This is a genomic window from Paraburkholderia haematera, assembly GCF_905220975.1.
In the GTDB taxonomy this organism is placed as follows: domain Bacteria; phylum Pseudomonadota; class Gammaproteobacteria; order Burkholderiales; family Burkholderiaceae; genus Paraburkholderia; species Paraburkholderia haematera.
Genome location: NZ_CAJNBK010000005.1, coordinates 114,834 through 171,412, shown reverse-complemented (window position 1 = coordinate 171,412; position 56,579 = coordinate 114,834). Strand labels below are relative to the sequence as shown.

At 61.5% G+C, this 56,579-nt stretch carries 55 protein-coding genes (2 of these 55 cut by a window edge); 33 read left to right on the top strand and 22 right to left on the bottom strand.

Annotation, left to right across the window (positions count from 1 at the left end):
* The 3 genes from KHO23_RS12290 to KHO23_RS35405 all read right to left on the bottom strand — a co-directional run.
* Positions 1–2,032, bottom strand: partial view of a hypothetical protein gene (locus KHO23_RS12290; RefSeq protein ID WP_211611497.1) — the 5' portion only. 647 nt of this gene lie to the left of the window's left edge; only the first 2,032 of its 2,679 coding nucleotides appear in the window; the start codon lies at positions 2,030–2,032; its stop codon lies beyond the left edge, outside the window.
* Positions 2,019–3,284 carry a DUF3142 domain-containing protein gene (locus KHO23_RS12285; protein WP_211611495.1) on the bottom strand — a complete coding sequence of 422 codons (1,266 nt, stop codon included), beginning with the start codon at positions 3,282–3,284 and terminating at the stop codon, positions 2,019–2,021. The genes KHO23_RS12290 and KHO23_RS12285 overlap by 14 nt, the downstream gene beginning before the upstream one ends.
* 174 nt (positions 3,285–3,458) lie before the next feature.
* A complete protein-coding gene (locus KHO23_RS35405) occupies positions 3,459–3,587 on the bottom strand; it encodes a hypothetical protein (RefSeq protein WP_268963889.1) in 129 nt (42 codons plus the stop codon).
* Here KHO23_RS35405 and KHO23_RS12280 point away from each other — a divergent pair.
* On the top strand, positions 3,586–4,623 hold the full coding sequence (locus KHO23_RS12280) for a MerR family transcriptional regulator (RefSeq protein WP_211611494.1): 1,038 nt from the start codon (positions 3,586–3,588) through the stop codon (positions 4,621–4,623). The genes KHO23_RS35405 and KHO23_RS12280 overlap by 2 nt on opposite strands.
* Positions 4,624–4,679: 56 nt before the next feature.
* Here KHO23_RS12280 and KHO23_RS12275 read toward each other — a convergent pair whose 3' ends face one another.
* The 3 genes from KHO23_RS12275 to KHO23_RS12265 form a co-directional block, all read right to left on the bottom strand.
* Positions 4,680–5,543, bottom strand: coding sequence for a MurR/RpiR family transcriptional regulator (locus KHO23_RS12275; protein WP_211611492.1), 864 nt, complete (start codon positions 5,541–5,543; stop codon positions 4,680–4,682).
* Between the two features lie 84 nt (positions 5,544–5,627).
* On the bottom strand, positions 5,628–6,710 hold the full coding sequence (locus KHO23_RS12270; protein ID WP_211611485.1) for an ABC transporter ATP-binding protein: 1,083 nt from the start codon (positions 6,708–6,710) through the stop codon (positions 5,628–5,630).
* Between the two features lie 101 nt (positions 6,711–6,811).
* The gene (locus tag KHO23_RS12265; protein ID WP_211611483.1) at positions 6,812–7,585 is read right to left on the bottom strand and encodes an SDR family oxidoreductase; all 774 of its coding nucleotides are present in this window, start codon (positions 7,583–7,585) and stop codon (positions 6,812–6,814) included.
* Positions 7,586–7,918: 333 nt separating this feature from the next.
* On the opposite strand from KHO23_RS12265, the gene KHO23_RS12260 reads away from it, so the two are divergent.
* The 7 genes from KHO23_RS12260 (at position 7,919) to KHO23_RS12230 (ending at position 15,314) form a co-directional block, all read left to right on the top strand.
* Positions 7,919–9,151, top strand: coding sequence for an ABC transporter substrate-binding protein (locus KHO23_RS12260; RefSeq protein ID WP_211611481.1), 1,233 nt, complete (start codon positions 7,919–7,921; stop codon positions 9,149–9,151).
* Between the two features lie 163 nt (positions 9,152–9,314).
* Positions 9,315–10,205 carry a carbohydrate ABC transporter permease gene (locus KHO23_RS12255; RefSeq protein ID WP_211611480.1) on the top strand — a complete coding sequence of 297 codons (891 nt, stop codon included), beginning with the start codon at positions 9,315–9,317 and terminating at the stop codon, positions 10,203–10,205.
* The gene (locus tag KHO23_RS12250; RefSeq protein ID WP_211611479.1) at positions 10,202–11,053 is read left to right on the top strand and encodes a carbohydrate ABC transporter permease; all 852 of its coding nucleotides are present in this window, start codon (positions 10,202–10,204) and stop codon (positions 11,051–11,053) included. Before KHO23_RS12255 ends, KHO23_RS12250 begins: the two co-directional genes overlap by 4 nt.
* A 138-nt stretch (positions 11,054–11,191) precedes the next feature.
* Positions 11,192–11,887, top strand: a complete 696-nt coding sequence (locus KHO23_RS12245; RefSeq protein ID WP_211611478.1) for a response regulator transcription factor — start codon at positions 11,192–11,194, stop codon at positions 11,885–11,887.
* The gene (locus KHO23_RS12240) at positions 11,797–13,719 is read left to right on the top strand and encodes a sensor histidine kinase (protein ID WP_211611477.1); all 1,923 of its coding nucleotides are present in this window, start codon (positions 11,797–11,799) and stop codon (positions 13,717–13,719) included. Before KHO23_RS12245 ends, KHO23_RS12240 begins: the two co-directional genes overlap by 91 nt.
* 148 nt (positions 13,720–13,867) lie before the next feature.
* A complete protein-coding gene (locus KHO23_RS12235; protein WP_211611476.1) occupies positions 13,868–14,977 on the top strand; it encodes a hypothetical protein in 1,110 nt (369 codons plus the stop codon).
* A 202-nt stretch (positions 14,978–15,179) separates the two neighbouring features.
* Positions 15,180–15,314, top strand: coding sequence for an entericidin A/B family lipoprotein (locus KHO23_RS12230; protein ID WP_211611475.1), 135 nt, complete (start codon positions 15,180–15,182; stop codon positions 15,312–15,314).
* A gap of 62 nt (positions 15,315–15,376) precedes the next feature.
* Here KHO23_RS12230 and KHO23_RS12225 read toward each other — a convergent pair whose 3' ends face one another.
* Entirely contained in the window at positions 15,377–16,306 is a 930-nt protein-coding gene (locus tag KHO23_RS12225; protein ID WP_211611674.1) for a LysR family transcriptional regulator, read from the bottom strand.
* Positions 16,307–16,480: 174 nt separating this feature from the next.
* On the opposite strand from KHO23_RS12225, the gene KHO23_RS12220 reads away from it, so the two are divergent.
* Positions 16,481–17,185, top strand: a complete 705-nt coding sequence (locus tag KHO23_RS12220; RefSeq protein ID WP_211611473.1) for an SDR family NAD(P)-dependent oxidoreductase — start codon at positions 16,481–16,483, stop codon at positions 17,183–17,185.
* A 72-nt stretch (positions 17,186–17,257) separates the two neighbouring features.
* Here the strand turns inward: KHO23_RS12220 and KHO23_RS12215 are convergent, their stop codons facing one another.
* The gene (locus tag KHO23_RS12215; protein ID WP_211611470.1) at positions 17,258–19,627 is read right to left on the bottom strand and encodes a DNA-binding protein; all 2,370 of its coding nucleotides are present in this window, start codon (positions 19,625–19,627) and stop codon (positions 17,258–17,260) included.
* A 157-nt stretch (positions 19,628–19,784) separates the two neighbouring features.
* Complete coding sequence (locus KHO23_RS12210) at positions 19,785–20,588, bottom strand: helix-turn-helix transcriptional regulator (protein ID WP_211611465.1); 804 nt, start codon at positions 20,586–20,588, stop codon at positions 19,785–19,787.
* Between the two features lie 156 nt (positions 20,589–20,744).
* Between KHO23_RS12210 and KHO23_RS12205 the strand changes: the two genes are divergently transcribed.
* From KHO23_RS12205 to KHO23_RS12195, 3 genes are all read left to right on the top strand, one after another.
* Complete coding sequence (locus tag KHO23_RS12205) at positions 20,745–21,875, top strand: DmpA family aminopeptidase (RefSeq protein WP_211611464.1); 1,131 nt, start codon at positions 20,745–20,747, stop codon at positions 21,873–21,875.
* 48 nt (positions 21,876–21,923) lie between these two features.
* The gene (locus KHO23_RS12200) at positions 21,924–23,033 is read left to right on the top strand and encodes a polyamine ABC transporter substrate-binding protein (RefSeq protein ID WP_211611463.1); all 1,110 of its coding nucleotides are present in this window, start codon (positions 21,924–21,926) and stop codon (positions 23,031–23,033) included.
* Between the two features lie 542 nt (positions 23,034–23,575).
* Positions 23,576–24,745, top strand: a complete 1,170-nt coding sequence (locus KHO23_RS12195) for a hypothetical protein (RefSeq protein WP_211611462.1) — start codon at positions 23,576–23,578, stop codon at positions 24,743–24,745.
* Between the two features lie 338 nt (positions 24,746–25,083).
* Here KHO23_RS12195 and KHO23_RS12190 read toward each other — a convergent pair whose 3' ends face one another.
* The 5 genes from KHO23_RS12190 to KHO23_RS12175 all read right to left on the bottom strand — a co-directional run bounded on the left by KHO23_RS12190 (position 25,084) and on the right by KHO23_RS12175 (position 28,910).
* Complete coding sequence (locus tag KHO23_RS12190) at positions 25,084–26,127, bottom strand: alpha/beta fold hydrolase (protein WP_211611461.1); 1,044 nt, start codon at positions 26,125–26,127, stop codon at positions 25,084–25,086.
* Positions 26,128–26,337: 210 nt separating this feature from the next.
* Positions 26,338–27,675: an ATP-binding protein gene (locus KHO23_RS12185; RefSeq protein WP_211611460.1), complete on the bottom strand. Its 1,338-nt coding sequence runs from the start codon at positions 27,673–27,675 to the stop codon at positions 26,338–26,340.
* Entirely contained in the window at positions 27,672–28,412 is a 741-nt protein-coding gene (locus KHO23_RS12180) for a response regulator (RefSeq protein ID WP_211611459.1), read from the bottom strand. Before KHO23_RS12180 ends, KHO23_RS12185 begins: the two co-directional genes overlap by 4 nt.
* Positions 28,413–28,419: 7 nt before the next feature.
* On the bottom strand, positions 28,420–28,542 hold the full coding sequence (locus tag KHO23_RS35400; protein ID WP_268963888.1) for a hypothetical protein: 123 nt from the start codon (positions 28,540–28,542) through the stop codon (positions 28,420–28,422).
* On the bottom strand, positions 28,539–28,910 hold the full coding sequence (locus tag KHO23_RS12175) for a GFA family protein (RefSeq protein WP_211611454.1): 372 nt from the start codon (positions 28,908–28,910) through the stop codon (positions 28,539–28,541). The genes KHO23_RS35400 and KHO23_RS12175 overlap by 4 nt, the downstream gene beginning before the upstream one ends.
* 227 nt (positions 28,911–29,137) lie before the next feature.
* Between KHO23_RS12175 and KHO23_RS12170 the strand changes: the two genes are divergently transcribed.
* The 5 genes from KHO23_RS12170 to KHO23_RS12150 all read left to right on the top strand — a co-directional run bounded on the left by KHO23_RS12170 (position 29,138) and on the right by KHO23_RS12150 (position 33,484).
* Positions 29,138–29,719 (top strand): thioredoxin family protein, encoded by a 582-nt coding sequence (locus tag KHO23_RS12170; RefSeq protein WP_211611451.1) that lies wholly within the window; start codon positions 29,138–29,140, stop codon positions 29,717–29,719.
* A 212-nt stretch (positions 29,720–29,931) separates the two neighbouring features.
* On the top strand, positions 29,932–30,171 hold the full coding sequence (locus KHO23_RS12165; protein ID WP_211611445.1) for a DUF4148 domain-containing protein: 240 nt from the start codon (positions 29,932–29,934) through the stop codon (positions 30,169–30,171).
* A 185-nt stretch (positions 30,172–30,356) separates the two neighbouring features.
* A complete protein-coding gene (locus tag KHO23_RS12160) occupies positions 30,357–31,724 on the top strand; it encodes an epoxide hydrolase family protein (RefSeq protein WP_211611443.1) in 1,368 nt (455 codons plus the stop codon).
* Between the two features lie 234 nt (positions 31,725–31,958).
* Positions 31,959–32,258: a helix-turn-helix domain-containing protein gene (locus tag KHO23_RS12155; protein WP_211611440.1), complete on the top strand. Its 300-nt coding sequence runs from the start codon at positions 31,959–31,961 to the stop codon at positions 32,256–32,258.
* Between the two features lie 2 nt (positions 32,259–32,260).
* Entirely contained in the window at positions 32,261–33,484 is a 1,224-nt protein-coding gene (locus KHO23_RS12150; protein ID WP_211611439.1) for a type II toxin-antitoxin system HipA family toxin, read from the top strand.
* 39 nt (positions 33,485–33,523) lie between these two features.
* On the opposite strand, the gene KHO23_RS12145 is transcribed toward KHO23_RS12150, so the two are convergent.
* The gene (locus KHO23_RS12145) at positions 33,524–33,913 is read right to left on the bottom strand and encodes a hypothetical protein (protein WP_211611438.1); all 390 of its coding nucleotides are present in this window, start codon (positions 33,911–33,913) and stop codon (positions 33,524–33,526) included.
* A gap of 463 nt (positions 33,914–34,376) precedes the next feature.
* Here KHO23_RS12145 and oxlT point away from each other — a divergent pair, with 463 nt between their 5' ends.
* From oxlT to KHO23_RS12125, 4 genes are all read left to right on the top strand, one after another.
* Positions 34,377–35,708, top strand: a complete 1,332-nt coding sequence (oxlT, locus tag KHO23_RS12140; RefSeq protein ID WP_211611437.1) for an oxalate/formate MFS antiporter — start codon at positions 34,377–34,379, stop codon at positions 35,706–35,708.
* Between the two features lie 63 nt (positions 35,709–35,771).
* Positions 35,772–37,514, top strand: a complete 1,743-nt coding sequence (gene oxc / locus KHO23_RS12135; RefSeq protein ID WP_211611431.1) for an oxalyl-CoA decarboxylase — start codon at positions 35,772–35,774, stop codon at positions 37,512–37,514.
* Positions 37,515–37,539: 25 nt separating this feature from the next.
* Positions 37,540–38,790, top strand: a complete 1,251-nt coding sequence (gene frc / locus KHO23_RS12130) for a formyl-CoA transferase (protein WP_211611429.1) — start codon at positions 37,540–37,542, stop codon at positions 38,788–38,790.
* A 118-nt stretch (positions 38,791–38,908) separates the two neighbouring features.
* Entirely contained in the window at positions 38,909–39,340 is a 432-nt protein-coding gene (locus KHO23_RS12125; protein ID WP_211611425.1) for a PAS domain-containing protein, read from the top strand.
* A 47-nt stretch (positions 39,341–39,387) separates the two neighbouring features.
* Here the strand turns inward: KHO23_RS12125 and KHO23_RS12120 are convergent, their stop codons facing one another.
* Positions 39,388–39,705: a DUF1840 domain-containing protein gene (locus KHO23_RS12120; protein ID WP_211611423.1), complete on the bottom strand. Its 318-nt coding sequence runs from the start codon at positions 39,703–39,705 to the stop codon at positions 39,388–39,390.
* Between the two features lie 525 nt (positions 39,706–40,230).
* Between KHO23_RS12120 and KHO23_RS12115 the strand changes: the two genes are divergently transcribed.
* From KHO23_RS12115 to KHO23_RS12100, 4 genes are all read left to right on the top strand, one after another.
* Entirely contained in the window at positions 40,231–41,394 is a 1,164-nt protein-coding gene (locus tag KHO23_RS12115; RefSeq protein WP_211611421.1) for an HPP family protein, read from the top strand.
* 88 nt (positions 41,395–41,482) lie between these two features.
* Entirely contained in the window at positions 41,483–41,896 is a 414-nt protein-coding gene (locus KHO23_RS12110) for a MarR family winged helix-turn-helix transcriptional regulator (protein ID WP_211611419.1), read from the top strand.
* Positions 41,897–41,902: 6 nt separating this feature from the next.
* Entirely contained in the window at positions 41,903–43,693 is a 1,791-nt protein-coding gene (locus KHO23_RS12105; RefSeq protein WP_211611417.1) for a chloride channel protein, read from the top strand.
* Positions 43,694–43,916: 223 nt separating this feature from the next.
* A complete protein-coding gene (locus KHO23_RS12100; RefSeq protein WP_211611673.1) occupies positions 43,917–44,399 on the top strand; it encodes a universal stress protein in 483 nt (160 codons plus the stop codon).
* Positions 44,400–44,600: 201 nt separating this feature from the next.
* Here the strand turns inward: KHO23_RS12100 and KHO23_RS12095 are convergent, their stop codons facing one another.
* Positions 44,601–45,017, bottom strand: coding sequence for a RidA family protein (locus KHO23_RS12095; RefSeq protein ID WP_211611413.1), 417 nt, complete (start codon positions 45,015–45,017; stop codon positions 44,601–44,603).
* Positions 45,018–45,249: 232 nt separating this feature from the next.
* Between KHO23_RS12095 and KHO23_RS12090 the strand changes: the two genes are divergently transcribed.
* Positions 45,250–46,944, top strand: coding sequence for a hypothetical protein (locus KHO23_RS12090; RefSeq protein ID WP_211611411.1), 1,695 nt, complete (start codon positions 45,250–45,252; stop codon positions 46,942–46,944).
* A 100-nt stretch (positions 46,945–47,044) separates the two neighbouring features.
* Here the strand turns inward: KHO23_RS12090 and KHO23_RS12085 are convergent, their stop codons facing one another.
* Positions 47,045–48,067, bottom strand: coding sequence for an aldo/keto reductase (locus KHO23_RS12085; protein ID WP_211611409.1), 1,023 nt, complete (start codon positions 48,065–48,067; stop codon positions 47,045–47,047).
* Between the two features lie 112 nt (positions 48,068–48,179).
* Between KHO23_RS12085 and KHO23_RS12080 the strand changes: the two genes are divergently transcribed.
* Positions 48,180–49,091: a LysR family transcriptional regulator gene (locus tag KHO23_RS12080; RefSeq protein ID WP_211611402.1), complete on the top strand. Its 912-nt coding sequence runs from the start codon at positions 48,180–48,182 to the stop codon at positions 49,089–49,091.
* 78 nt (positions 49,092–49,169) lie between these two features.
* Here KHO23_RS12080 and KHO23_RS12075 read toward each other — a convergent pair whose 3' ends face one another.
* Complete coding sequence (locus KHO23_RS12075) at positions 49,170–49,502, bottom strand: DUF2322 family protein (protein ID WP_211611398.1); 333 nt, start codon at positions 49,500–49,502, stop codon at positions 49,170–49,172.
* 219 nt (positions 49,503–49,721) lie between these two features.
* On the opposite strand from KHO23_RS12075, the gene KHO23_RS12070 reads away from it, so the two are divergent.
* Positions 49,722–50,201 (top strand): TerB family tellurite resistance protein, encoded by a 480-nt coding sequence (locus KHO23_RS12070; protein ID WP_211611395.1) that lies wholly within the window; start codon positions 49,722–49,724, stop codon positions 50,199–50,201.
* On the opposite strand, the gene KHO23_RS12065 is transcribed toward KHO23_RS12070, so the two are convergent.
* Entirely contained in the window at positions 50,174–51,055 is an 882-nt protein-coding gene (locus tag KHO23_RS12065) for a LysR family transcriptional regulator (protein ID WP_211611388.1), read from the bottom strand. The two genes, KHO23_RS12070 and KHO23_RS12065, sit on opposite strands and share 28 nt — an antisense overlap.
* Before the next feature lie 121 nt (positions 51,056–51,176).
* Between KHO23_RS12065 and KHO23_RS12060 the strand changes: the two genes are divergently transcribed.
* The 4 genes from KHO23_RS12060 to KHO23_RS12045 all read left to right on the top strand — a co-directional run bounded on the left by KHO23_RS12060 (position 51,177) and on the right by KHO23_RS12045 (position 54,732).
* On the top strand, positions 51,177–51,929 hold the full coding sequence (locus tag KHO23_RS12060) for a TerC family protein (RefSeq protein ID WP_211611382.1): 753 nt from the start codon (positions 51,177–51,179) through the stop codon (positions 51,927–51,929).
* Between the two features lie 138 nt (positions 51,930–52,067).
* On the top strand, positions 52,068–52,400 hold the full coding sequence (locus KHO23_RS12055) for a TFIIB-type zinc ribbon-containing protein (protein ID WP_211611375.1): 333 nt from the start codon (positions 52,068–52,070) through the stop codon (positions 52,398–52,400).
* A 289-nt stretch (positions 52,401–52,689) separates the two neighbouring features.
* Complete coding sequence (locus KHO23_RS12050; RefSeq protein WP_328821964.1) at positions 52,690–53,679, top strand: YVTN family beta-propeller repeat protein; 990 nt, start codon at positions 52,690–52,692, stop codon at positions 53,677–53,679.
* Between the two features lie 48 nt (positions 53,680–53,727).
* Complete coding sequence (locus tag KHO23_RS12045) at positions 53,728–54,732, top strand: sterol desaturase family protein (RefSeq protein ID WP_211611372.1); 1,005 nt, start codon at positions 53,728–53,730, stop codon at positions 54,730–54,732.
* Positions 54,733–54,755: 23 nt separating this feature from the next.
* Here the strand turns inward: KHO23_RS12045 and KHO23_RS12040 are convergent, their stop codons facing one another.
* Both KHO23_RS12040 and KHO23_RS12035 read right to left on the bottom strand, forming a co-directional pair.
* The gene (locus KHO23_RS12040) at positions 54,756–55,610 is read right to left on the bottom strand and encodes a DUF2182 domain-containing protein (protein ID WP_211611371.1); all 855 of its coding nucleotides are present in this window, start codon (positions 55,608–55,610) and stop codon (positions 54,756–54,758) included.
* Positions 55,611–55,618: 8 nt separating this feature from the next.
* Positions 55,619–56,389, bottom strand: coding sequence for a DUF899 domain-containing protein (locus KHO23_RS12035; protein WP_211611370.1), 771 nt, complete (start codon positions 56,387–56,389; stop codon positions 55,619–55,621).
* A 130-nt stretch (positions 56,390–56,519) separates the two neighbouring features.
* Here KHO23_RS12035 and KHO23_RS12030 point away from each other — a divergent pair, with 130 nt between their 5' ends.
* Positions 56,520–56,579, top strand: the 5' portion of a protein-coding gene (locus KHO23_RS12030) for a helix-turn-helix domain-containing protein (RefSeq protein ID WP_211611369.1). It continues 1,161 nt past the right edge of the window; 60 of the gene's 1,221 nt are visible here — the first part of the coding sequence; it begins with the start codon at positions 56,520–56,522; its stop codon lies off the right edge, out of view.

Genomic DNA, 56,579 nt, shown 5'->3' with positions numbered 1-56,579 from the left:
TCGCAGCGTCGAACCAGCCACGCGCGCGGTTCGTGCGCGTCCACGCATGCTGCGCCTCGTCCAGCGCGGCCGCATAGTCACGCGCGAGCTTGCGAAGCTGCAATTGCTTGCGGGTTGTCTGGCCACCCTCCCAACTGAAGGAGACGTAGCGCGGATCGTTGTCGGCGGGGAAATACGGCAGCGCTTCGTCGATCCGGCCATCGCGCACGAGGCGGCGCGCGAGCAGATAACGCAACGTATCGGCGGTGGTCGGGCGCAAGGCGTAGTAAGCGTTGGCACTCGCATCGGACGATGGCACCGGCGGCACCGCCGATGCGAGCGCGCGCGTGTCGACGAAGCGCTTCAGTTCGTCCGTGGTAAGCACGCGTTCCGCGATGTAGGCCATGTCGCTGCCGTAAGCGACTTCGGAGACAGAGTCGTCGTACGCACCGTTCTTGTCCTGTCGCGACGCCGCGTCAAACAGGTAGCCGAGCGCCTCGACATACTGGCCGCGCGACAGCGTCAACACCGCCTGCTCGCCCTCGATCAACTGCGCGCCGGCCGGCTCGACGCTCGAATCGGCGGATGGGAACGCTTTGGCGGCCTGCGCATAGGCCTTAACCGCAGCCGCCGTATCGCCCCGGCGCAAGGCGAGCTTTGCGCTCACCCAGCTTGCGAGCGCGCTGTGTTCACGCGCCACCAGCGTACTGGCGAAATCGTAGCGGCCGACTCGATAGGCGAGCGCGGCGAGGCGATCGGCACCCGCCACATGGTCGATGCCGCGTTGCTGGATCGCCTCGACCAGCGACACCAACGCCGGGTTGGATTTGATGCCCTTGTCGCCGCGGGAGGCATCGGCATAACCGGTCGGGCCGTAACTGTTGTCGTAGCCACCGTAGTATTCGAATTCACTCGCCGGTTGGTCCTTGACGATGTCGCCTTCGCGCGCGAGCGCATACGCGACCAGCAAACGTTGCGCGACCGGGTCGTCGATCAGTGACGCGACGCGCGCCTTGTCGGCCAGCGTCCACGCAGCGATGAAGCGCATGGATTGCAAGCCGCTGCCGCCACCGCGTGCCGCCTCCTGCGCATAGAGGTCGATGGCCTGTTTGAGATTCGCCGGCGCGATCGCCGCCGCGCACGGCGTGTTATTCAGGAAGCTGCGGTAATCGCATTGTTTGCCGGTCTTCTTGTCGTGCAGATAGGTGAGCGCCTCGTCGCCGAAGCTGGCCACCGCCAGGCCTTCGGGATCGGGGGCGCCATTCGCCGCGAGCGCGCGCGGTTTTGCGTAGGCCGCCGGCAATGCGGCCGTGAGCACGGCACAGGCGTTGCCCCTCTTGCAGTCGTCTGCTCGGGCCTGGGCAATCGCCGCGAGTTCGATTGCCGCGGCCACCACGCGTGGAGCGCTGGCTGAGGCGGGCAATGCGAGGATCGCGTCGAGTCGCGTGGCCGCACGGCCGAGTAGCGGTTCGCGTGCAGCGCAGGGGGATCGGGCGGCTGTTGTGTTTGCTGCGTCAGTATCGGGCGAGGCGCTCGACGCAGCGGCGTCTGCGTCTGCGGCGGCTGCATTGGCGGCGTCTGCATTTTCGGCAGCTGCATTTGCGCGGGATGCAGGCGCATCCGCCGCTGCACTTGCCGTGCTTGTGCAGGCCGCCAGCGCGTGCTCGAAATCGACGTCCGCGGCTGCAAAGAGCCGCTGCGCCTCCGGCACGCCCGTTCCCATTGCAAAAGCGGCGTCACCGTCAGCGGCCTTGGCCATCTCGGCCAGCGTTGCGATCTGTTCTGGCGAGAGGCCCGCCAACACCGCCCTGGCAGGATCGACAGGCTGCTGTCCCGCCGGAACGCGCACGGCTTCAGGCGCCAATAGACGATCGCCCGGCTTCACAAGACGCGCGGCTTCATACGCAAACGAATTGTTCGGCGTACCGGATAGCGTGCCCGCGCGATTGTCGAGCAATTGCAGCGGAAAAAATGGTCCGCACGCGTGGACGATGACCGCGCCAGCCAACAACGCGAACCCGCCGCCGAGCGCGAGATATTTACGGTTCAACATGAACAGAGACCTTTTTGTTATCGGCTTCGCCGCAGCGAAGCCAACCGATGTCGCGGCGCATTTCCGCGCGCAGCAAGCCGGGTTGGACACGCCGCAGCAGCATGCCGTGCGCGTCATAGTCGAGTGCGTAGCCGTTGATGCCGTCGGCGGCTTCACATGAGGAACCGGTGCGCACGACAGCAGGGAGTGGCGCGTCGGTATTGCCGCCGCTGACGAGCGAGACGTCGAAGAGGCCCGGCTGCTGCGCGCTTTGGCGCACGTCGGCGGCAATGGCGGCCGTCAGCGGCGCGCGCGTGAGCACGGCGCGCCAGGTGGCGAGACTCCAGGCTCGCTCGTCGGCATCGGTAGGGAGACGGAACCAGACGATGCCCTTGAGTCCCGGCAACGCGTCGCGTTCGATCCGCGCGACGAAAGCGCTGATCTGCTCCGGTTGCGCGACGAGTTCATGCGATACCCCTTGCGTGAAGCCGTTGGCGAGCAACATCGGGCGCTCGCTTTCGATGCCGGCCACGCGGCCGTCATCGCCCCATGTGACGCGCGTGCCGTATGTCGGCAACGCAACGCGCCACGGATGCGTGGTGCGTTGCGCGAATTCGCGCAACCTTGCGCGCGCTTGCGTCGGGTCGAACAGGCCTCGCGCCGGGTTCATGACCGCGTGCACCTGCAGGATGGATTCATCGGCTTGAGCCAGCAGCGCGTCGAGCGCGGGGCTGTCGAGCCAGGTGGGCAGCGCGGTAATCGTCAGTTTGACGGTGGGATCGAGTTGCGCACGTAACGCGGAGAGGAAGCGCGTGTATACGGCGAGTCGGGATGTCGCGCAGTCGTGATCGATTTCGATAGCCGCGAGTGTCACGCCGTGTTGCTTCCAGTCCGCGGCGAGCTTGACGATGTGCGCGACCGGCAACGTATTCAGATCGTCGAGTTGGCCGTCGATCCGGATGACGGCTGTGACGGGCGCGTGTGCTGCGGCGAGCGTCGCCCAACCGGGCGAGACGAGGGTCCAGTCGTCTTGGGTGTCTTTTTCTGCGGCGAGCACATGCCACGTTTGAACGAAGCCGCTGCTGTATTCAATCGCGGAGGTGACGGAAGGTGTCCATTTGCGTTGCCAGATATAGGCATCGTTCGACAACGGTGCCGGCGGCTTGCCGCAAGCGCCGACGAGCGTCAGCAACAACACGAGCAGCGGCACGATGCAAGCAGCGAGCCCGCCGCGCACTCGCCACCGCGCCGGTGCTGTCCCGCCGTTATTCATGGTGCAAAGCTTTGGGCACGCGGTAAGCGGTGTCGCCAGTGCCGGCGTGCGCGAGCAGGGGCAGGCACAGCAGGGCTGAAGCGATAAGCTTTTTCATGTTCCCTTCGGGATATCCTGGACAATGCGCTTTGACAATGCGCGATGCATGTACGGATTCAGTTAGTCCGGCGGATTTTATGGTGCGCGCAGTTCGTTGTAAAACGATGCCGTGAAAACGATACCGCGCTGCCAATATCCTGTTGACTCGGCCCCAAGGGCCAACTTCATGATGTGCATCGTCAGCAAAACGAAGAGGTGACTCATGCGCTGTTCCACCCAATTTTTGAGTGCTTCCGAAGCGGCGCAACGACTCGGCGTCTCAACCAAAGCGCTGCGGCTTTACGAGCAGCGAGGCTTGGTGACGCCGGAGCGCACTGTCGCCGGGTATCGTACCTATGGTCCCGACGAGATGATTCGTGCAGCGGAAATTGTGGCCCTGCGTGCGCTTGGCCTCAGCCTCGCCCAGGTGGCACACGTGCTGAAAGGCGACGCTCAAAGTCTCGAACCCGCTCTGGCTGCGCATGAAGCGACGCTTGAAGCTGGAATTCGCCAGCTCGTGGAGACGATAGCCAAGGTCAGGGGGCTGCGGGCGGATCTCGCCCGAGGCCAGGCGCCCGCCGACGGAGAACTGGCGCGCCTGCTCAACCCTTCCGCGGAATTCGGCACGGCCTTTGACCTCCCCTGGCCGTGGGGTGGCGAACGGTTCGAACTTCGCGAAATCCGGCCGTTGAACTACATCATCGGTCCTTTGGGAAGCGGTAAGACACGGCTGGCGATATGTCTGGCCGAGAACCTGCCGAATGCCGCTTTCCTCGGCCTCGAGCGGATAAACGATGGCAATGCCGTTACCGTAGCCCGCCTGGAAGCGGATTCGGCTCTCAGATCGCGAGTGGATCAGACGCTGGCGTGGCTCACCGACGAAGGCGCGACAGAATCGGAAGCGCTCACCGCTCTGCTCGTCGGCCTGGAATCCGAAGGGCACGTTGTTCTTGTCGTCGACATGGTAGAGCAAGGGCTGGATCAGGCCACGCAGGAAGCATTGATCGTCCATCTCCGCCAACGCGCCAAAACAGGCGCGCGCGCTCTGTTTCTGATGACACGCTCTTCAGCGATCCTGGATCTCGCTGCAATCGGCCCTGACGAATCCATTATCCTGTGCCCCGCCAATCACAGCCCGCCCACGCTTGTCGCCCCCTATCCAGGCACGCCAGGATACGAGGCCGTTGCAACCTGTTTAGCCTCGCCGGAGGTTCGAGCGCGCACGGCGGGCATGATCGCCTGGCGAACTCAAGCAGCGTGACGCTTCACGCATGCTTCACGTATTCGTCGTGGAGCGCCAGAAGCGGACTGTCCTGGTCAATCCCCCGCCGCCTCCGGCTCATGCGACGACAACCGCGCTTTCGCGTGCCGCATCTTCTCAAGCGTCTTGGGCCCCGCCTTCAACGCGACGCCGATTGCCAGCGCGTCCATGATGCACAGATGCACGAGCCGCGACACACCTGGCGTATTCGGATCGACCGGACTCGGCACGCGCAGCAGCAGCGGAATATCGACCAGCCACGCGAGCCGTGAACCCACATTCGTCAGCGCAATCGTCGTCGCGCCACGCTCCTTGGCGATCTGAATGCTTTCATTCACTTCGACGCTGCGTCCGGAATGTGAAATCGCAAAGGCCACATCACCCGGCTCCATCAGGCCCGCGTAAAGCCGTTGCAAATGACCATCGGTAAACGCAGTAGCAGCAATATCCAGCCGCAAAAACCTCAAAGCCGCGTCTTGCGCAACGAGCCCCGACCCCGAGCCCACGCCAAAGAAGAAAACCCGCCCCGCGCTCGACAACGCCGCAACCGCACTCTCGAACACCGCCGGATCCAACGCACCACACGCATGCGTAATCCCATCGACGGCAGCCTCCCCCACCTTCTCCATCAAGGTCTGCGCATCGTCATCACGCGCAACCGCCGTCGACGCATACGGCACCCCGCCCGCCACACTCTGCGCCAATTGCATCTTGAAGTCGCGCAGACCATGCGCGCCGATCGCGCGGCAAAAGCGCGTGACGGAAGGCTCGGACACCTCCGCGCGCTGCGCAAGTTCGGTAATGCTCGCGCGCATCGCAAAGTCGACGTCGCTCAGCACCATGTCGGCAACTTTGCGCTCGGCGGGCCGCAAATTGGCCAGCGCGCCGCGGATGTGGGGAATCAAGTTCGGTGCGGACACCCGGTGTTCCTTAAGGGTTAGATGAATCCGCGTCGCGTCGCAGCTTCAAACTGCTTGAATCAGCCTCAAGCGGCAACACGCGGTTCAGACCAGCCTGCGTCCACTCTCCGTATCGAACAGATGAATATGCTCGGCCGGCAGGCGCAGCGTCACGCGCTGACCGGGCTCGATTTTCGAGCGCTGGCGAGTCGTCACGCACCACGTGCTGCCGCCTATTTTCCCGTACAAATGGGTCTCGGCGCCAGTCGGCTCGACCACTTCGACCTCCATCATGGCGTCCGGCTTGTCAGCCATTGTTTCAATGTGTTCGGGACGTACGCCGAGTGTGACCTTCGCGCCGGCCACCGCTGAGGCCGGGGTACCTTCCAGCACGATCTCGCCACCGTCCGTGAGTTTTAGCGCAAAGCCCTGTCCTTGCGTCCGATTGATCAACACGCCCTCCGCGAAATTCATCGACGGCGAGCCGAGGAAGCTCGCGACAAACAGATTCGCCGGACGGTCGTACAGTTCCAGCGGACGCCCGATCTGTTCGATCCGCCCCGCGTTCATCACGACGATGCGGTCGGCCATCGTCATTGCTTCGATCTGATCGTGCGTGACGTAGATCACCGTGTTCTTCAGACGCTGATGCAGCGCCTTGATTTCCGTGCGCATCTGCACGCGTAGCTTGGCGTCGAGATTGGAGAGCGGTTCGTCGAACAGGAATAACGACGGCTCGCGCACCACCGCGCGGCCCATCGCCACCCGCTGACGTTGGCCACCCGACAGCGCGCGCGGCAAGCGATCCAGATAGCCGCTGAGGTTCAGCATCTTCGCGGCGGCTTCGATCCGCGGCTTGAAACTTGCCGACAATTCCTTGCGAATCCGCGGCCCGAACGCAATGTTTTCGTAGACCGACAGATGCGGATAGAGCGCGTAACTCTGAAACACCATCGAGATATTGCGTTGCTGCGGCGGGAGCATATTCGCGCGCGTGCCGCCTATCATCAGATCGCCGCCGCTGATTTCTTCGAGCCCCGCCACCATACGCATCAGCGTGCTCTTGCCGCAACCCGACGGACCGACCAGCACGACAAACTCGCCGTCGTCGATGTGGAGATCGATGCCGTGCACCACTTGCGTGTCGCCATAGCGTTTGAAGATGCCGCTCAGTTGCACTGCTGCCATGCTGTCCTCATCGTCGTGCTGCATCGTCGTGCGGGCGTGCTGCCCGGTTTCATCGAGCAAGGAACACGCCGCGCTATCTCGTCAAAACCGTTCCACGCTGTTCAAAACGATTCCAGCGTCAGTTCTTCCGCCATCAACCGGTTGCCGGCCATCAGCCCACCGTCGACCGGCAACGCGACGCCGGTAATCACGCGCGCCATGGGCGACGCGAGGAACATCACTGCATCCGCAATGTCGTCAGGCGTCGCAAAGTCGCGCAACGGGTACCACTTCTTCAGATCCTCGAATACTTGCGGATTCTTGTCGACGCGCGCGTGCCACGCCTGCGTCTTCACCGTGCCCGGACACACAATGTTCGCGCGAATGCCGTAGCGGCCCAGTTCGATCGCCAGCGCTTTCGTATAGCTGATGAGCCCCGCCTTCGCCGCGCTATACGCCGGATGCCCGAGTGCGGCCATGCCGTTCACCGAGCCGATCAGCACCAGCACGCCCTTCTGCCGTTCGATCATCGACGCGCGCACCGCTTCGACCGTGTGATACGTGCCGTTCAGATTGAGATGAATGTCGCGCTGCCAACTGGCGGCGTCGGTCGTGGCAAGCGTCAGACCTTTGGCGGCCCCTGCGTTGGCAACCAGCACGTCCACCGGACCGCGCGTCTTCACCGCCTCCGCAACCGCCTGCTGCACTGCGGCAGCGTCACCGAGGTCGACCGCGATAGGCGTGATATGCGCCTCGCCGAGTTGCGCCACCAATCCGTGAAGCGCGACCGCGTCGATATCGAGCGCCAGCACGGTATCGCCCTGCTCCACGAAGCGCTTGCACAAGACGCTGCCGATACCGCCGCAAGCGCCCGTCACTAACACCACACGATTCATGTCTGCCCTCGTTCCTCAATCCCGCTGCAGCACCGGTCTAGCATGTAAATTTCCTACAAAACCGGCATCGAACAGTTGTCTAGTCATCCCGAATATTGGGTATCCATGACTTCTCACTATGCAGAATACCCCTGCTTTACAGCATCTTATGCACAAAACCCGCTGATAAAAAATATGGCAGACCCTACGTGACAAGCTATTTTGCGTCATGTAGGATTTTTTCAAACAATTTAACCCAAAGCGGCCGGCGACGGCAGCAGACCACCCCACCATCGTTGGATGGGACCGGAGTCAGTGCTAAAGCGCTAACTCCGTTCGACACAGGAGAGAGAAATGTCGTTGCATGCCCGTGCTTCCCTCGCGCTCGGCAAAGTTGCCGTGGCGCTCGCGTTTGCAGGTATCGCCGTCGCGGCTCACGCCGACACGGTCCGCGTGACGGTCGCGCATTACAGCGACGCGACCGCGCCGTACTTCGAAAAAATGGCCCGTAACTTCGAGAAGGCCAATCCCGGCACGACGATCAAGATCGAAGACGTGAACTGGGACACGCTGCAACAGAAGCTGCAAACGGACATCTCCGGCGGCGCCAACGCCGACCTGGCGATCGTCGGTACGCGCTGGCTGCTCGACTTCGTGAAGGACGACGTTGCCGAACCGCTCGACAGCTACATGGACGCCAGCTTCAAGGGCCGCTTCATCGGCCCGTTCCTCGCACCGGGTGAGATCAACGGCAAGGTGTACGGCCTGCCGATCGCCGCCTCCGCACGCGCGCTCTACTACAACAAAGATCTGCTCGCGAAGGTCGGCTATCCCGACGGCCCGAAAACGTGGAATGACGTGATCGATGCGTCGAAGAAGCTGAAGGCGCAGGGCGTTGCCGGCTTCGGTCTGCAAGGCAAGGAAATCGAAACCGACGTCTACTATTACTACGCCCTGTGGACCAACGGCGGCGACGTCGTCGGCAAGGACGGCAAGGCGGCGTTCAGTTCGCCGGCCGGCATCAAGGCCGCCACGCTGTACAAGACCATGATCGACGACGGCCTGACGCAGCCCGGCGTGACCGGCTACAGCCGCGAAGACGTGCAGAACCTGTTCAAGCAGGGCCGCGTCGCGATGATGATCTCCGCACCGTTCCTCGCGAAGCAGATCAAGAAGGAAGCGCCGAACCTGAAGTACGGCATCGATCCGATCCCGATGGGCACCACGCACGCCACCTACGCGGTGACGGACTCGATCGTGATGTTCAAGAACTCGAAGGTGAAGAAGTCAGCCTGGAAGTTCCTCGACTATCTGTTCACGAAGGAACCGCGTGTCGAGTTCACGACGACCGAAGGCTTCCTGCCGACCACCAAGGCTGAGGCGACCGATCCGGCGTTCAACGATCCGGACACCAAAGCGTTCGTCGCGCTGCTGCCGACTGCCCACTTCGCGCCGACCGTGACCGGTTGGGAAGACACCGCGAAGGCTGTGACCGATTCAATGCAATCGATCTACCTGGGCAAGGCGAAGCCCGCCGACGCATTGACCGCCGCGGCGGCGCAAGCGAACAAGTCGCTCGGTAAGTGACACGCGTAGTCACGTAGTGATTTGCTGAACACGGAACGCGCGCCGCCGTTGCGAAGGCGGCGCGCGTTTCGGTCGTAATGCACGTTTTGCACGATTTGCACTATCCGGCCCATCCCGTCGCGCCTGCGGTTTTAATGTGGACGCGTCATACGATCGAGCACGCATGAGTCGTTCCGCTTCTTCGCGCCTTCAGGCGCCCTGGTTGCTGATTGCGCCGAGCCTGGTGTTGGCGCTTTTTATCATCAGCTATCCGATTTTCAACATCGTGTGGCAATCGCTGCACGAGGTGTCGCGCTTTGGCGCAATTCGAGATTTCACCGGCCTGCAGAACTTCTATACGATTTTCACCGACCCTGCGTTTCTCGCCGCCGCCAAACGGACGATCGTCTGGACCGTGTGCGTGGTAGGCGGCACGGTGCTGATTTCGGTGCCGGTTGCGCTGGTGCTGAATCAGGATTTTTATGGACGCGGCGTAGCGCGCACGATTGTGATGCTGCCGTGGTCCGTCTCGCTGACCATGACCGCCGTGGTGTGGCGCTGGGCCTTCAACGACGACTACGGCATGGTCAACGTCACGTTGCAGCGGCTTGGATTCATCAGCGGTCCGATTCATTGGCTCGCGACGCCGGAACTCGCATTCCCCGTGGAGATCGCCGTCGGCATTCTGGTGTCGATTCCATTTACGGTGACGATTCTGCTGGGTGGGTTGTCGTCGGTGCCGGGCGACATTTATGAAGCGGCGCGGATGGATGGCGCCAGTGCGTGGCAGCAGTTTCGTAAGCTGACAATGCCGCTCTTGCGGCCGTTCATCAACATGACGATTCTGTTGAATGTGATCTACGTGTTCAATTCTTTCCCGATCATCTGGGTGATGACGCAAGGCGGGCCGGACAACGGCACGCATATTCTCGTCACGTATCTTTATGAGCTTGGTTTCAGGCTGGGTCGTCCCGGCGAAGCCGCGGCGGTGTCGCTGATCATGCTCGTCATGCTGTTCGTTTTCTCGATCGCCTATCTGCGCCTGCAGCCCGCCAAAGAAGGGGAGCCGTCATGAGTCTGAGCGTCAAGATGAAGCGCTCGCTGTGGTGCTGGCTGGCGTTGTCGCCGCTGATCGTGGCCGTGCTGTTTCCGTTTGCCGTGATGTTGTTTACAGCGTTGAAGCCTGCGACTGAGATCTTTGTTTATCCGGCGAGATGGTTGCCGGTGCATTGGCAGTGGAGCAATTTTTCGGACATGTGGGTTGCGGCTAACTTTGGTGTGGCGCTGAGGAATAGCTGCGTGATTAGCTTCTTGTCGACCGCATTGGCGCTGGCGGTGAGCTTGCCGGCGGCTTATGCGCTGGCGAGGTTTCCGTTTCGCGGGAAGGGACTGTATTCGCAGTTTCTGCTGGTGACGCAGATGTTGTCGCCGATCTTGCTGGTTGTCGGCTTGTTCCGGCTGGCAGCGATGATTCCTTACGGGGATGGGAATCTGGTTGACTCCAGGATCGGGGTCATCGTTTCTTATGCGGCTTTTAATATCGCGTTTGCGGTCTGGATGTTGTCTTCGTACTTTCAGACGGTGCCACGGGATCTTGAAGAAGCGGCGTGGTTGGAGGGGTGTGGAAGAACGCGCGCTGTTTTTAAGGTGTTCTTGCCGCTGGCCGTGCCTGCGATTGTCGTGACGGCGATCTTTACTTTTATCAATGCGTGGAATGAATTTGCGGTTGTTTATACGTTGATCCGGTCGCCGGAGAATAAGACGCTCACCGTGCAGGTTACCGATATGGTCGCCGGGAAGTACGTTGTCGAGTGGCATCTGGTGATGGCCGCCACCCTCTGCGCAACGTTACCCGTTTCGATTGTGTTTGCGTGGTTGCAGCGGTTCCTGGTGAAAGGGCTGGCGCTGGGGGCGGTGAAGTAGATGTTGTGTGTTCGGCTATACCTGTTTCCAGGTATAGTCAGCACCGAGCGACTGGAATACCGTCGAGAAGCATTCAATCTGGCGTTGCCGGCCATTCCGGCAATCCCCTCACCGGTTCACTCCCCCTACGCTGCCCTCATGGCGCAACCTTCGTCCGACGCCTTCGAATCCGTGCTGCCCGGTCCGCTCCTGATCGTCGAGGACGAACCGCCGATGCAGGTCCGGCTACGCGCGATTCTCGCCACCCTGGGTTACGCGGACGACATCCTGTCCTTCGCGGGCAGCATTGCCGAAGCCGATGCGCGGCTAGCCGACCATCCGTTCGCGATGGTACTGGTCGACGTCGGCCTGCCGGACGGCAACGGCATCGACCTGATACGCGCCTTGCATGGGCGGGATGAGGCATTGCCGATTCTGGTAATCTCCGCGTGGAGCACCGAGCAGGTCATCGTGACCGCCCTCCAGGCCGGCGCGACGGGCTACCTGCTCAAGGAACGCGACGACGTTGAAATCGCGATGTCGATTCGCAGCGCGCTGCGGGGCGGCGCCCCGATCGACCCGTTCGTTGCGAGGCGCATCCTCGATCTGAGCGGCCTGGTCAGGCGGGCCAGCGTAACCCATGCCAAGCCACCGACACTCTCGCCGCTCAGTCCGAGGGAAGTCGAAATCCTGGTGCTGGTCAGCAAAGGGCTCACCAATCGCGAGATTTCCGAAGTGCTTTCCCTGTCCAGGCTAACGGTCGAATGTCACGTCAAGAACATCTACAAGAAACTGGCGGTCAACTCGCGTACTCAGGCCGTATTCGAAGCACGTACGCATGGCTTGTTGCCCTGATCTGGACCCTCGCGCTCCACACCGGCATCGCGGCCGCCGTGCCGGCGCACGCCGACACCCTCACGCATCTACGCATCGAAGCGGCTCGCTCGGACTGGCAGGCCGATAGTCCGCCATCGGCAGGCTGGATCCCGGTATCGCTGCCCGACGACTGGTCTTCACGCTGGCCCGAGTTCGATGGCGTCGTCTGGTACCGGCTCTCGTGGCAGCAGGCCGACGTGACTCATCCTGTCGCGCTGATGCTCGACTATCTGAACATGGCCGGCGCGATCTATCTCAACGGCAGCTTGCTGGTGCGCGACCGGCAACTGGTTGAACCGTTGACGCGGGCCTGGAACGAACCGCGCTACCGGGTCTTGAGCCCACCGTTGCTGCGGGAGGGCGCCAATACGCTGCTCGTACGCGTGTCGGGGCTCTCGCAGTATCAGCCCGGACTCGGCAACGTTTCGATAGGCGATCCCGACACGCTTGAGCGTCTTTACGAAACCGACTACTGGCTGCGCCACGATCTGCAACTGTCCAGCCTTGCCGTGACGGCCACGCTCGGGTGCTTCTTTTTCGCGTTATGGCTGATGCGGCAACAGGAAGTCGTTTACGGCTGGTTCAGTTTGATGTCGCTGACGTGGTGGTGGGTGGCGCTCAACCAGTTGGTGACGAGCCCGTGGCCGTTTGCAAGCACCGACGCCTGGGAAAGTGCGAACTCGATCGCGCTGATTACGTACAGCGCCGCCTTCACGATGTTCTGCGTACGCTTTTGCGAGCGACGTTTGCCACGCCTCGAGACCGTACTCTGGGTGCTCGTGGCCGTCGGCACCGCCGCCATGCTCGCGACGCCGCATAGCCATATGAGCGCGACGCGCGCCGTCCTGGCGATCGCGCAGGCCTGCAGCTTTTTCACGACGTGCCTCGTCTTTCTCTACTTTGCGTGGCGTCACGGTCGCACCGATCACCGCATCCTGTCGATTTGCATCGCCATTTTCCTGGCGGCCGGCGTGCATGACCTGCTGACGTTCCTCGGCATCCTCGATGACAATCGCTACTACACCGCCCTCACCTCGCAGTTGCAGATGATCGGCATGGCGCTGGTGCTGGCGTGGAATTTCGTCGCCAATCTGCGCCGTATCGAGCGGTTCAACGAGGAGTTGAATACGACGGTCGACGCAGCCAGGGCCGAACTCGCGAACACGCTGCATCGCGAGCACGAACTCGAAGTCGCCAATGTCCGGCTCAACGAACGGCTCAATCTCGCCCACGATCTCCATGACGGGCTGGGCGGCACGCTTGTGAGCAGCATTGCCACCCTCGAGCACGCGCCCCATGGCATCCCGTCCGGACGCTTCCTGTCGATTCTGAAAGAGCTGCGCGACGATCTGCGCATCATTATCGATACGGCCTCGAACCAGGCGCTCGGCGAATCGTCTCTCGCCGATCAGATCGGTCCGCTGCGACACCGTCTCACAAGCCTGCTGGAAAGCCACGGTATCGAGTGCCGCTGGTTGATCGCCGGTCTTGACCAGTGCTATCTGCCAGCCTCGAAGAGCATCGATGTCATGCGGATTCTTCAGGAAGCCCTGACCAACGTCTTCAGACACAGCCGGGCAAGCCAGGTCGAGATCGACCTGCGCAGCGACGAGCGCGAACTTGCACTGGCCGTTCGCGACAACGGAATCGGCTTCGATCCCGCCGCTATCCAGCAGCATCCCGGGACCGGTATGCGCAGCATGCAGGCGCGTGCCAGGCGGCTTGGCGGGACGCTTCGCATTCGATCCGCCGACGGCGTCACCGTGCTGGATATGGAGGTGGCGCGAACGGAAACTGAGGGCCACCGTTAGGGGATTAGCGGATGCGTACCCATGCTTTGGTGAAACATTGCCGGTACGGGTTGTCCGGCTGACAACAGACTGGCAGTCCGGCGGAAACGTTTGGGAAACGCCACCCGCCTACGCTCACGGGAACTTTCGGTTTCTGGGGGATTGTCGAATGTCGGACCTACTTTTTAGCTACGCTCAGCAGTTCTACAACTGGCTGACAACCGGGAACGCGTCGACGGCGCCGGACAATGACAATGGAGCGCCACAACCTCCGCTTCCGCCCGGGCCTCCGCCTCAAAACCTGGGGCGCCAACGAGGAGGCGGCGGCAATCTCACCGATCAGATCGTCAACGATCCGGGCGCCCTGGCCATTCGCCAGAGCGTTGCCGCACGGCACCAGAACCCGCCGCCCAACGGCGCACCGTTTCCCCCTCCGCCGCCGATGAACGGGCTCAATGTCATGAACATGAACATGACCCCTGCGACCATGAGTCTGGAGGACGAACTGCGCAGCCCGAGGGTCAGGGCGCTCCGCGTGCGCGCACATGTGAGGGCCCGCCAGGGCGAGCACGGCCATGTTCTGGCACGGCATCACCCGTCCCTTACCGATCAGCAGCTCAAAGACCGGCTCCTCACCGGGCTCGATCCTGAGGGCGAGCCGGCACCCACCAGCGGCGTGAGTTCGCGCTTCGCCTCAGAAGAGGTGTTCTACGCTTCGCTGGAAGCGGTTCACAATGCGATGGCGACCGCGCTCGCCAATACGCGCAAGCTGCTCGGCCCGAACCTCACAGCCTGTGCAGACGCGGAGGCCGCGTTCAACGCGACGGTGGGCGGTCCGCCGAGGCAGCAAGCACAACAAAAGAGAACCGAAGCCTATAGCGATCTGCGCCTCGCGCTCCAATCGCTGCAGAGCTTGCCCGATCACCTGCCGGTGCAATGGGATACCACCCGGCGCTGCGTCATTCTCTATCCGAAATACGTGGTCAATCTGTACCAACGCAAGCAGGTCGGCGTTGGTTTTTACGGCACGGGCCCGAAGCCCAACACCTCCGTTCAGGGGAAGCCGCCGAAAGGGGCGGGCAAGCAGCGCTCCATGGAAATCTACGAGCGCGTACATCCGTTCAACGGCCCTGCAGAAAACACGCTGACCGTCTTCGTCACGCCCGACTCACCGATGAATGCCTACGGGCGCAAGCACGCCATCAACAACTGGGGGCTGATTACTCATTATCCTCAATACCACACTGAGGATAATGTGCACATAAAGGGCGACAGCTGAGGGACGCGAGGGAATGGCGGCATCGGTGCGGTTCGAACCGCAAGCCCTATGTAAGCCCGATGCCATCGCTGGCCCGCTTCTCGCTTACAATGCTAGTCATGCAAGCATGGTTTATGCGGCGGTCTCCGATGAATCCGCGGCACTCATGCTCATCTGGTATCGGCACCGCTGCCGGCGCCAGCAACTCCTCAGGGGAGCCAACATGACTCGACTCATTGCTTTGATTCTAATCGCCGGTACCGCTCTCCTTGCGGGCTGCAACACGATAGCTGGAGCCGGCGAGGACATATCGAAGGGTGGCCAGGCCATCCATAACTCGGCAGAAGAAGCTAAATAGACGGCACCGGTGTGCGGTACCCCGCCGAAGCAAATTTTACAAGGTCCCCTGAACCCCGCTGTTCAGAGCGGCACCTGTCGGCGACAGACCGATAGCACGAGTTGCCGGAGCCAGCGATGAACCGGGTCAACCTCCAGACGAGGATGCCACATCTGTGACACCGTAATCCTCTCGGTCGCCACGGGCAGTTCAAAGGTATACGTTGTGACGCCCGCAACGTTTGCCTGAGGTTCTGTTTGATTACCCAGAAGCGATGCGGGCACGAGTGCTATCAGGTCCGAAGTTCGCGCCACGGCCAGCGCCGCGGGAAAGCTCGGCACCACGGCCACGATGGTTCGTTCAAGACCTGAAACCGCCAACGCTTCATCGACAGGTCCGCTTATGCGTCCTTGTCGTGAAGCGACGACGTGACCGAAAGCGACGTACCGTTCGGCGCTGACCTGGCCGTCAAGTTCCAGCGGATGCCCCTTTCTGACCACACCCACAAAACGATCCCGGAATAGCGCCTGTAGGCGCACCTCTGGACCCATCTCACCTAACACACCAATCTCAAGGTCAGCCGAACCGTCTCGCAGATGCTTCGCGGTTTTATCGGGTTTCGGTGCAAAGCGCAAACATACGTGTGGCGCAACCGCCGTTGCCGCAGCAATCAGCGGCGAGCCGAAGGCTTCGACAAAACCGTCGTTGGCTCGAATGGTGAAGGTTCGCCGCAACATCGAGAAATCGGGTTCCGCCCTGGTCGGACGAAGGACGGCACGCGCCTCATGAACCGCATTTTGCGTGCGTTCACGGATTCCTTCAGCGTATGGCGTCAACACCATATCGCGCCCTGCCCGGACCAGCAACGGGTCGCCGGTTGCAGCGCGAAGTCGGGCAAGCGTGCGGCTCATTGCAGAAGCACTTAATTGCAATGCCCGGGCGGCACGTGTCACGTTTTTTTCGGTAAGCAACGCGTCGAGTGCGAAAAGGAGATTGAGGTCCGGTTCAGGCATGTCTTCGTCGTAGTAAGTGGCAGCGAGATCTGGCGTCTGATGCATATATTAGTTGCATTCGTTGCACCTTCCGCCACTCCTTCTGCACCACTATATTGGCTGGCATGACTCACTAAAGAGGATCGCTCTCGTTACTTTCAGGCTCGAGACCGTCTTCGTCTATAAGGAATGCTCATGCAAAATGCGTCTTCGCAGAAAACCGTTCTCCTCATCGGCGCATCTCGCGGCCTGGGGTTTGCGATGGTAGAGGAGTATCTGAAGCGCGGCTACCGAGTCATTGCCACCGGGCGAGCCGGCTCTACAGAAAAGCTTCGTCATGTCGCGGAAGCCTCCGCCGGTGCGCTCGAAGTTGAAACGGTCGACATCACGATTCCAGAGCAGATCGCCGCCCTGCGCGACCGCCTTGCAGGCCGACGTATCGACGTGCTTTTTGTCAATGCAGGTGTCAAAAACGACGATCGTGAAACGATAGCGGACGTTTCGACCGAAGAATTTGTACGCGTGATGGTAACGAACTCACTGAGTCCGATGAGAGTCATTGAGGCGTTTCAAAGCCTTGTTCCACCAACCGGGACTATCGGTGTCATGTCTTCAGGGCAAGGCAGTATCACCAATGCCACTAACGCGAATTATGAGGTCTACCGGGGGAGCAAGGCCGCACTCAATATGTTCATGCGCACCTTCGCCGCGCGTAGCGCCGAGTATCCCCGGAGCCTCCTGATCATGGCACCGGGATGGGTCCAGACAGACATGGGCGGTCCTACGGCCCGCTTGACCATCGAAGAAAGCATTCCGAACCTGGTCGACACGATCGAGGCCTATGAAGGGCGCTCTGGATTGCATTACCTCGACTATCTAGGACGAGTCGTTCCCTGGTGAGGGGATCGGCCGCCGCCCCATCGCCCCATCACCCCGCGGCGAAACCGCGGCTCGAACCGAGTCACACGTACATCACCGCTCCACTTTCGACATAACCGCCGTCGTCGGGTCATACCGATAACCCTTCTGCGAAAGTCGCTCGGCCATCGTCGCCCCAATAAGCTTTTGCTGTATGTCCCGGGATATCAACTCACTATCCGGCTTAAGGCGCTCAAGTTCAGACGAGAGCTTACGGATAAGCGCCACCTCTCCGGTGCTGCGTGAGTCGATAAACAATAACTTTTCGTTTGCCGAACCGAGTCGTTCTTTAAGGTCTTTCGCGTGCGCCACCCACTGTTCAGCAATCGTGCGAAGCTCGTTAAAGGCCTTCTCATGCGTTTTGGCCTGAGCCGATATCTGGCGTTGTAACTCGGCAACCTCTTCCGCCGTTGCAGATTCGGCCGCTTGATTGACAAGTTGATGGCCACGTCGCGCGTCCTCCGCGCGAGCCTTCTCGACTTCTGCGAGGCGCTGCGCCAAAGCCGCCGCGTGCTGTTCGGCAGCGTCTGCCCGCTCCTTCGCGGCAGACGCATCCTGCGACGCCTGGGCCAGTTCGGCAATTGCGGCCGTTCTCGCCGCGGTCATGGCGCTGATCTGATCCCTCGCCTCTGCAAGCTCACGCGCAACGCCTTGCAGTTCGTTGCGCTGAGTCGACGCTTCCTCACTCCGCGCGGTGCTTGTCTGGCGCTCGGCTTCGAGCGCGGCGCGTGCCTCATGCAGTTCGGCCTCAATCGAGGCGACTCGCGCGAGGCTCTCGTTCGCCTGCGCCGTGGCAGCTTGTGCGCGCGATGATGCCGCGCTGGATTCCTGCGACCATCGTTCCGCTTCGGCCGACTTCGCCTGTTCGACTTCTGCGAGGCGTTGCCCCAACGTCGCCGCATGATGCTCGGCGGCCTCTGCCCGCTCCCGCGCGGCAGACACGTCTTGCGAGACCAGAGCCAGTTCAGCGCTCACAGCAGAAGCGTTCTGCGAAACCCGCGCCAACTCAGCGCTCACAGCCGCTTTCGCCTCAGTCATGGCGCCGACCTGCTCCCGCGCCGCCTCCAGTTCACGGCCGACGCGCTGCAGTTCGTCGAACTGAATCGACGCTTCTTCGATCCGCGCTGTACTTGCCTGACGTTCCGCTGCGAGTGCAGCGCGCGCCTCATCCCGTTCAGCCTCAATCGCGGCGACCCGCGCAAGGTTCTCGTTCGCCTGCGCCGTGGCGATGTCAGCACGGGATGAAGCCGCATTCAACTCCTGCGACCATCGCTCCGCTTCGGCCGACTTTGCCTGTTCGACTTCTGCAAGGCGCTGCCCCGACGCCTCCGCACGATGTTCGGCGGCCTCTGCCCGCTCCCGCGCGGCTGACAAGTCCTGCGAGACACGCGCCAGCTCCGCGTTCGCGACAGACACGTCCTGTGAAACCTGAGCCAGTTCAGCGCGCACCGCTGTGCTCGCTTGCGTCGCAGCACCGATCTGCTCCCGCGCCGCCTCCAGTTCACGGCTGACGCGCTGCAACTCATCAAACTGAATCGCTGCCTCTTCACGACGTGCTGCGCTCGTCTGGCGCTCTGCTTCGAGTGCAGTACGCGCCTCATCGCGCTCGGCTTCCAGCGCGGCGACCCGCGCGAGGCTCTCGCTCGCCTGCGCCGTAGCGGCATCCGCGCGCGATGACGCCGCGCTGGCGTCCTGCAATGCCCGATCCGCTTCGGCCGACTTCGCCTGACAGTCGTAGCCCAACGAGGTGATCTCCTGCCGCGCCTCGTCGAGCTCAAGCTTCATTTGCGCGATCTGGTCGTTCTGGCCGGAGACTGCGGCGGCCAACTCGCCGCGCGCGTGACGTTCCTCGTCGAGTTCCGCCTTCGTGTGTTCCAGCGCGGCCTCTTCCACCGAGACACGTTGCGCCAGCTCCTCCACGCGAGCCTCGGCAACTTCGGCACGGCCAGCCGCTGTCGCGAGTTCCGCTGCGAGGCGCGTGGACGCCTCCTCCGAAGCATTCAACGCATTCGTGAGCGCAATGTGCCGCTCGCGCCCGGTTGCAACTTCTTCGGTCGTCTTTTGATACTCGACAAAAGCCTCGTCCCGCTCCGCGCGAACAGCGTCGAGATGCTGGTTCAAGGCACTCAGGTGCTGACTGACTGCCCGGTCAGCCTCACCTTGGGCTGCCATCCAGAGCCGGTCCGCGGCACTCATCATGGTTTCGGCAATGTGCTCCGGCAACCCGGCCTGGACCTGCACGTGGGGCGCGAGCGGCTGCCGGCTTTCGCGCCAGCGTTGCACGGCCGCCGCAATGGCAACGATCGAACCGCCCGGAATCTCCGGCCAAATGGTCACTGGGGAAACTTTCCGGCCTTCCTCGACCATGCGATCCGCGATTCCCGCGACAAGTTCGTCCGTGATTGTGTCTGCGTCCGTGGACATAAGCGCCTCAAAGCTCATTTTGACCTGGCGAAAAATTGAGTCCCCAATACGTTACTCCATCCTGCGGCATTCCCAATGAAAGAATCGCAAGGTTACGCTGTGCGAAAAGGCATCGTGGCGCATTCGAGGTCGCCGCGGGCGTCAGAACCGGTTCGCCTCAGCTCGCCTCCGGCTCTTCATCCATGATGAGCAGGAACAGCGTCGCCTGGGATGAGATATCCAGCTTCCTGTAAAGATTGCGCCGGTGGACCTTTGCGGTGGCAGGTGACACGCCAAGTAGCCTTGCCATATTTTTGGTTGAATGACCGGCAAGAATCATCAGCGCGATTTCGATTTCCCGATGGGTCAACGACGCATTGGACCGCTTGCGCAACGCCTGTTCGAAGTGCAGGCGCCGGTCACTTCCCGCCGATGAACTCGCCGGCGGGGGGAGCACCGCGGTCTGTGCCGACAGGGCATGGGACATCAACGGCAACAACCACGCACCGTAAAGACAAAGGGTTCCGATTTCCGTCGAACTAAAGCGCCGTTCGCTGCCCATCGACACCGACAGCGTTCCGCCCGCGGGCAGGGGGGCCAGGAACTGCACCTCATCCTCCAGCACGTTCACTGAAAAATAGCGGCGAAAGTATTCAGTTTCCCGGAAATGATCGGGCGCCACTTCGTCGAGGCAATACACGCCCGGGCTGATCGCGCCGAGACTGAATTGATAGAAAGGGTCCAGTAGATAAACGCCATTCAAATACCCTTTGAACAGTTCGTCGTGGGGCGTGCGCGCCTGGATCTCCGCAATCAACTGGGGTTTCCCGTTAGGCCAGAAGATCATCACCACCCAGTTGTCAAAGTGGACCACTTTGCGCAACAGGTCGATCAGCGCATGCCAGAACAGTTTGTCGTCGAGTTTTTCGACCAGACGTCCAAGCCGCTGATGAAATGCAACGTCCGCTACTTCAAGCTGCATGCCAGTTTCCCCAACTACCCCTAAGAGGGTAGGTCGCCCCTTCGTTCTAGCCCTTCGGCCTGATTTTCACCCGTCGCCGCCCACCCTACCATCTCTGTACCCCGGCGCATGCGCGCCGACAGGCTTGCTTGCGGCGAGCAATACAGGAGAAAAAGGATGGGTATCAGAGACATCGGCGTTCGAGTTGGCCACGGCACGCCCGGTCCATTTAACAGCATCACCGACGTGCAAGGCGTCAGAGTCGGTCATCGTACCCTGGTCGAAAATCGAGCAGAAGGGTCGATTCGAACCGGCGTGACGATCATCGAACCACGCCCTGGCATCGCACGGCTCGAGCCGTGTTTTGCGGGCTGTCATGTGCTCAACGGAAACGGCGATGCCACCGGCCTGGAGTGGATACGCGAATCTGGATTGCTGACCACGCCCATTGCCTACACCAATACGCACAGCGTCGGTGTGGTTCGCGATGCACTGGTCGCCGCCGAACGCGCAACGGTCGGCAATAGCCAGTACTGGTGCATGCCGGTCGTGCTGGAAACCTTCGATGGGGTGCTGAACGACATCTGGGGACAGCACGTCACGGCGGCGCATGTCCACGAGGCGCAGTCCGAGGCCCGCAGTGGACCGGTCACAGAAGGATCGGTTGGCGGCGGCACCGGCATGATTTGTCATGAGTTCAAAGGCGGTATCGGAACAGCCTCGCGCAAGCTCGCACCCGAGGACGGCGGCTGGACCGTCGGCGCACTGGTCCAGGCGAACTACGGCCGTCGGGACGCGCTGCGTGTGGCCGGTTATCCGGTTGGCGAGGTGCTGCGGCATCTGCCGTCGCCATTCGACAGGCGCCAGACGGGCGTCCCCGGAATGGGATCGATCGTCGTGACGCTGGCAACTGACGCGCCGCTTCTGCCGCACCAGTGCGAACAGATCGCACGACGCGCAAGCATTGGACTAGCCCGGGTGGGCGGCGGCACCGAATATTCGAGTGGCGACATCTTCATCGCCTTCTCGGTAGGCAACCGAGGCATACCGGCGGCGGACTACGGCAAAGCGAGCGAACCCGTCATCAGCTTGCGCTGCGTCAGTCACGATTTCATTTCTCCGCTATTCGTCGCGGCTGCGGAAGCGGTCGAAGAGGCCATCCTCAACGCACTGGTTGCGGCTGACGACATGGAAGGTCGAGGCGTTCATGTTCCGGCACTCGGCGCCGCCCGGCTGCTGAAGGCATTGGAGCAAGTTGGCTGGCGCCGCGACGTCAATCACGCGGACCGCCCTTCTTCAGCCGAGTAACGCTGCTCCCCCTTGCATGAGTTCCTTCATTAAAACCGAAAGGCTGCTATGACACCCCGCCATCTCATCACCGTCGTCACTGGACTCCTCGCAGCATCGGGGATGCTGGCTGCGACTGCAAATCAGGCTCAAGCCGAAGAGCTGAATGTCTACAACTGGTCGGACAATATCGCCGAGGACACCGTGTCGGGCTTCGAAAAGGAAACCGGCATTCACACGCGATACGACGTCTATGACGGCGACGACACCTTGCAGGCAAAGTTGCTGAGCGGATCCTCGGGCTATGACGTGGTAGTGCCATCGTCCGCCTATGCCGGCAAGCAGATCGAAGCAGGCGTCTACCGGAAACTCGACAAGAGCAAGATTCCCAATCTGGCCAATCTGGATCCTGTGCTCATGAAAATGCTTGCGTCAGCCGATCCGGGCAATCAATACACGGTGCCATGGTCATGGGGAACGGACGGCATCGGCTATAACGTCACGAAAGTGACGCAAATCCTGGGCAAGGACGCACCGTACGATAGCTGGGACCTGCTGTTCGATCCGCAATACGTATCCAGGCTGAAAACCTGCGGTGTGTCCGTGCTCGACTCACCAGAAGACGCTTTCTCGGTTGGCTTGATCTACCTGCACAAGGATCCGAACAGCACCAACCCCGCTGATTATCAGGCCGTGTACAAGCTGCTCAAAACGATTCGCCCGTACATCACCCAGTTCAATTCTTCCGGCTACATCAATGACCTGGCCAACAACGATGTCTGCATCGCGCTAGGGTGGTCGGGCGACGTCGGGATCGCGAAGCGGCGCGCCGAAGAGGCCCACCGCTCTTACGAGATTCGCTACGTCATTCCTAAAGGCGACGGCGTGTTGTGGTTCGATCTGATGGGTGTTCCCAAAGATGCGCCACACCCGGAAGCGGCGATGCAATGGATCAATTACATCCTTCAGCCAAAGGTCAGCGCGGCGATCACCAATCAGGTTTTCTATCCCAACGCTAACGCTGCTGCCCGTGCTTACGTGAAGCCGGCCATCCTCGATAACGAAGCGATCTACCCTCGCGGTGAAAAAATGAAATCGCTCACCCTGTCATTGCCTTTGCCGGCCGATATCATGCGCCTTCAAAACCGGCTATGGACTCAACTCAAATCCGGGCGCTAACGCGGAAGCTGCTGCACTGCAAAAAAATACGGAGCCGATGAAAATCCAAACACGCGTTTCCAACGCGCGCCTTGATACATCGGACTCCGTATTATGACAATGCCGATTTTGTCTGAACTATTTGTGTAGCACGCCGCGTAACGGTGAAGTTACGTGCGACGTGGCGGGAACGCGTAACACCCGGGACGTAACACACGACATGCCGTGCCGTCACCGTATTCCACACTCCGCCTGATCTGCCTCGTCCAGCAAGCCTCTCTCTGCCGCACACCACGCAATTCCGGCACAGCCCATGCGCGGATTGTGTCGCGCTCCGTCATCGGCGCATTGGCTCGGAACTTGCAAAGGTCAAATGCCCGACCAAGCCATATACGAGCACGGCGTTACCGCACCCGGCTCTAAAACTAAACGCAGGCGACGCGCACAAACGCGATGTCGGGCACAAGGCAATCGTTTTCTGAAAGACCGATCAGCGGTTTTCCGGGGGCACTGATTACACCTTTGACCAATCAGGTCGCGATTTCATCGCGAAAGGACTAATCATGGCTCCCTTCAAACACACTCTCGTTGCGTCGGCAAGCGCACTCCTATGGTGGTCGCTAGCCACGTCGTGTCAGGCTGGAGATGTCACATCCACACCGCCCACCTCGCTCACGCAAGGCGGCGGATGGACGACACCCGGGCAACCGGGATCGGGATTCTCATGGACCGGAAGCGGCGGCACCCCTAGCGGGTGGGCCGGCAGTGGTTCGGGTGTTAGTAGTGGCTCCGGTTTTGGCGGCAGCTCGTCCTGGGGCGGCGTTTCGGTTTCCGGCTCGGGGTACGGCGGCGGTTTTGCAGGCGGTGGCATTGGCGGTTATGGCGGTGGGAACGGTGGCGGTTCTGGAGACGGTGGCTCCGGTGGTTCGGGTGGCGGAGACGGCGGTGGCTCTGGGGACGGTGGCCATGGTGGTTCCGGTGGCGATGGAAACGGCGGCGGCTCAGGAGACGGCGGTCACGGTGGTTCGGGTGGTTCGGGTGGTTCGGGTGGTTCGGGTGGTTCGGGTGGTTCGGGTGGTTCGGGTGGTTCGGGCGGCTCGGGTGGCTCGGGCGGCTCGGGCGGCTCGGGCGGCTCCGGCGGCGGAAACGGCGGCGGCTCTGGAAACGGTGGTCACGGCGGCTCCAGCGGCTCAGGCGGCTCCACCACAGGCGTAGGCTCCAGTTCCGGCAACCAGCTCGCCGGCGGCCTGCTTGATCCGATCGTGAATCTGGTCGTCAGCGTCGGCGCGATCAGCGTACCTATCGTGCCGATCACGCTCGGCAACAACAGCGGTAGCGGCAACGGCACCACAGGTGGTTCGAAAGGGGTTACAGGCGGATCGGGCGGACATAGCAGCGGTGGCCTGCTGGCCCCTGTGACCGCGTTGCTCGGCGGCCTGTCCGTGGCATCGGTGAGCGGCGGCTCGCAAGGCAGCAGCCCAGTCGCGCCGCTCACCACCTTGCTCGGCGGACTGACCGGGGCCCTGGGAGGCGGCACACCGCACGGATCATCGACGAACAGCAACACAAGCAGTCCGGTCGCACCTCTGACCAACCTGGTGGGCACACTGACCAGCGCACTCGGCGGCGCAAGCGGCGGCTCTTCTCCGCTCGCCCCGTTGACGAACCTGCTCGGTGGTCTCACAGGTGGACTAGGCGGTGGCAACAGCCCACAAACGCCGCCCAAGCACTAGCGCGGCCTTCTGGGTGTGACAGACCGCAACCGGCCGGACCTGACTCGCGCATCACAGCTTCACGACGTCAGGCCCGGCACAGGCACGCACGCCAACTGAAACAGAGCGTCGCAGAGCGATCGACGCGCCACCGGAAAGTCAGGATCAAACTAGCAAAATAACCATAGCGCCCGTTCGCAATGAACGGATCGTTACGCCCTCTTTTAACCTTCCCGCCTGGCGGAGGGAAGCGCTGAGCGGCCGCCACCGCGCCGGCTTGAATCTTTTACCCCCACCCATCGTTGCAGGCCGTCCGAAGACCGTCGCCGGCTTGCGTTCGCCGGACGGTTTCCGTCCGGTTAAAGACGAGTGACATCGACAATGGCATCGGCAAATGCCTTCGGTGCTTCCTGTGGCAAGTTATGTCCGACGCCGCCGTCGATGTTCCGGTGCAGATACTTGCCGGTGAACTTCTTCGCGTAGGCGGCCGGCTCGGGGTGCGGAGCGCCGTTGGCGTCGCCTTCCATCGTGATGGTCGGGACAGAAATGGTCGGCGCCTTCGCCAGACGTGCTTCGAGCGCGTCGTATTGCGGCTCGCCCTTGACCAGCCCCAGACGCCAGCGGTAGTTGTGAATCACCACCGCGACATGATCCGGATTGCTGAACGATTCAGCCGAGCGCTCGAACGTCGCGTCGTCGAAATTCCATTTCGGCGACGCGAGACGCCAGATCAGCTTGTTGAAGTCGTGACGGTTCGCTTCATATCCCGCATAGCCGCGCTCCGTGGCGAAGTAGAACTGATACCACCAGGCCAGCTCGGCCTTCGGCGGCAGCGGCGTCTTATTGGCTTCCTGGCTGCCGATCAGATAACCGCTCACCGACACCATCGCCTTGCATCGCTGCGGCCACAGCGCCGCAATGATGTTCACCGTGCGTGCGCCCCAATCGAAGCCGCCGAAAATCGCCTGGTCGATCTTCAACGCGTCCATCAGTGCAATGATGTCGACGGCAACCACCGCCTGCTGGCCGTTGCGAGGCGTATCCGCGGACAGAAACCGGGTCGAGCCATAACCCCGCAGATACGGCACGATGACCCGATAGCCCGCAGCCGCAAGCAAGGGCGTCACTTCGGCGAAGCTGTAGATATCGTAGGGCCAGCCGTGCAGCAGGATGACCACCGGTCCATTCTGCGGACCCGCTTGCGCATAACCCATGCTGAGCGTTCCCGTGTCGACTTGCCGGATGTTGTCGAACGAAGCAACGCGCGTTGCCGCTTTCGTATTGGATGGTGTGCCGTTCGTCTGTGCCTCGGCGAGTCCGCTCAACCCCAACTCCAACAAACTGATACCGGCAACCGTCGTCCCAAGCAGACGGCGGCGTCGAGTATTGATCTGGTCCGGCATCGCTGATTCTCCTCAAAGATTAGCCACACAAGGCCAGAGCATGTCCGGCTTGCGAAGCCAGACAATCTGGCCTGGACGTATTAGAGCCCGTGGACGTATCTGGCATGTGTCTCGCAGGCGCGCCAGTGCAACGCTATGTATTGACCAGCGGCGTAGATACTTTGAGATACAGAGACGGTGAGGCGGAAGCTGATGCGGCATACCGCGCAGTCAGCGAGCGGCCGGAGTCTGGCTGATGCCTTTCAACACAAGCCTGGCTTCCAGGCCGCCATCGGGCCGATTGTGCAACGACAGCACCGCGTCCATCGCCAAAGCGAGTTGCCGCGCAATCGCGAGGCCCAGGCCGGTGCCGCCCGTTCCGCGGTTGCGGGATCCTTCCAGCCGATAGAACGGTTCAAACACCACTTCCAGCGACTCAGCCGGAATACCCGGCCCGCGATCGAACACCGAGACCGCCACGTGCCCGTTCTGCAAGGCGGCGACCCTGATCTCGGCCGCCCCGCCGAACTTCAGCGCGTTATCGACGAGATTGCCCACGATCCGGCGTAACGCCTGAGGGCGTGTCACCAGTGCGGTGTTGATTCGGCCGTGCAGCGAAACGTCCTTGCCGGCATCGACATAATCGAACACGAGGCTGTCGAACAGCGCATCAGGATCGATACGCAGAGGCGCCTCACTGGCGCCGTGCATGGTGCGCGCGTACGTGACGCCTTCCTTGACCATCGTTTCCATTTCCTGCAGGTCCTGCTGCAGCTTGGCGCCCTGTGCGCTGTCGTCCATCACGTCGACGCGCAATCGCATGCGGGTAATCGGCGTTTGCAGATCGTGCGAAATCGCCGCGAGGATCTGCAGGCGCTCGGTCATGTATAGCCTGATGCGGTCCTGCATGGCGTTGAACGCTCGCGCCGCGCGCGCGACTTCGTCCGGTCCGTCTTCGGGCAGGCGCTCCACCTTCAGGTCGGGGCCCAAAGTATCGGCCGCTCGCGCCAAGTGGCTCAACGGACGCGTCGCCAGCCGTACCGCCAGCCAGCAGCATGCGGCCAGCACTACCAGTTGCAGCACCAGCAACCACGACAACCAAGGCGACAGAGGCGCACCTGGCATGGGGCGGTAGTCAATCGTCAGCGGCATGCCGTCGCTCAACTGCAGATGGACCTGCAGGCGGTCCGGGTCACCGGGGACGGCGTTGGCCGTGAGCGGATAACGCCTGCCGATGCCGTCCGCGATAGATTGCGCGACCCTCGCCGAGAGCTTCGCGTCCGGGGGCGCGCCGGCCATCCCGGGCCCCAGATTGAAGGTGTAGGTGCGCCGCGCCAACCTTGGCAGCCATTCGGCGCGTTCGTTGGCGGGCAAATGATCGAGCAGCGCGACGGAGCTGGTGACCTCGCGTTCGATGTAACCCATCATCACGTTGGTCATGGTCTGGTCCCGTTCCGTCATGGTGAGCCAGACCGAAAGCGTTTGCACCACCGCAAGGCTGACAAAGAGAATCAGGGCCAGCCGCGTGAACAGCGTGCGCGGCCAATGCAGCACTGCCTTCAAGTTCATGGATTACCTTCGATCATGGTCACGGCCGCGGAAAATACGTAACCCTCGCTGCGCAGCGTCTTGATGTAACGCGGCTCGCGCGCCACATCCTGCAAGCGCTGGCGCAAGCGGCTGACCAGCAGATCGATCGAACGGTCGAACGGATCGGCCTGACGGCCCTGTGTCAGATTGAGCAATTGATCCCGCGTGAGCACGCGCTGGGGATGATCGAGAAACACCCGCAGCAAGCGGTATTCCGCACCGCTCAGCGCCACCATGGTGCCCTCCGCGTCGAGCAGATGGCGCGCGGTGGTGTCGAGCCGCCAGTCGCCGAAGCCGATCATCGGCGCGGTTTCCGTCACCTGCATGCCGGGCGGCAGCATCCGCGCGCGACGCAGCACGGAGCGGATACGCGCCAGCAGTTCGCGCACCGCAAAAGGCTTGGAGAGGTAATCGTCCGCGCCCATTTCCAAGCCGACAATGCGATCCGTCTCTTCGCTGCGGGCGGTCAGCATCAACACCGGTACGGAACGGAACTTGCCGGCACGCAGTTCCCGGCACAGCACAAGGCCGTCTTCGCCGGGCAGCATCAGGTCGAGCACGATCAGGTCAGGCGCGCCCTGCTCGAGGATCGTGCGCATCTGCCGGCCATTGGCGGCCAGCGAAACGCGTATGCCATTCTTCTCGAGATAGGTTGCAAGCAATTCGCGGATGCCGCGATCGTCATCGACGATCAGCACGTGGTCGGTGATTTCCATCAATGGATCAGTCCTTTCGACGATTGACTCGCACCCGGTTCACGTTGACCAGCGAACAGTGCACGGGGTGCGCCAGTTCAGCGGCCAATCCGCCCGCCAGGAACGCGAGGATCGCCATGAACCGTTTCATGCGTCCTCCACGACGGACAGGCTGGCGCCATTGGCCACGCTGGCCTCCAGCGTATACGGGTCGACACCCTCCAGGCAACCGATGTTGACGCGCCATTGCTGCGGATCCCTGCGCGTCTGGTGGAACGGATAAATGCCGCAATGCTTGCAGAAGTAGTGCTTCGCCGTGCGCGTATTGAACTGATAAAGCGTCAGCGCGTCCTCACCCTGCAGGATCTTCAGTTCTCCCGCGGCGAACGGCGGCGTCATCAGCGCGCCCTTGCGCCGGCACAGGCTGCAATTGCAACGTGCAGCAGGAACAACGGCCGTACGGACTTCAAATTTCACGGTCCCGCAATGACAGGACCCTTGCAGCAATTCGGTACTCATGTGGCACTCCGCGATAGGTATGGCTGCTTTATAGCCCAGCACGCGCGACGCTTTGTATCCCAATGTATCTGGGCGTTCCCCTGACACAAAACATTGCACCCAGGCCACCTCGGCGACACAAGCCAGATACGAACGGGCGTTCCAATGCAGACATGTTCACCACCGGAATGCCCGGCACGACGTCCACGTCTACACCCGGGTCTTCCCTTTCATGAAAGGACACTGCCATGCTCTCCCGACTCAAAACCTCCGCCACCGTCGCCCTGTTCGCCGCATCCGTGGCCGCCGGCGCCGCCGCAATCGCTACTTTCGTTGTGAGTCCTGCGGCCAGCGCTGCCGCAAGTCCCGCTGCAAACCCGGTCGACAACGGCACGACCGCGCCGGAATTCACCGGCATCGATAAATGGCTCAATAGCGATCCCCTGACCATCCAGCAGTTGCGGGGCAAGGTTGTGCTGGTCGACTTCTGGACCTACACCTGCATCAACTGCATCCACGTGCTGCCGTACGTGAAGACCTGGAATCAGAAATATAAGGACCAGGGCCTGGTGGTAGTCGGGGTCCACACCCCCGAGTATCCCTTCGAGCGCAGCACGGACAACGTCAAGACGGCGATCAAACGCTTCGACATTACGTACCCGGTGGCGCAAGACAACAGCTATGCAACCTGGCGCGCTTACGACAACCAGTACTGGCCCGCGTTTTATCTGATCGACAAGAAAGGGCACGTGGTCTACACGCACTTCGGCGAAGGCGACTACGGACAGACCGAAGCGAAGATCAAGGCCTTACTGGCGGAGAACTCGTGATTCGTATCGCAATGTATCTGGGCATCGAGGCGATACAGAACATTGCAATTGCACCGGGTTCTCGACACAAGCCAGATACGTCGACGCGTTTTAATGCATCAACGCCGGATGACAGACGCAAACAACATCGCGGATGTCTGACCCGATGGCCGCCCTTGCGGCCTGACACCCCGGCGCCTTCCTTCTTTAATTTTTAGTTCTCGGAGAATGACATGAAAACCTCAATGATCGCTTTGGCCTTCGCTGCATTCGCTACGGCTGGTTTCGCTCACGCCTCTGATGCACCGGCGGCTGCGACCGCTGGTCAATCGGGCGCCGCGCAAACGCAGCAATGGACCGCGAACCAGACCGGCGCGATGCAGAAGACTCGCGCAGACGTCCGCCATGAACTGGTGCAAGCCCAGAAGGATGGTCAGCTCGCCCAGCTCGGCAGTTTGTATCGCGGCAGCTGATTATCTGAACGCTGGCGGATTAGATACTGATTCCAATACGGTAAGTATTCCTCTTTGTTCAAGATCCTTCGCGCGCTCCACTACGCCCACGCCGAGCACACTCGGCGTGGGCGTATCGCGTTCAACGGCTCGTTGAAATCATGTTTCCATTGATCGGAAACCCGGCTTCATCTATCGGACATGTTATGTCAGACACCCTCCTTCCCCAATCGCCGTCGCGCCGCCGCTTTGTCAGTGTGACAGCGGCGGCCATTGCCGCGGGTTCGCTGAGTCAACTCGCTTTTTCAGAAACGAATCAAGCGATGACTGAAGTTGCCCCGTCGGCGAGCGGCGACATGACCGCCATTCGTCCACTTCGCGTGCATGTGCCGGAATCGCAATTGATCGACTTGCGCAGGCGCATCAAAGCCACGCGGTGGCCTGACCGGGAAACGGTCACCGACGACTCGCAGGGCGTGCCGCTCGCAATGATTCAGGAATTCGCGCACCATTGGGCGACCGATTACGACTGGCGCAAGTGCGAGGCAAAACTGAACAGCCTGCCGCAGTTCATGACCGAGATCGATGGGCTGGACATTCATTTCATCCACGTTCGGTCGAAACATGACAATGCGATGCCGCTGATCGTCACGCACGGCTGGCCCGGTTCCGTCATCGAGATGCTGAAGATTGTCGATCCGCTGACCAATCCCACGGCATATGGCGCGAGCGCGTCGGATGCGTTTCATCTGGTCATTCCGTCTTTGCCCGGCTACGGATTTTCAGGCAAGCCCACCACGACCGGCTGGGGCCCGGAGCGTACCGCGCGTGCCTGGGTCGTCCTCATGAAGCGGCTTGGATACGCGAAATTCGCGGCGCAAGGCGGCGATCTGGGTGGCGTTGTTGCGAATGTGATGGGTAAGCAGGCGCCGCCTGAATTGCTGGGCATTCACGTCAACTTCCCCGCGACCGTGCCAGCCGTGATTGCCAAGGCGCTCCAAGCCGGTGACCCGCCGCCGCCCGGCCTCTCGGACGACGAAAAGCACGCTTACGAGCAGTTGAGCAGCGCTGCCAAAAAGCGGCGCGCCTATGCGCTCGAGATGGGGACACGGCCGCAAACGCTCTACGGGCTGTCGGACTCGCCCGTTGCACTGGCAAGCTGGCTTCTGGATCACGGCGACGGGTATGTTCAGCCGGCGGCGGCGCTGACCTCGGCTGTGTTCGGGCACCCTGTCAATGGAGAATCCGCAGGCGATCTGACACGGAACGATCTCCTCGACGACATCACGCTCTACTGGCTGACGAACACGGGCATTTCCGCGGCGCGCTTTTATTGGGAGTCTCATTTCAACTTCGTGGCTGCCGCCGATGTGTCCGTGCCGGCTGCCGTGAGCGTCTTTCCTCGCGAGAATTATCAGGCGCCGCGGAGTTGGACGGAGCAGGCGTACCACAACCTCATCTACTACAACCGGCTCGATAAAGGCGGGCACTTTGCGGCATGGGAACAGCCACAATTATTTGCCGAAGAGGTTCGCGCCGGGTTGAGACCGCTGCGCGAATTTGCGATTTTTTGATAGGGAAAAACGAAGAGTCGGCGATGACCCGCATGACGCCGTTCACGTCGCCAGCGCACACGTCGAAAAACCTATTTAAGACGGCATATAACCATCAATTTTCGGCCGATTGATGATATAAATCCGACTTTAACGGCAATAATTCGCCTGTTAGATATAGTCAGTCTTGCCGACCCGAGCATTAACCGGTAAAATATTAATGCTTATCAGCAAATACTATGGATAACCGGCAAAATGTTGCTCCTTGAACTTGCTACTGCGGACGAAATTGCGCTAGAACTGGGTCAACGGTTACGCACGCAGCGCCTCGCTCAGAATCTGCAGCAGAGTGAACTGGCCGCCCGCGCCGGGGTATCCGAGCGCGCGGTGCGCAACCTCGAGCGCACCGGGAAAGCAACGCTTGAGAGTCTTCTCCGGGTAGCAATGGCGCTTGGCCTGGCCGGCTCGCTGTCGCCTCTATTCGACTACCAACCAAAATCCATTCAAGCGATGGAGAAGGCGAGCGCCACGCGTGAGCGTGCTTCCAGGAGGTGACGATGAAAAAACTGAGCGTCGTCTATGCTGGCTGGAACGAGCGTTTCGAACTGGGCAAGCTCGGGGACGACGGGACAAACCTGATATTTGAGTACGCTCCCGAAGCGCTGCAACGCGGTCTCGAGCTTTCGCCCTTGCATCTGGCATTGCGTCAGCAAGCCTACGACGGCTTCCCAGATCATCAGTTTCGTTTGCCAGGACTCGTTTCCGATGCCCTGCCCGACGGCTGGGGCATGCTGCTGATGGACCGTTTCTTTCGGCAGCGGGGCTGGGAGCCTGCGCGAATGTCCCCGCTCGACCGTCTTGCGTTCATTGGCGAGAAGGCGATGGGTGCCCTTGTTTTTGAGCCGGCTCAGGGAGACGTTCTTGAACCCGCGGACGTGCAACTTGTGCAACTTGCCCAGGAGGTTCGCGAAGTGATGACGGACGGCAGTGCGGAGTTGCTGCGCGAACTCGTCCTGATGGGTGGTTCGCCACACGGCGCCCGGCCTAAAGTGCTGGTCAACTTCGACCAGCAGACCGGCCGGATGTCGAACTCTGAGCAGAGTGCGGGCACGCCCTGGCTGGTCAAGTTTCCCGCCCAGTACGACCACAAAGAGGTCTGCGCAGTGGAGGCGCTGTATGCCGTGCTTGCAGAGGCGTGCGAGATTCCGGTGCCGGCCACGCGGTACTTCGATCTCGGGCCGTCTCTCTCAGCCTTCGGCATCGAGCGTTTTGACCGGTCCGGCACTCAGCGCGTGCCGATGCACACCGCTGCCGGCGCGCTAAACACCAACTTCCGATATCCATCGATCGACTATGGTTCGCTTCTGAAACTGACTCGCTTCATCACGCGGGATGAGCGTGAAGTGCTGCGGGCCTTTGAGCGCTGTGTGTTCAACGTGGTGTTCAACAATCGGGACGACCACACGAAAAACTTTTCTTTCCGCCTCTCGGCGCGGGGGCAGTGGCAATTCTCACCGGCTTACGACTTGACCTTTAACGAGGGGCCAGGCGGTGAGCATCAAATGGACGTGTGTGGCGAAAGTCGCGCGCCGGCGCGTCAGCATCTGTTGCAGCTTGCCAGCCTAACGGGCGTACCGGCCCGTACCGCGGAGGCGGTCGTGGAACGCATCGCAGAGGTGGCCAGCAGATTTCGGCATCACGCGCGGAGTTTTCCCATTCGGCGCGCAACGGTAAGCCTGATCGCCGGCAAGATAGAAGCGAACCGCTCGCGCATGCTGTGAAGCGACGTCACTGAACAGGCGCAGCCGCCGCCCCTTCGTCTAAACACCCACCAGCGCCGGCAACTCGACTTCATACGACACGCGCTCGCGCCAGTTGCTCACCCGTGGCTGCTGAGCCGCCGGGCTCAGATGCGCCGCGCTGTCTGCGCGCGTCGGCAAACACGCTGGGTACCGAGCTTTTTTCTTCTCGAGAATGGCGCGGCTCAGAAATTCGGCGCTATACGATTTCAGCAAGTGCCCATGGTGTGCTTCGATATACGCAGCAATTCGCGCCTCCTCGCCGTCGATCATCGCGAGCAGCGTAAGCGTGCTCGCATCCCAACGAAAGCGCAGACCGAGTTCATCGAACGCGCTGTTATAGGCGCACAGTTGCGCTGCTACTTCCGCATCGTGCGCGCTGTTGCTAGGGTCAAACTGGGACGGGTTCATGATCGTCTCCTTCAGGCAGGTGGCATGACCAAGAATAGGAGCGCGCACAGATAAACGATAGTTAAAGTTATTTCGAATAACGATAGCTTTTTGTTTATATATTTGTTTCCCCTAGGCGCGCCCGCCGCCGCATCCAGATGTCCGTCAAACTGCGCCGCGTTTCTTGCAACCCCATAGCCATGGGCGGCAAACCTATCTATTAGGTATGCCTAATGCAAACCATAAAATGTTTTGACTTTCACTTATCGCTGTTCGCGCGCAGCATCCTCTCAGACGTGCTCTACGCTGAACACCTTTCACCCAGTTGCCGTGCTATCCAGGGGTCAGTGTTTTCGTTAGTGCAATTGCCTCTGGCCGACCACTGGTGCGTCATTGCCCGCAGACAAGCCCGCAATGAAGCGATTCGATCACGTAAGTCCAACGCGCCGAACGAGTGCGACGGAAGATACAGGAGACGAAGGACATGGGACATTCCAACGTATCCGGGACAGGCAGTACGCCGTTCCGGCAGAACCGCTGGGTGCAGCTGGCGATTGGCATCGTGTGCATGGGACTCGTCGCGAATCTGCAATATGCATGGACGCTGTTCGTCGTACCGATGGACAACGCCCACCATTGGGGTCAGGCGGCAATCCAGACCGCATTCACCGTTTTCATCGTCACTGAAACCTGGCTCGTGCCCGTTGAAGGGTGGCTCGTCGACAAATTCGGGCCGCGCCCGGTTGTGATCGGCGGCTCGGTGTGCGCGGCGCTCGGCTGGATCATCGACGCGCATGCGAGCAGTCTCACCGAGCTCTACGCCGCGGCCGTGATCGCCGGTATCGGCGCGGGTTGTGTGTATGGCACCTGCGTAGGCACGGCGCTCAAATGGTTTCCGGACAAACGCGGTCTCGCGGCCGGTTTGACCGCGGCAGGTTTCGGCGCCGGCGCGGCCGTCACCGTGATTCCAATCGCCAACATGATCCAGCGCTCGGGTTATGAGCACACATTCATGTTCTTCGGCATTTTCCAGGGCGTCTGCATTCTGCTGCTCGCCACCATGCTGGTACGGCCAAAACCGCCCGCATTCGCAGTCGCGGCCAAACGCATCGTGGCAAGCAAGATCGACTACACACCTGGCGAGATGATCCGTTCACCGCTCTTCTGGGTGCTGTATCTGATGTTCGTATTCGTCGCGGCCGGCGGCATCATTGCGACCGCGCAGCTTGGGCCGATCGCGAAGGAATACGGCTTCGCCAAAATGCCGGTGAATCTCATGGGCATCACGCTGCCGCTGCTCACCATGACGCTGTCGATCGATAATCTGTGCAACGGCTTCACGCGTCCGTTGTGCGGTTTTCTGTCGGACCGCATTGGCCGTGAAAACACCATGTTCATGATCTTTCTCGGCGAAGGCGTCGCGCTGCTGGGACTCATGCAGTTCGGCCACAACCCCTACGCCTTCATGTTCTTCGCCGCCGCCGTATTCCTGTGCTGGGGCGAGATCTTTTCGATCTTCCCGGCAACCTGTGCCGACACGTTCGGCAGCAAATACGCCGCGGCCAATGCGGGGACGCTTTATACCGCGAAAGGCACTGCGTCGATGCTGGTGCCGATTGCCTCGGTGCTGTCGGCGAACGGTGGATGGAGCACCGTGTTCATCTCGGCTGCGGTGATATCGATCGCGGCAGCGGTGTCCGCGAAATTCATCCTCGCACCAATGAGAAAGCGCTGGATCGAGAACTCGGGTGCGACTGCCAGCGTGGTTATCGCTGAAGCGCGGTTGCAGCCGTCATCCGGCGGCTCACCTGAATGAACAACAACGTGAGCTCGCCACTCACGACGAACCCATAACGTCCCGCGACCAAGGAGCAGCATCATGGCAGAAGCCGACCGGCAAACAGTAGAAGAGACTTCGACACAACAAGCGGCCGAGACGACCGACGGGTTTCATCTCGTCATCGACGCGCTGAAACTGAACGAGATCAGCACGATCTTTGGACTAGTCGGCATTCCGATCACCGACCTCGCGCGGCTTGCACAAGCGGAAGGGATGCGTTTCATCGGGTTTCGTCATGAGCAGCACGCGGGCAACGCAGCGGCCATTAGCGGTTTCATGACGCAGAAGCCTGGCATCTGCCTGACGGTGTCGGCGCCGGGCTTTCTGAACGGCCTGACCGCGCTTGCGAACGCAACCACCAACTGCTTCCCGATGATCCTGATCAGCGGCTCGAGCGAGCGCGAAATCGTCGATCTGCAGCAGGGCGATTACGAAGAAATGGATCAGTTAAATGCGGCCAAGCCGTATGCAAAGGCCGCGTATCGCGTGCTGCATGCGGAAGACATCGGCATCGGCGTGGCGCGTGCGATCCGTGCCGCGGTCTCGGGCCGCCCGGGTGGCGTGTATCTGGACTTGCCGGCCAAGCTGCTCGCGCAAACGATGGACGCCGTGAAGGCGCAACAGTCGCTCGTGAAAGTGGTCGACGCCGCGCCGCGTCAGTTGCCGGCGCCGGAATCCGTCAAGCGTGCGATCGACGTGCTCAAGAGTGCGAAGCGTCCGCTGATTCTGCTCGGCAAGGGCGCGGCGTACGCGCAGGCTGACGCGGAGATCCGCGCGTTCGTCGAGCAAAGCGGCATTCCGTATCTGCCGATGTCGATGGCCAAGGGCCTATTGCCCGATACGCACGAGCAATCGGCTTCAGCGGCGCGCTCGTTCGTGCTGCAGGAAGCCGACGTCGTCGTGCTGATCGGCGCGCGCCTGAACTGGCTGCTCTCGCATGGCAAGGGCAAAACGTGGGGTGCGGAGCCGAAGCGTTTCGTTCAGGTCGATATTTCGCCGACCGAGATCGACAGCAACGTCGCGATTGCCGCGCCGGTGATCGGCGATATCGGCTCGTGCGTGGCGGCATTGCGCGCAGGGCTGGATGCGGGATTTGCAAAGCCGAGCGCCGAGTGGACCGGCGCGATCGCCGAGCGCAAGAGCAAGAACCTCGCGAAGATGGCCGAGACGCTCGCCAAGAATCCGTCGCCGATGAATTTTCACAGCGCGTTGCGCGCGATCCGCGATGTGCTGAAAACGCGCCCGGACATCAACGTCGTCAACGAGGGCGCGAACACGCTCGACTACGCCCGCAGCATCATCGATATGTACGAACCGCGCAAACGCTTCGATTCGGGCACGTGGGGAATCATGGGCATCGGCATGGGCTTCGCGATCGGCGCGGCGGTAACGAGCGGCAAACCGGTTGTCGCGATCGAAGGTGACAGCGCCTTCGGTTTCAGCGGCATGGAACTCGAAACCATCTGCCGTTACGACCTGCCGGTTTGCACGATCGTCTTCAACAACAACGGCGTATATCGCGGCACCGACGTGAACCCGACGGGCGGCAAGGACGTCGCGCCGACCGTGTTCGTGAAGGGCGCGCGCTACGACAAGATGATCGAGGCATTCGGCGGTGTCGGCCACCACGCGACCACGCCGGAAGAACTGACGACGGCACTGCTCGAAGCGATCGCGTCGGGCAAGCCGACCTTGATCAATGCCGTCATTGACGAAGCGGCGGGCACTGAAAGCGGCCGCCTGACCAATCTGAATCCGCAAAGCGCGGCGATGAAAAAGTGACTCAAGTAACCACGGAGATATCAAAGTGACCAAACCTCTTGAAGGCGTCAAGATCATCGACTTCACCCACGTTCAAGCCGGCCCCGCGTGCACCCAGTTGCTCGCCTGGTTCGGCGCCGACGTGATCAAGGTTGAACGACCGGGTTCCGGCGACGTCACGCGCAACCAGTTGCGCGACATTCCCGACGCCGACGCGTTGTACTTCACGATGCTTAACAGCAACAAGAAGTCCTTAACGTTGGATACGAAAAAGCCAGAAGGCAAGGAAGTACTCGAAAAGCTGATCCGTGAATCCGACGTGCTGGTCGAAAATTTTGGCCCGGGCGCGCTGGACCGGATGGGCTTTTCGTGGGAACGCCTGAACGAACTCAATCCGAAGATGATCGTTGCTTCGGTGAAGGGTTTCAGCGACGGCCATCACTACGACGACCTGAAGGTCTACGAAAACGTCGCGCAATGCGCAGGCGGCGCGGCGTCCACCACGGGCTTCTGGGACGGTCCGCCGACGATTAGCGCCGCGGCGCTCGGCGACAGCAACACCGGCATGCATCTGGCGATCGGCATTCTGACCGCGCTGCTGGGACGCGACAAAACCGGCAAGGGCCAGAAAGTCGCGGTGTCGATGCAGGACAGCGTGCTGAACCTGTGCCGCGTGAAGCTGCGGGATCAGCAACGGCTGGAGCGCGTGGGGTATCTCGAAGAGTATCCGCAGTATCCGCACGGTGAATTCAGCGACGTGGTGCCGCGCGGCGGCAATGCGGGCGGCGGCGGTCAACCGGGCTGGGTGCTCAAGTGCAAGGGCTGGGAAACGGATCCGAACGCGTACATTTACTTCACGATCCAGGGCCATGCATGGGAGCCGATCTGCAAGGCGCTCGGCAAACCCGAGTGGATCAACGACCCGGCCTACAAGACTGCCGAAGCACGTCAGCCCCATATCTTCGAGATCTTCGGAACCATCGAAGCCTGGCTCTCCGACAAGACCAAATTCGAAGCGGTCGACATCTTGCGCAAGTTCGACATTCCGTGTGCGCCGGTGCTGACAATGAAGGAACTGGCCAACGATCCGTCGTTGCGAGCGAGCGGCACAATCGTTGAAGTGCCGCATAAGAAACGCGGCTCGTATCTGACGGTTGGCAGTCCGATCAAGTTCTCGGATATGAAACCGGAAGTGACCGCTTCTCCGCTGCTCGGTGAACATACGGACGAAGTGCTGGCGGGCCTTGGCTATAGTAAGCAGGACATCTTCAATCTGCGCGAAATAAAAGCGGTTTGAAGATGTTTGATGGTGTCACACCGCTGGCCCGCGTGTATGCTCGGGCCAGCGGATACGGCGTTCCTCACGGGCGCCGTAGCCCATTCAAGGATCCGCGTTTTTACATTCGGGGAGCACCATGCAAAGCGCTATCGACTTCGAGCAACTCGTCAACGCGATCGGCGACGCGGTCATCATCTCCGATGCCGGCGGCAGCATCACATTGTGGAACCCCGCGTCCGAACGCATGTTCGGCTTTACGCAAAGCGAGGCGCTGGGAAAGTCGCTCGATCTGATCATTCCCGAACGTTTGCGCGGTCGCCATTGGGACGGCTATCACAAGACCATGGCGACGGGCGAAACCCGCTATGGCAATGACGTGCTGCGTGTCCCCGCCGTATGTAAGGATGGGCGGGCGCTTTCGATTGCTTTTACGGTTGCATTGCTGCACTCGTCGCAACACGAAATCACCGGCATCGTCGCCGTGATCCGCGACGAAACCAGCCGCTTCCAGGAGGATCGCTTGCTGCGCAAGCGTCTTGCGGAACTGGAAGCGTCGGCACGCGTGTAAACGGACACCGGCGCGCAGCCGGCATCAATCGCGCCACAACACGGCGTCTACAACCCCCAGATGATGTCGGCATTCTGCTTACTGGCCTCACGCATCATGTCGAGAAATGGCCAGGCCCGTTGCGACAGTCCACTGCCCGATTCCTGACGGCGTTCGCGGGAATACTGCAGCGATTCAAGAGCGATCTCCGCATTTTCGTCGTCCGAGATCGCCGCTTCGAGACGGCTGATTGCACGAGGCAACTCGTCATGCAGGATGACCCCACGCGTATCGAGCCGCTTGCCCACCAGTCCCAGCAGATACTGGGCGAGATCCCTGAGCATCACGACATCGGGCGTAGCGGGCGATTGAAACGTGATGAGCATGATGGCTCCTTGCTTCGATTTGTATTGCGCCATCGCACCGGAAAGCCGTTCGGACTCACCCCGAGGACTCATGCCCCGCTTCTTTCGCGCTGTGACGCAGCGTGACCCGGGCAAGCGGTAATCGTCTCCCGCGACGACGGCCGGGGCCTTCACGATGACCGGCTTTGCACGTCGGAGCGAAGCGCGGCATCCCCATGGGCGCGTGCCATCCGGGCAAATCATCGTTGGTGTTTCTCCGGACTGCTCCGGTTCAAGAACCAGCCACCGGAAGGCCTGCTTCCATTTTATATCATAGCGTGATCTATATAGACTGACAAAACCCATCACTCAGACCATTTGCGCGTCAGACACAGAACTATTCTGACCCCGTCATTCGCGCCGTTCTGTCAGATTTCGACGACCCGGAACGTATTTTTATATCACAATGCAATATAATTATGCCGATACATTCTTTCGCTTTGTGAGGATTTGGCCTCAAGGTGTGCTGCCATCCCACGCGACACGTCCCACTTTCCACCATAAACCTTGTCCCGCTACGCTCTCATCCGCTGGTTTTCCAGCTTTGCACCCCATCCCATTGCCGTCCGGTGGCCGGAACGCTTCAGATCGTGCCTCGGCGCATTGCTTGGGATTGCGTTCACCGGCGGGACTATGCACGTCCTTCTCGGACCGGCAGCGAACATTCCACTCCTAGTGGCTCCTATGGGGGCTTCGGCCGTGCTGCTGTTCGCGGTTCCGGCCAGTCCGCTTGCGCAACCGTGGTCCATCATCGGCGGCAATCTCGTCTCTGCAATAGTCGGCGTGACCTGTGCAAACTGGATCGCCGATCCGGTGGGCGCCGCCGCGTTGGCCGTCGCGCTGGCGATCGGCGCAATGTTCGCGCTGCGGTGTGTTCACCCCCCGTCGGGCGCAGTTGCCCTGACTGCGGTGCTGGGCGGCCCGGCCGTGCATGCTCTCGGCTACCGCTTCGTGGCCGAACCCATCGCGATCCAGTCAGTGGCGCTGCTGTGCGCGGCCATCGTCTATCACGCCACGACCGGGCATCGATATCCGCACGTCGCCCAGAGTTCGGGCAAAGGCGCGGCAGCCCCGGCTGCAGCAACGAACGAAGGTTTTACGCGCGCCGACCTCGAGTCGGTGTTGAGCCGGCGTGGGGAATTGCTCGATATCGACACCGACGATCTGGAATCCCTGTTGCGCGATGTTCAGTTGCAGGCCTACGCCCGCACGTTCAACGAACTGACCTGTGCGGACATCATGTCGCGCTCTCTGGTCGCCGTATCGGTCATCACGAGAGCTTCCGCCGCATGGAGTCTGCTGAAACAGCGCCGTATCAAGGCACTCCCGGTCACTGACGAGAAGCAGCACGTTATCGGTATCGTGACCCGCGCCGACCTTGTCGACAAACGGGCGTTCAGCAAGGGAGCCGGCCTGTCGTCGCCCATGCAGCGCTGGTTCCGGCGCAGCATCACGCCGGCGCCGCTGGTCGGTGCGTTGATGAACGTCGATGTCCTAACGGTCGACGCGACGACGCCGATCGTCGAACTGGTGCCTATGTTCGCGAACTACGGGCACCATCACATCCCGGTTCTGGACGCGAATCGACGGCTTGCCGGCATGATCACGCAGGCCGACCTCATCGCGGGGCTGTATCGCCAGGCTTACGCCAAGCAGCGACACGCGGCATAACGCTTTCACGTGCTTCTACGCTGAACACGGCCATAAATATCACGCCGTGATATAATTTGAGCCTTGTCTATTTCTCCACGGAACGCCGATGAAAACACTCGCGCGAAGCTTGACCAAGACGGACTTCGAGCAACTGTCCGAGTTTCGCTATCAGATGCGGCGCTTCGAGCGTTTTTCTGAACAGGCCGCCCAGGGCGAAGGCATTACGCCATTGCAGTATCTGCTGCTCCTGCATATCAAGGGTTACCCGGAACGCGACTGGGCCACGGTCGGCGAGCTTGCGGAACGTCTCCAGGCGCAGCATCACGGCGTGGTCGCGCTTGTATCACGTTGTGAGGCGCTCGATCTGGTCCGCAGAAAGGTCAGTGAGACCGACCGCCGCCAGGTCGAAGTTCATTTGTTGAAAGCGGGCGAGCAGGTGCTTGCCCGTCTCGCCGAGATGCACCGTGCCGAACTGAAGTCGCTGAAAGGCACGTTTAACGTCCCCCAGATTGATTTTTGAGTCCCCATGAGTCTCGATTCCCATAAGCGCGATTTTTCCACCAACGCGCGGCTTCCCGGCATTTCCGCACTCGCTGCGGGAATCGGCGCTCTCAGCACGCTCGCGGCGTTTGTGCTGCTGAGCCTGATTCATCTGTTCACCAATCTGTTTTTCTTCCAGCAATTTTCGTTTGCGGACCGCTCGCCGGCCCACAACACGTTGGGTATCTGGGTGGTGGTGATCCCGGTGATCGGCGGCCTCATCGTCGGTTTGATGGCCCGTTATGGTTCGGAGAAGATTCGCGGGCATGGCATTCCCGAAGCGATCGAAGCCATTCTGTTTGGCAAGAGCCGCATGTCGCCGAAAGTGGCGATTCTCAAGCCCCTGTCGTCCGGCATTGTGATCGGCAGCGGTGGCCCGTTCGGCGCGGAAGGCCCGATCATCATGACCGGCGGCGCACTGGGGTCGCTGATCGCACAATGCGTGAAGGTCACATCCGCGGAACGCAAAACGCTGCTGGTTGCGGGCGCGGCAGCGGGCATGACTGCCGTCTTTGGCACGCCGGTGGCGGCCGTATTGCTGGCGGTCGAACTGCTGCTGTTCGAATGGCGTCCGCGCAGTTTCCTGCCGGTGGCCCTCGCGTGCGCCGTCGCGGGGTTTGCGCGCGCCGCATTCTTCGGCACGGGCCCGTTGTTTCCGCTTGAAACCGCACCTCCCGGTGCGTTGTCTCTGCTGTCCTGCGTCATTGCCGGGCTCATGTCAGGCGCGCTCGCATCGGGTCTGTCCGCCGCGCTGTACAAGACTGAAGACCTGTTCGGCAAGCTGCCCATCCACTGGATGTGGTGGCCCGCGATCGGCGGCCTCGTTGTCGGCATCGGCGGCTTTATCGAACCTCGTGCGCTGGGCGTCGGCTACGACGTAATCGGCGATCTGTTGCACCAGCACATTGCCATCCAGATCGCGCTGGCGATCCTGGTCGTGAAGGCGCTTATCTGGGTCGTGGCCTTGGGTTCAGGCACCTCGGGCGGCGTCCTGGCTCCGTTGCTCATGCTCGGTGCGGGCCTCGGCGTCGTGTTCGGCCACGTATTGCCGGGCGGCGAACCTGCGCTGTGGCCGCTCGTCTGCATGGCGGCCACGCTCGGCGCCACGTTGGGCGCGCCGTTGACCGCTATCGTCTTCGCATTCGGTCTTACGCACGACAGCAACGCATTGCTGCCGCTGCTTGCGGCAACGCTGGTCGCGCACGGGTTTGCAACGGTCGTCATGAAGCGCTCCATCATGACCGAGAAAATTGCCCGGCGCGGTTATCACATTTACCGCGAGTACGGAGTCGATCCGCTTGAGCGCCACCACGTCGACGAGGTGATGTCGCGCACGGTCAAGACAATCGATGGCGATATGTCCGTAGGCGAAGCGCTCGCCACCTACTTCGGCCCGACGCAGACGCATCGCGCGTATCCGGTCGTGCGTCATGGCGTGCTGGCGGGCGTTGTCGATCGTGCGATGCTGGATAAGATTCGCGACGACGAACCCGAGCATGCGCTCGACTCGCGCCTCGCCGATGTATTGCGCCACCGCTCCCCCGCTTTTGCCTTGCCCAGCGAAACCTGCCGGCTCGTTGCAACGCGCCTGGCGGTGCACGGTCTCGAACGGTTGCCTGTCGTCGCGGACGCCGAAACGTTGCAACTGATCGGCATTGTGTCGCGCAGCGATCTGGTCAAGCCGTCGCTTGCCCACTTCGACGAAGAGCATAAAAAAGAGCGCTTCCGGCGCTTGCGGGTCAACACCGGCAAGCGGCATTTCCCGCCGGTTCCGTAAGTTAGCGAACCCCATATTCGCGATCGAATTAGCGCAGATCGCGTGCAATAGGCCACGTTTGACATGGGGCGGATATACCTCACAAGGTGACATATAATAAATTCAAGGCGAGGGGGCGCTCTCGTTGTGCTGAGTCGCTCGTGAGCGACGGTCATCGGAGCGGTTTCACATCCGCCGCCCGGCCGCTGGATAGCGGGGCTTCTGAATCTGGGTGAACGACAACATGTCTGCATTCGGGCGCATTCTGCTGTGTTATGACGCAACCCGTGAGGGGCGGCGGGCGTTGCGTCTTGGCGCCTCATTAGCGGAGCAGCTCAGGGCGGAAACGCACCTGCTTGCCGTTCTGAATACCCTGGCGTGGTCGCAAAGTGCCGATATTGCGTCTGCTGTGCCGTTCGACGCATTGGAGCAGTCCGCGAGGGAAATCCTCCGTGATGGCGTCGAGAAACTCGCGGCGCGTGGCGTCATCGCCATGCCCCATTTCGCGATTGGCGACCCTCTGGACCATATTCCGTTTTTTGCCCGTGAACTCAAAGCCGATCTGATCGTCGTCGGGCATCGCCGAAGCGGCCTTCTCCGGCGATGGTGGAGTGGCAAGAACGATGGATTGCTGCTGGACAGGGTGTCCTGTGCGGTGCTGGTCGCCATGGAGCCGGAAGACGCTGAAACGCACAAGCCGGCGGAGACATCCTCCGCGCGTGCTTAAGGGGGGTCTTTGCGCGACGGGAGAAGTGATACAGAAGTGACCACCCGCCGCGTTTTCTGGACCGCCGCTTCGTCAACCATTGCACCGGAACCGGCCAATGGCGCTCGCCTCGCGCGAGGCGCTGGCCGTGGCCTTAACACCCTACGCGCGTGCAGAATTCGGTGCGCTGCCATCTCCACCCGTCCCGTGAACGGCACTCATTCAGTTGCGTGTCGCGGCGACCGCTTTGATTTCAACCAGGAGTGACGGCCTCGCCAACGCGGCTACCCCGAGAATCGTCCATGCAGGGGCATGCGCTTTGATGTAGCGGTCCTTGACCTCACGAAACGCCGCCAGTTGCGTATCGATATCAACGTGATAGCTGACGAGCTCAACGAGGTCCCCGAAGTCGAGCCCCGCTTCTGCCAACACCGCGCCCAAACGCCGAAACGCAAGATCGATCTGCTCTTCGACGGAATCGGGAATGGTGCCGTCAACCCGGATTCCTATCTGTCCGGCTACAAACAGTAGCCCGCCTGCAGCTACGGCAGGCGCATAGTTAAATGTCCTGAAGATCTCGGTGCTGCCGAGAACGGGATGTGGGTTCGCGAGTACGACTGTCGTTTTCGAAGCGTGCATGACAAGGTCCCTGAAAGATAGAAAGAGGATTAAACCATTTGACGCCAGGCGATCTCTATGAAAACCGAGCCTGGCTGACGTCGAGTAATGCAAAGCGGATAAACAGATTTGCAATGCGGGTTTGCCCCGAAATCGCCGCCACTAATCTTTCATCAAGCGTTGTTACGGTAGCCGGGTTGTACGTGCTAGTCCGTTTGAAAAGAACTTCCACTCATCCGCCTGGAAACAACAGATGAAAACGACTCCCGTCTGCAACGCAACACGCCGCCTGTCATTTCCCCGTCCGGCTTCCACGGTAGCACTGGTGCTCTGCGCCGCCGCCCTCAACGCCCATGCCGAGCAGGCCGACTTCCACGGTGACAACCGTTTCGAGCCAGGCTTACTGGTTGTAAGTCGAAGCGTCTACGACAACCAGTCCAGCAACGTTCAGATTGGCGCGGTCTTGCCGCCGAATTGCGCGGCCACTAAGGGCAGCTGTGGCGCGGCCACAGGCGCGCCGAACGACGGCACCTATCCCTACGTGTGGAACAACGACGGCTATGACGGCAGCTTTGGCATTACGTCGCGAATCTTTCTCGATCAGCTTACGCCGTCAGGCGAGTGGGTGAGCTCGCTCGAAATACCCAACAGCTTGCAGAAAACGTCGCGACGCGACCAGCTCGTCACCAGCTTCAGCTCCAAATCGGAACTCGGCCTGCACCTTTCGCTCGACGGCCAGTATCTGACCTTTATGGGTTATGTGGCGCCGGTCAATACCCTGGACGTCTCCAATTCGAACACGCCAGGCGTCGTCGATCCCACTAATCCGGTGGGGCAAAGCTACTATCGGGCAGTCGCTCGCCTCGACCGCGATGGGCACCTCCGCGTCACCGAGACGAACGCCTACAGCGGCAACAACGGACGTTCGACGATTCTGAATAATCGCAACGGCCAGGATTTCTTCTACACCGCCGGCAACGCGGGTAACGGTGCTAACCCGCAACCGGCCGGTGTAGTCGTCGGCGCGGGCGCGCAATTGATCGACCCGACGAAAAAGCATGAGGCGCAGCAGGACCCGGGAACGCCGACACCGGTTGCCAGCTTTTCGGTCACTGAACTGGGCGGGGCGGCTGACAAGATCGGCAAGGACGACAACTTCCGCGGCATGACCGTATTCAACAACGTCCTTTACTTTACGAAGGGCAGCGGCAGCAACGGCGTGAACACGGTGTACTTCGTGGACACCACTGGAAACGCCTGCCCGTCTGGCGTAGGTGTGCCGGCCGCCAATGCGGCGTTGCCCAGCCAGCCGCTTTCTTACGACCCGACCACCGTCCAGACCAAGGGACTGCCAAACAATATGTGCGTGCTGGCCGGCTTCCCGTCGACGCCCAACAAGACCGCCACTACGTTCTCCTACCCGTTTGGCCTCTGGTTCGCCAACGCGACGACGCTCTATGTCGCGGACGAAGGCGATGGCTACACGGGCGGCCCCGATCTTTACACACACGCAGCCGGGCAGACTGGCGCGGGTCTGCAGAAGTGGGTGTACAACGCCGGTACGAAAAAGTGGACGCTCGCCTACACGCTGCAAGCCGGTCTGAATCTTGGCCAGCCATACGTAGTATCGGGCTACCCGACCGGCTCCAATACGGCAACTGGACTGCCATGGGCACCGGCGACGGATGGACTGCGCAACCTGACCGGCCGCGTGGAACATGACGGCACCGTGACGCTCTGGGCAATCACGTCGACGACCAGCGGCAACGGCGATGTGGGCGCGGATCCGAACAAGCTGGTTGCCATTCGCGACCTGCTCGCGAATACGAGCGCAACTGGCGCCGCGCGCGAGAAATTTGTCGCGTTGCGAGGCGCGGGCTTTGGTGAGGTACTGCGCGGCGTCTCGTTCGCGCCGGGGACTGATACTGATCGGGACCACCGCTTCTGATGCACTGATGACGCACTGACAACCGGGTGAAGCCACGCCGCAGCGCATTTGACTATGCGTGGCTCACCCGGTTTTCACAACGCGTCACGCCGTCAACGCGTCAGGCCGTGTGGCCGTGACTGCCCTGTTCGCTGTCGAGATGCGCCATCTGTGCCGCCGCGTAACGTTCGCCTGCGGCGGCTCCCTTCGGTACGGCCTGTGCGATCGCAGCCAGATCGTCCGCGGTGAGCGTCACATCAATCGCCCCGAGCGCTTCGGCAAGACGATCGCGCCGGCGTGCGCCAACGAGCGTCACGATATCGCTGCCCTGCGCCGCAACCCACGCAATCGCGATCTGCGCAACGGAGACGCCTTTAGCCTCAGCCACCTTACGAAGCGCCTCCACGAGCGCGAGATTACGGTCGACGTTGTCCCCCTGAAAGCGCGGACTCACGGCACGAAAATCGCCTTGCCCCGCGGCATCCTTGCTCCAGTGGCCACTGATCAAGCCGCGGGATAACACGCCATACGCCGTCACGCCAATCCCGAGCTCGCGGCACGTCGGCAGAATCTCGTCTTCAATGCCGCGCGAAATCAGCGAGTACTCGATTTGCAGGTCGCTCACCGGGTGTACCGCTGCCGCGCGGCGAATGGTCGTGGCGCCCACTTCGGACAAGCCGACGTGCCGCACATAGCCGGCTTTGATCATGTCGGCAATCGCGCCCACGGTGTCTTCGATAGGGACGTTGGGATCGAGCCGCGCAGAACGGTAGATGTCGATATGATCGACGCCCAGGCGCTGCAGCGAATAGGCGAGAAAGTTTTTGACCGCTGCGGGACGCGCATCGTAGAGCGACCAGCCCCCTGCGGGGTCGCGCATCGCCCCGAATTTCACGCTGATGATCGCCGCGTCGCGACGTGACGGCGGCGCGCTTTTCAAAGCCTCGCCGATCAGGATTTCGTTGTGGCCGGAGCCATAGAAATCGCCCGTATCGAGCAGCGTCACGCCGGCTTCGAGCGCGGCGTGGATCGTCGCAATGCTTTCGGCGCGGTCGGATGGACCGTACATGCCCGACATCCCCATGCAGCCAAGACCGATGGCGGAGCTTTGCGGCCCCGTCTTCCCCAGTTGAAGTTGCTTCATGACGTTCCTCGGTAGGTGCGCCGCAGGAAAGGCGCTCGACCTGAAGTATCGGCCAAATTATCGCGTGCGATAATCCGCCTCAATCTGGACGACTCGTGCGAAAAAGCGAACAATGCAGGAACCCGACCTTTCCGATTTGAAAGCCTTCGTCGCCGTCACGCGGGCACGCGGATTCCGCCATGCGGCACTAACGGGCGGCGTGTCGGCCTCATCGCTGAGCGAAGCGGTTCGACGGCTCGAACAGCAGCTTGGCGTCAGGTTGCTCAACCGAACGACGCGCAGCGTCACACCAACGGAAGCCGGGCAGCGTCTTTTCGAGCGGCTGGCGCCGGCTTTCGGGGAAATCACCATCGCGCTGGATGCGGTGAACCTCTTTCGCGAGAGTCCCACTGGCACGCTGAGGTTAAACGTTCCGTCGATCGCGGCAAGAGAAATCCTGCCCGCTCTCCTCTCCCGCTTCCTTGCCGCGCATCCGGGTATCACCGTGGACGTCGGGACCAACGATACGTTCATCGATATCCTCGCGGCGGGCTTCGATGCCGGGATCCGCTACGACGAACGCCTCGAGCGCGACATGATCGCCGTGCCGATCGGCCCGCGCGTGCAACATTTCATCGCGGCGGCTTCGCCAGCCTACCTCGCGGCGCGTGGCGTACCGCAACATCCCGGCGACCTGCTGAAGCACGCGTGTATCGGCCACCGCTTCGACAGCGGCGTGCTCGCGACATGGGAATTCAAACGAGGCGACGAGGTCGTGCGGATCGAGCCGAACGGACCGATGATCGCCTCCGTGATCGAACTGGAAAGGGGCGCGGCCATTGCGGGACTGGGGATCGTCTATTCGTTCGACGAGTTTCTGCGGCCGGCCATCGAGCAAGGCGCGCTCGTGCCGGTGCTCGACGGGTGGTGTCAATCCTTCTCTGGACCGTTTCTGTACTACCCGAGCCGGACGCATATGCCGGCACCGTTGCGGGCATTCGTCGACTTTGTTCTTGCAGCCAACGAATCGGGTAGTCGTCCGTAGGCCGGAACGCCAAGGCGACCGGGCACGTCCCGGACCGATGTCATGCGGATAACGCCGTGCCGTGCAACGGCGACGCGCTCAGCCCGCTGCGACGACCTCGATACGCAACGCTTCCCCACCGGCTGCAATCGCCAGCAAGTGGTCTACGTTCGGGTGCGCGCCCGGACGGTTGCGCGCGTCGGCCGTATGTTCGGCAAACACCGCGAGACCGTGTTCGGCCGCCTTGGCGTTCAGCGTGCCGAAGGTTTGCTGCAGATAGTGGTACACCGCCAGCGAGCCCTGCTTGCCCGGCTTGTTCTCGATGCTCGCCACCACGGCACCCTTGCCGTCGAGTAGATCGATACGTTCAATGCCATCGATGGCAGGCAGTTGGGCGAGGTTGTCCTTGAACACGTTGCTCGGTTGAATCACTGAAAACACTCCTTCTATTCGGAAAAATACGGCGAGCCGTATCTTATCCGATAGGGTGTCGCGCATCGCGTTCAACAAGGCGGCTACAAATAGGCCACCTCATAAGGTTCGGTTTTTCCGAACCTTCATTCACGGATTGGCAGATTTATCCGTTCCCCAATCTGACGCAGACTGAGGCTCACCACCACTGCGGACATTGTCCGCGCCAGGAGCCCAACCATGCGTACCTATCCGCGCAACAGTCCTCAAGCCGCCGCACGTATCGTCGCGCTGGCGCTCATTTCCGACGGGCACGTCAGCAGCTCGGAAGAGCGCGCCCTTGAAAGTCTGGATATCGCCGGCGAGCTCGGTCTCGCGCCGGCACAATTCGCGCAGATCGTGCAGACGATGTGCGAGGATCAATCGGTCGCGCACACGCCGGCGGTCGGCCAACTCGACGCGGCCCTGATCACCACGCTGCTCGGCGAGATCGACGACCCTGCGTTGCGCCGCAGGGTGATCCGACTGTGCCTCGCCGTCACCATCGCGGACAACTATCTGGCGGACGGCGAAATCGCCTTGCTCGCAGCGGTGTTCAGGGCGTGGGGACCTCAGCCAATCCAGGCCGCAGGCCGGCACATTCCAGTGCCCGCCGTGTCCGCCGTGTCCGCCGTGTCCGACGCGCCACGCGCTCACGCACGACCGGCAGCGACCACCTGAGAAGCGAGCGCATGATGTTGCCCGCGCCGCGAGCGGATCGCGTGGATCTCTTCGACCACGCCTTCCGCCCGGCCGAGCCAGCGCAGTCCGCGCAGCAGCGCGACGTCTTCGGCGCCCAGTTCCGCGAGCGGAAACACGCCGAGACCACGCGCGGCGAACACCGCCATCAGCGCGCTGTCTTCGAATTCTCCGACAATCCGCGGCCGGATCCCTTCGGCTTCGAACCACCGGTCGAGCCGCGCGCGCAACGCGGCGTGCCCGGTGGGCAGAAGCACGGGCAGGTCGGCCAGGCACTGCGGAAAGCCGGCGCGGGCCGCCTTGCGGACGACCTCCGCCGGGCCATGCCAGTCGACGGGAGAACCGACGAGGCGCTGGCTCACAACGCGCAGGTCCGCGTTGTGCGGCGCGGGCTGGCATGCCAGAACGAGATCGAGGCGATGGAGCGCGAGTTCGGACATCAACTGCGCATGTTCGCCCTCGTGGCAGAGCAGCCTGAGCGACGGCGTATTCAGCACCGGCGCCAGCAGCGCGTGCGCGGCGAGCTTGGAGATTCCATCGGAAAGCCCCACGGCGAGCCGTGCAATACGTTCGCCGCCCGTCTCGCGCATTTCGTCGAGCAGTGCCTCGCCAATCTGAAAAATCTGCTCCGCGCGATTGAATGCCGTCTCGCCGGCTTCGGTCATTGTGACGCCGCGCCCGGCCGGTTTCAGCAACTGACGCCCGATCGATTTTTCCAGCTCGCGCACCTGCGCGCTGATCGTCTGAACCGCCATGTCGAGACGCTCGGCCGCGCGCGCGAAGCCGCCTTCTTTCACGACGATCCAGAAATAGTAGAGATGGCGATAGTTGAGCATGATGTAGACACTTCGAAAAAACCGATATATCGCTCAGATTATCACTGATTTATCCGAAGCATGAAGACAGCGATGATGACGCCATACCGACGTTACCCGTCACCCTTTGCTTACGGACCCCATGGACTCCCTACTCCTACTCGCTGCCGATCCTGCCGCATGGGCTGCGCTTCTCACGCTGGTCGTGATGGAAATCGTGCTCGGCATCGACAACCTGATCTTCATCTCGATCCTCAGCAACAAGCTGCCGGAAGCACAGCGCGCGCGCACGCAGCGTCTGGGCATCATGCTCGCGCTCGTGTTGCGGCTCGGCCTGCTCGGCACCGTCGCGTGGATCGCGCAACTGACCGCGCCCGCCGTGACGCTGTTCGGCCACGCGTTTTCATGGCGCGATCTGATCCTGCTCGGCGGCGGCCTGTTCCTCGTCTGGAAGGCGACGAGTGAAATTCACCACAACGTCGTCCAGGCAGAAGAAACACGCGACAAGGCGAACACGACCGTCCAGTTGACCGCCATGGCCGCGATTGGACAAATCCTGGTGCTCGATATCGTGTTTTCGGTCGACAGCATCATCACCGCGGTCGGGATGACCGAGCACATGCCGATCATGTTCGTGGCCGTGATTGCCGCGGTCGCCGTGATGCTGTTCGCGGCCAACCCGCTGTCGCGCTTCATCGATCGGAATCCGACCATCGTCATGCTCGCGCTCGGTTTCCTGCTCGTGATCGGCATGACGCTCATCGCGGAAGGTTTTGGTTCGCACGTGCCGAAGGCTTATATCTACGCGGCCATGGCGTTCTCCGCGTTCGTCGAGGCACTGAACATGCTCGTGCGCCGGGCGAAATCGAAGCGGGTGGTGGGTGCGGAGCAATGAGTGCCTGTGTTACGGCCGCGCACGAAAAGCGCGGCCCGACACACTCGAACGAAGTAGCACCGGATCGTTTTTTTGCCGGGATCGAGCGCCTCGCCATGTTGAGTGTTCGATGTCTTTTTACCCTTGAGGAGCGACGAAATGAAATGCCCCGTTTGCACGACCACCGATTTGCTGATGACCGAGCGGCGCTCGATCGAGATCGACTATTGCCCGGTCTGCCGTGGCGTGTGGCTCGATCGCGGTGAACTCGACAAGTTGATCGAGCAGGACGCAGGCAGCCCCGGCGTATCGGCAACCGCTGCCGTACGCACGAGCCGGGACGGCCACCCGGATCGCGATCGCGAACGTGCAACCAACCGCGACCATGCATACGACAACCACCGCGATAACCGCACGTATGACAGTCACCGAACGGAATATCGGGGACACAAGAAAAAGCGCTCGCTTTTCGACATGTTCGATTTCGATTGAACGTGTCCGCGAGTACAAGAATCAGGCTGCCAGTAGTAAATCAAGGGCGCGCTCCGTTGTCAGCCGCGCCCTTTCACTTTCCCCCTCCGACATGGCCTCAGCCCTTGTCGAACCCTTCATATAAATAACACCGTCTCGCCTGTCATCGACCGGGCGAACTGGCGCGTTAAGGCGTTAACGGGTTGAGCGCCATCCACGGCGCTGCCGCCCCTTGCGCGCGCCGCCATGATGTTTCCCCAAATTGTTTTCCCGCCCGTCTATCCTTCAGATGCCAATTTCTATCGTTTCGATGACAAAAGCCGGCGCGCTTGCTGCGCTCACTTATTGCACGCTAACCATGGCGATGCCGGCGCAGGCTGCCGACAACGTGATCGTGCTCGATTCCGGCGAAGCCCAACTGACGCTGATCGATCCCGCTACGCACAAGGTCATCGGCACGGAGCCGACCGGTAAGGAACCGCATCATCTGATGATTACGCCCGACGGTCACTCGCTGATCGTTGCCGATTCGATCTCCAACGATCTGATGTTTCTCGATCCGCACACCGGCAAGGTGCAACGCAAGGTCGAGGATATTGAAGATCCCTATCAGCTTGGTTTCTCGCCCGATCACAAATGGTTCGTGACAGCAGGCCTGCGGCTGGATCGCGTCGACGTGTATCACTACGACGGCCAGAACATGACGCTCGCCAAACGCGTTCCGCTCTCGAAGACGCCGAGCCACATGACGTTCTCGTCCGATAGCAAGATCGTGTTCGTTACGCTGCAAGACACCGGCGAAGTCGCGGCAATCGATCTGGCGACGCAGTCCGTACTCTGGAAACTGCATGTCGGCAAAACGCCCGCGGGCCTCTGGATGACGCCGGGCGACCGCAACCTGTTGATCGGCATGACGGGCGAAGACGACGTCGCCGTGGTCGACTGGCACACACAACAGGTCGTGAAAAGAATCCAGACGGGGCGCGGCGCGCACAACTTCCGCAATCTCGACGACGGCCATCATGTGGCGCTCACGAACCGCGTGGAAAGCACGATCAGCATTCTCGATTACAACACGCTGACGAAAACCGCCGATATCACCGGGCTCATGCCCGGCCCCGACGACATGGAACTGTCCGCGGATAAGCGCTATCTGTGGGTCACATTCCGTTTTTCGCGACATGTCGGCATCATCGATCTGACAACGCATAAACTTATCGACACAATCTTGGTCGGACGCTCACCGCACGGTTTGTATTTTTCCAACCGCGCACCCGTGTATGCGCCCAATCCCGACTGAACAGGCTTTCGTTTTGATGACAGCACCCGCATTCTCAAGAGGTTTTCGATGATCCACGAAATCATCGCGCAACTCGACAACGGCGTCTCGGCGCTGCAGACGCTGCTGTACGTCGACGTGGTGCAGCCGTTTTTCTATCGCTTCGGCCTGATGGGATATGACGAGGACACCTACGATGCACTGTATTGGGTGATCGTCGGCGTGCTGGAAATACTCGTCACGTATATCGCGTTGCGGCCTCTGGAAGCGCTGCGGCCCGTCGAAGCGTGGTCCGATCGAAAAGCGCTGCGAGCCGATGTGATCTACACGTGGATCGCCAAGCTCGGCGTCATCAATCTCGCGTTCTTCTTCATGCTGCAGCCCGTGTTCAATCACTGGCAGAGTCTGATGGCGATCTACAACGTGCCGAACATCGATATCGACGGGTTGTGGCCGGGCGTCACCGATCAACCGGTTGTGTCGTTCCTCATCTATCTGATCGTGCTCGATTTCTTCGGGTACTGGTATCACCGCTGGCAGCATCGCTTCGGCGTGTGGTGGGAACTGCACGCGGTGCACCACAGCCAGCAGCAGATGTCGCTGTGGGCCGACGACCGCAATCACTTTCTCGACGACATCATTCAGGCCGCGTTCTTCGCCGCGATTTCGCTGTTCATCGGCGTGCAGCCGGCGCAGTTCGTGGTGCTGGTAGCGGTCGGCAACTTTATGCAGAGCGTGCAGCACGTCAACGCGCGCTTGCCGTATGGTTGGCTGCTTGAACGCGTGATCGTGAGTCCCATTTTTCATCGGCGTCATCATGCAATCGGCTACGGCCATGAAGGCACGCGCTACGGCTGCAACTTCGGCGTGCTGTTTCCGTGGTGGGACATGATGTTCAGGACCGCCTCGTGGGACGCCACCGTCGAGCCGACCGGCATTCGTGACCAATTGCCCGCACCGCACGGCGCAGGGCGCTCCTACGGCGACGGGTTGATCGCACAGCAATGGCGCGCGTTTGGCCGCATCGCGCTGCGTCTGCGGGGACAGCGTCATTACGGCGGCGTAACGGACTGATCGTCATCGCGGCGACGTGGGCTTCATCCCAACACCACGGCCCGCGCGATCAGCAACACCCCTGCACCGACCATGCCGGCCCCCATGACGCGCGCCACGCGCTCGCCACGTGGGGCCAGACGTTCGACGGTGATAGCCGCCGTCACGATAGCCATGACCCGCAAATCCATGACCCCGGCAACCAGAAGGATCACGGTCAGGCCGACACAGCAGTAGCAGCAATGAAGGCCGAGGCGCAGGCCGTGCCGCCATGCCGTGACGGCGGCTGTGGGCAACCCGGGCAGTCCGGACACCGTCAAACAGCGCCCCGGCACCTCTCGGCAGCAGGCAAGACGGCGTGCCTTCCACTCAGTGAACTGCAGCGCCCCGGCGATCAGCACAATCACGCCGACCGCCAGCGGTACAGCGCGCGCCAGCGCGGGCAGCTCCATCTCGAGCGCCGCCAGCGCGGCGCCCAGCGGAAATGCGGCCATGCCGAACGCGGTCCACACGAAGAAATACCCCGCGCCCACTAGCACCGTCAGCCAGCCCAGCCGCGTCTCCCCTGCCCCGCCGACGGCCACGCGGTAGCGCCACAGCATGGGCACGAAAGAGGGCAGCATCATCGCGACCATCATCACGATCCACATGCCGAGGAACGACGCTGCAAGGCCGGGCCACGTCTGTCCGCACATCCGCATCCACGCCGTCGACATCGTCCAGCCGCCGGGCATGGGCATCTCGCCCATCGCCGACATGGACGCGGCGCCGACGATGGTCACCGCCGCGCTGACGGCGAAGAGCAGCGCCGAGACGCCAAGGAACGCCCGCTGCGAAACTGACATATCGATCGAGCGTCCCGACATCTCCCGTCCTCCGCTTGCGCAAACGTGTTCCATCACAGGGCTCAGCGCGGCTCGTACTCGTCGTGGCGTTTCCACCAGACACCCGTCTCGTTGCGCCCCCTGGGGGCGCGGTCGAGCCACTGATACATGCCCCAGATGCCGTCCAGGCCCCGCGCATAAGTGGAATACGTGTGGTAGACGACACCGTCCTCGAGTACGAACGCGCTCATGCCCGGCCTGTCGCGCGTAAACGTCGCCGCGTCGGTTCCGCAGGTGGCCGCGAACTGGGCGACGGGCTCCGGGACGACCTGAGTTTCGTCCATCACGTGGCCGCCGCGCTCGTAGTTGTATTCAATGTTCCCTTCACGCTGTTGCGCCTCGGTGAACGCGATGTTGAAGTCGAAGTTGAAGTCGCTTCCGGATGAAGACGCCCAGGGGAACGTCCACCCCATCCGGCGCTTGTACGCCTGCAGCTTTTCGAGCGGCGCCCGCGACACTGCAGAAAGCGTGATGTCGTGATTCGCCAGATGAACGACGAAGCCTTCGAACCCATCCGCAATCGACGAGCACGACGGGCACCCCGCCTTGTAGTCGGGCCCGAACATGAAGTGGTACACGAGGAGCTGCGAGCGTCCTTTGAAGAGGTCTGTCAGCGAGGCGCTTCCCGCATCGGTTTCGAATCGGTACGTCTTGTCGATTCGCACCCAGGGCAGCGCCTGCCGCTGCTGCGCCAGCGCGTCGCTCTGCCGCGTGAGCGCCTTTTCCGCCTTGAGCAGTTCGAGCCGTGCGGCCAGCCATGCTTCGCGTGTCCCGGTCGTATGTGTCGTGGTCATGCTTCCCTCCTTGGGCGTCCTTCGTCGTTCGATCAGTTGCCGATACGACGTACTGGTTGGTGGTCGTGCTAGATTAGTCACGGGCACCCGAACGGTGGGAGTGACAAGTGTGGCGGGATTCGAAACGACCATGGACTCGCTGGTAACGGCCGCGGCGCGGGCGCTCGCGGCGGGCGACCCGCTCGGCGCA

Coding starts and splice junctions, on each gene's coding strand:
- KHO23_RS12285 (WP_211611495.1), bottom strand. CDS start 3,284: ATGAATAACGGCGGGACAGCACCGGCGCGGTGGCGAGTGCGCGGCGGG.
- KHO23_RS12280 (WP_211611494.1), top strand. CDS start 3,586: ATGCGCTGTTCCACCCAATTTTTGAGTGCTTCCGAAGCGGCGCAACGA.
- KHO23_RS35405 (WP_268963889.1), bottom strand. CDS start 3,587: ATGAGTCACCTCTTCGTTTTGCTGACGATGCACATCATGAAGTTGGCC.
- KHO23_RS12270 (WP_211611485.1), bottom strand. CDS start 6,710: ATGGCAGCAGTGCAACTGAGCGGCATCTTCAAACGCTATGGCGACACG.
- KHO23_RS12265 (WP_211611483.1), bottom strand. CDS start 7,585: ATGAATCGTGTGGTGTTAGTGACGGGCGCTTGCGGCGGTATCGGCAGC.
- KHO23_RS12260 (WP_211611481.1), top strand. CDS start 7,919: ATGTCGTTGCATGCCCGTGCTTCCCTCGCGCTCGGCAAAGTTGCCGTG.
- KHO23_RS12255 (WP_211611480.1), top strand. CDS start 9,315: ATGAGTCGTTCCGCTTCTTCGCGCCTTCAGGCGCCCTGGTTGCTGATT.
- KHO23_RS12250 (WP_211611479.1), top strand. CDS start 10,202: ATGAGTCTGAGCGTCAAGATGAAGCGCTCGCTGTGGTGCTGGCTGGCG.
- KHO23_RS12245 (WP_211611478.1), top strand. CDS start 11,192: ATGGCGCAACCTTCGTCCGACGCCTTCGAATCCGTGCTGCCCGGTCCG.
- KHO23_RS12240 (WP_211611477.1), top strand. CDS start 11,797: ATGTCACGTCAAGAACATCTACAAGAAACTGGCGGTCAACTCGCGTAC.
- KHO23_RS12235 (WP_211611476.1), top strand. CDS start 13,868: ATGTCGGACCTACTTTTTAGCTACGCTCAGCAGTTCTACAACTGGCTG.
- KHO23_RS12230 (WP_211611475.1), top strand. CDS start 15,180: ATGACTCGACTCATTGCTTTGATTCTAATCGCCGGTACCGCTCTCCTT.
- KHO23_RS12225 (WP_211611674.1), bottom strand. CDS start 16,306: ATGCCTGAACCGGACCTCAATCTCCTTTTCGCACTCGACGCGTTGCTT.
- KHO23_RS12220 (WP_211611473.1), top strand. CDS start 16,481: ATGCAAAATGCGTCTTCGCAGAAAACCGTTCTCCTCATCGGCGCATCT.
- KHO23_RS12215 (WP_211611470.1), bottom strand. CDS start 19,627: ATGTCCACGGACGCAGACACAATCACGGACGAACTTGTCGCGGGAATC.
- KHO23_RS12210 (WP_211611465.1), bottom strand. CDS start 20,588: ATGCAGCTTGAAGTAGCGGACGTTGCATTTCATCAGCGGCTTGGACGT.
- KHO23_RS12205 (WP_211611464.1), top strand. CDS start 20,745: ATGGGTATCAGAGACATCGGCGTTCGAGTTGGCCACGGCACGCCCGGT.
- KHO23_RS12200 (WP_211611463.1), top strand. CDS start 21,924: ATGACACCCCGCCATCTCATCACCGTCGTCACTGGACTCCTCGCAGCA.
- KHO23_RS12195 (WP_211611462.1), top strand. CDS start 23,576: ATGGCTCCCTTCAAACACACTCTCGTTGCGTCGGCAAGCGCACTCCTA.
- KHO23_RS12190 (WP_211611461.1), bottom strand. CDS start 26,127: ATGCCGGACCAGATCAATACTCGACGCCGCCGTCTGCTTGGGACGACG.
- KHO23_RS12185 (WP_211611460.1), bottom strand. CDS start 27,675: ATGAACTTGAAGGCAGTGCTGCATTGGCCGCGCACGCTGTTCACGCGG.
- KHO23_RS12180 (WP_211611459.1), bottom strand. CDS start 28,412: ATGGAAATCACCGACCACGTGCTGATCGTCGATGACGATCGCGGCATC.
- KHO23_RS35400 (WP_268963888.1), bottom strand. CDS start 28,542: ATGAAACGGTTCATGGCGATCCTCGCGTTCCTGGCGGGCGGATTGGCC.
- KHO23_RS12175 (WP_211611454.1), bottom strand. CDS start 28,910: ATGAGTACCGAATTGCTGCAAGGGTCCTGTCATTGCGGGACCGTGAAA.
- KHO23_RS12170 (WP_211611451.1), top strand. CDS start 29,138: ATGCTCTCCCGACTCAAAACCTCCGCCACCGTCGCCCTGTTCGCCGCA.
- KHO23_RS12165 (WP_211611445.1), top strand. CDS start 29,932: ATGAAAACCTCAATGATCGCTTTGGCCTTCGCTGCATTCGCTACGGCT.
- KHO23_RS12160 (WP_211611443.1), top strand. CDS start 30,357: ATGTCAGACACCCTCCTTCCCCAATCGCCGTCGCGCCGCCGCTTTGTC.
- KHO23_RS12155 (WP_211611440.1), top strand. CDS start 31,959: ATGTTGCTCCTTGAACTTGCTACTGCGGACGAAATTGCGCTAGAACTG.
- KHO23_RS12150 (WP_211611439.1), top strand. CDS start 32,261: ATGAAAAAACTGAGCGTCGTCTATGCTGGCTGGAACGAGCGTTTCGAA.
- KHO23_RS12145 (WP_211611438.1), bottom strand. CDS start 33,913: ATGAACCCGTCCCAGTTTGACCCTAGCAACAGCGCGCACGATGCGGAA.
- oxlT (WP_211611437.1), top strand. CDS start 34,377: ATGGGACATTCCAACGTATCCGGGACAGGCAGTACGCCGTTCCGGCAG.
- oxc (WP_211611431.1), top strand. CDS start 35,772: ATGGCAGAAGCCGACCGGCAAACAGTAGAAGAGACTTCGACACAACAA.
- KHO23_RS12125 (WP_211611425.1), top strand. CDS start 38,909: ATGCAAAGCGCTATCGACTTCGAGCAACTCGTCAACGCGATCGGCGAC.
- KHO23_RS12120 (WP_211611423.1), bottom strand. CDS start 39,705: ATGCTCATCACGTTTCAATCGCCCGCTACGCCCGATGTCGTGATGCTC.
- KHO23_RS12110 (WP_211611419.1), top strand. CDS start 41,483: ATGAAAACACTCGCGCGAAGCTTGACCAAGACGGACTTCGAGCAACTG.
- KHO23_RS12105 (WP_211611417.1), top strand. CDS start 41,903: ATGAGTCTCGATTCCCATAAGCGCGATTTTTCCACCAACGCGCGGCTT.
- KHO23_RS12100 (WP_211611673.1), top strand. CDS start 43,917: ATGTCTGCATTCGGGCGCATTCTGCTGTGTTATGACGCAACCCGTGAG.
- KHO23_RS12095 (WP_211611413.1), bottom strand. CDS start 45,017: ATGCACGCTTCGAAAACGACAGTCGTACTCGCGAACCCACATCCCGTT.
- KHO23_RS12090 (WP_211611411.1), top strand. CDS start 45,250: ATGAAAACGACTCCCGTCTGCAACGCAACACGCCGCCTGTCATTTCCC.
- KHO23_RS12085 (WP_211611409.1), bottom strand. CDS start 48,067: ATGAAGCAACTTCAACTGGGGAAGACGGGGCCGCAAAGCTCCGCCATC.
- KHO23_RS12080 (WP_211611402.1), top strand. CDS start 48,180: ATGCAGGAACCCGACCTTTCCGATTTGAAAGCCTTCGTCGCCGTCACG.
- KHO23_RS12070 (WP_211611395.1), top strand. CDS start 49,722: ATGCGTACCTATCCGCGCAACAGTCCTCAAGCCGCCGCACGTATCGTC.
- KHO23_RS12065 (WP_211611388.1), bottom strand. CDS start 51,055: ATGCTCAACTATCGCCATCTCTACTATTTCTGGATCGTCGTGAAAGAA.
- KHO23_RS12060 (WP_211611382.1), top strand. CDS start 51,177: ATGGACTCCCTACTCCTACTCGCTGCCGATCCTGCCGCATGGGCTGCG.
- KHO23_RS12055 (WP_211611375.1), top strand. CDS start 52,068: ATGAAATGCCCCGTTTGCACGACCACCGATTTGCTGATGACCGAGCGG.
- KHO23_RS12050 (WP_328821964.1), top strand. CDS start 52,690: ATGACAAAAGCCGGCGCGCTTGCTGCGCTCACTTATTGCACGCTAACC.
- KHO23_RS12045 (WP_211611372.1), top strand. CDS start 53,728: ATGATCCACGAAATCATCGCGCAACTCGACAACGGCGTCTCGGCGCTG.
- KHO23_RS12040 (WP_211611371.1), bottom strand. CDS start 55,610: ATGGAACACGTTTGCGCAAGCGGAGGACGGGAGATGTCGGGACGCTCG.
- KHO23_RS12035 (WP_211611370.1), bottom strand. CDS start 56,389: ATGACCACGACACATACGACCGGGACACGCGAAGCATGGCTGGCCGCA.